70 protein-coding genes and 4 tRNA genes (1 of these 74 only partly in view) are annotated in these 54,948 nt (G+C 33.4%); 40 read left to right on the top strand and 34 right to left on the bottom strand.

Features of this window, described 5'->3' with window-relative positions; genetic code table 11:
- Positions 1-149: the 5' portion of an aldo/keto reductase gene (locus ACW9W3_RS06065; RefSeq protein WP_457765255.1), read on the bottom strand. Its footprint begins 838 nt before the window's first position; the window shows 149 of its 987 coding nt (coding positions 1-149); it begins with the start codon at positions 147-149; its stop codon lies beyond the left edge, outside the window.
- 82 nt (positions 150-231) lie between these two features.
- On the opposite strand from ACW9W3_RS06065, the gene hisS reads away from it, so the two are divergent.
- On the top strand, positions 232-1,515 hold the full coding sequence (hisS, locus tag ACW9W3_RS06060; RefSeq protein WP_457765254.1) for a histidine--tRNA ligase: 1,284 nt from the start codon (positions 232-234) through the stop codon (positions 1,513-1,515).
- On the opposite strand, the gene ACW9W3_RS06055 is transcribed toward hisS, so the two are convergent.
- The gene (locus ACW9W3_RS06055; RefSeq protein WP_457765253.1) at positions 1,496-2,161 is read right to left on the bottom strand and encodes a translation initiation factor IF-6; all 666 of its coding nucleotides are present in this window, start codon (positions 2,159-2,161) and stop codon (positions 1,496-1,498) included. The genes hisS and ACW9W3_RS06055 overlap by 20 nt on opposite strands.
- 124 nt (positions 2,162-2,285) lie before the next feature.
- Between ACW9W3_RS06055 and ACW9W3_RS06050 the strand changes: the two genes are divergently transcribed.
- The 3 genes from ACW9W3_RS06050 (at position 2,286) to ACW9W3_RS06040 (ending at position 3,601) form a co-directional block, all read left to right on the top strand.
- Positions 2,286-2,795: a 4Fe-4S dicluster domain-containing protein gene (locus tag ACW9W3_RS06050; protein ID WP_457765252.1), complete on the top strand. Its 510-nt coding sequence runs from the start codon at positions 2,286-2,288 to the stop codon at positions 2,793-2,795.
- 100 nt (positions 2,796-2,895) lie between these two features.
- A complete protein-coding gene (locus tag ACW9W3_RS06045; RefSeq protein WP_457765251.1) occupies positions 2,896-3,444 on the top strand; it encodes a 4Fe-4S dicluster domain-containing protein in 549 nt (182 codons plus the stop codon).
- 73 nt (positions 3,445-3,517) lie between these two features.
- Positions 3,518-3,601 (top strand) — tRNA-Ser (locus ACW9W3_RS06040).
- 2 nt (positions 3,602-3,603) lie between these two features.
- Here the strand turns inward: ACW9W3_RS06040 and ACW9W3_RS06035 are convergent.
- On the bottom strand, positions 3,604-4,554 hold the full coding sequence (locus ACW9W3_RS06035) for a replication factor C small subunit (RefSeq protein ID WP_457765250.1): 951 nt from the start codon (positions 4,552-4,554) through the stop codon (positions 3,604-3,606).
- Positions 4,555-4,746: 192 nt separating this feature from the next.
- Here ACW9W3_RS06035 and ACW9W3_RS06030 point away from each other — a divergent pair, with 192 nt between their 5' ends.
- From ACW9W3_RS06030 to ACW9W3_RS06010, 5 genes are read left to right on the top strand one after another with little or no spacing between them, the layout of a single operon-like run.
- The gene (locus tag ACW9W3_RS06030) at positions 4,747-5,277 is read left to right on the top strand and encodes a hypothetical protein (RefSeq protein ID WP_457765249.1); all 531 of its coding nucleotides are present in this window, start codon (positions 4,747-4,749) and stop codon (positions 5,275-5,277) included.
- The gene (locus ACW9W3_RS06025) at positions 5,258-7,345 is read left to right on the top strand and encodes a minichromosome maintenance protein MCM (RefSeq protein WP_457765248.1); all 2,088 of its coding nucleotides are present in this window, start codon (positions 5,258-5,260) and stop codon (positions 7,343-7,345) included. Before ACW9W3_RS06030 ends, ACW9W3_RS06025 begins: the two co-directional genes overlap by 20 nt.
- The gene (locus tag ACW9W3_RS06020) at positions 7,342-9,468 is read left to right on the top strand and encodes a DEAD/DEAH box helicase (protein ID WP_457765247.1); all 2,127 of its coding nucleotides are present in this window, start codon (positions 7,342-7,344) and stop codon (positions 9,466-9,468) included. The genes ACW9W3_RS06025 and ACW9W3_RS06020 overlap by 4 nt, the downstream gene beginning before the upstream one ends.
- Positions 9,469-10,464, top strand: coding sequence for an MraY family glycosyltransferase (locus ACW9W3_RS06015; RefSeq protein WP_457765246.1), 996 nt, complete (start codon positions 9,469-9,471; stop codon positions 10,462-10,464).
- On the top strand, positions 10,461-10,691 hold the full coding sequence (locus tag ACW9W3_RS06010; RefSeq protein ID WP_457765245.1) for a hypothetical protein: 231 nt from the start codon (positions 10,461-10,463) through the stop codon (positions 10,689-10,691). The genes ACW9W3_RS06015 and ACW9W3_RS06010 overlap by 4 nt, the downstream gene beginning before the upstream one ends.
- Here the strand turns inward: ACW9W3_RS06010 and ACW9W3_RS06005 are convergent.
- From ACW9W3_RS06005 to ACW9W3_RS05980, 6 genes are all read right to left on the bottom strand, one after another.
- Complete coding sequence (locus tag ACW9W3_RS06005) at positions 10,688-11,164, bottom strand: acyltransferase (protein WP_457765244.1); 477 nt, start codon at positions 11,162-11,164, stop codon at positions 10,688-10,690. The genes ACW9W3_RS06010 and ACW9W3_RS06005 overlap by 4 nt on opposite strands.
- A gap of 4 nt (positions 11,165-11,168) precedes the next feature.
- The gene (locus ACW9W3_RS06000) at positions 11,169-11,438 is read right to left on the bottom strand and encodes a Trm112 family protein (RefSeq protein ID WP_457765243.1); all 270 of its coding nucleotides are present in this window, start codon (positions 11,436-11,438) and stop codon (positions 11,169-11,171) included.
- Positions 11,435-12,370 carry a Gfo/Idh/MocA family protein gene (locus ACW9W3_RS05995; RefSeq protein ID WP_457765242.1) on the bottom strand — a complete coding sequence of 312 codons (936 nt, stop codon included), beginning with the start codon at positions 12,368-12,370 and terminating at the stop codon, positions 11,435-11,437. The genes ACW9W3_RS06000 and ACW9W3_RS05995 overlap by 4 nt, the downstream gene beginning before the upstream one ends.
- Positions 12,371-13,288: a branched-chain amino acid transaminase gene (locus ACW9W3_RS05990; RefSeq protein WP_457765241.1), complete on the bottom strand. Its 918-nt coding sequence runs from the start codon at positions 13,286-13,288 to the stop codon at positions 12,371-12,373. It abuts the gene before it with no gap.
- A gap of 84 nt (positions 13,289-13,372) precedes the next feature.
- Positions 13,373-13,984 (bottom strand): hypothetical protein, encoded by a 612-nt coding sequence (locus ACW9W3_RS05985; protein WP_457765240.1) that lies wholly within the window; start codon positions 13,982-13,984, stop codon positions 13,373-13,375.
- Between the two features lie 62 nt (positions 13,985-14,046).
- Complete coding sequence (locus tag ACW9W3_RS05980; RefSeq protein WP_457765239.1) at positions 14,047-14,892, bottom strand: ferredoxin--NADP reductase; 846 nt, start codon at positions 14,890-14,892, stop codon at positions 14,047-14,049.
- A 124-nt stretch (positions 14,893-15,016) separates the two neighbouring features.
- Here ACW9W3_RS05980 and ACW9W3_RS05975 point away from each other — a divergent pair.
- Positions 15,017-15,090, top strand: a tRNA-Ala gene (locus ACW9W3_RS05975).
- On the opposite strand, the gene ACW9W3_RS05970 is transcribed toward ACW9W3_RS05975, so the two are convergent.
- Positions 15,091-15,624 carry a HEAT repeat domain-containing protein gene (locus ACW9W3_RS05970; protein WP_457765238.1) on the bottom strand — a complete coding sequence of 178 codons (534 nt, stop codon included), beginning with the start codon at positions 15,622-15,624 and terminating at the stop codon, positions 15,091-15,093. It lies immediately after the preceding tRNA gene.
- Between the two features lie 114 nt (positions 15,625-15,738).
- On the opposite strand from ACW9W3_RS05970, the gene ACW9W3_RS05965 reads away from it, so the two are divergent.
- Positions 15,739-16,026, top strand: a complete 288-nt coding sequence (locus ACW9W3_RS05965) for an AlbA family DNA/RNA-binding protein (RefSeq protein WP_048117992.1) — start codon at positions 15,739-15,741, stop codon at positions 16,024-16,026.
- 28 nt (positions 16,027-16,054) lie between these two features.
- Here ACW9W3_RS05965 and ACW9W3_RS05960 read toward each other — a convergent pair whose 3' ends face one another.
- On the bottom strand, positions 16,055-16,903 hold the full coding sequence (locus ACW9W3_RS05960; RefSeq protein WP_457765276.1) for an isocitrate lyase/PEP mutase family protein: 849 nt from the start codon (positions 16,901-16,903) through the stop codon (positions 16,055-16,057).
- A gap of 147 nt (positions 16,904-17,050) precedes the next feature.
- Complete coding sequence (locus ACW9W3_RS05955; protein ID WP_457765275.1) at positions 17,051-17,557, bottom strand: PadR family transcriptional regulator; 507 nt, start codon at positions 17,555-17,557, stop codon at positions 17,051-17,053.
- A gap of 94 nt (positions 17,558-17,651) precedes the next feature.
- On the opposite strand from ACW9W3_RS05955, the gene ACW9W3_RS05950 reads away from it, so the two are divergent.
- Genes ACW9W3_RS05950 through ACW9W3_RS05935 form a run of 4 tightly spaced genes read left to right on the top strand, consistent with a single transcriptional unit; the run spans position 17,652 to position 20,900 of the window.
- On the top strand, positions 17,652-19,364 hold the full coding sequence (locus ACW9W3_RS05950) for a succinate dehydrogenase/fumarate reductase flavoprotein subunit (RefSeq protein WP_457765237.1): 1,713 nt from the start codon (positions 17,652-17,654) through the stop codon (positions 19,362-19,364).
- Positions 19,365-19,796, top strand: coding sequence for a succinate dehydrogenase (locus ACW9W3_RS05945; RefSeq protein ID WP_457765236.1), 432 nt, complete (start codon positions 19,365-19,367; stop codon positions 19,794-19,796). It abuts the gene before it with no gap.
- A gap of 1 nt (position 19,797) precedes the next feature.
- Positions 19,798-20,142, top strand: a complete 345-nt coding sequence (locus tag ACW9W3_RS05940) for a succinate dehydrogenase (RefSeq protein ID WP_457765235.1) — start codon at positions 19,798-19,800, stop codon at positions 20,140-20,142.
- Between the two features lie 2 nt (positions 20,143-20,144).
- Positions 20,145-20,900: a succinate dehydrogenase/fumarate reductase iron-sulfur subunit gene (locus ACW9W3_RS05935; protein WP_457765234.1), complete on the top strand. Its 756-nt coding sequence runs from the start codon at positions 20,145-20,147 to the stop codon at positions 20,898-20,900.
- On the opposite strand, the gene ACW9W3_RS05930 is transcribed toward ACW9W3_RS05935, so the two are convergent.
- Entirely contained in the window at positions 20,897-21,220 is a 324-nt protein-coding gene (locus ACW9W3_RS05930) for a metal-sulfur cluster assembly factor (protein ID WP_182129910.1), read from the bottom strand. The two genes, ACW9W3_RS05935 and ACW9W3_RS05930, sit on opposite strands and share 4 nt — an antisense overlap.
- Before the next feature lie 49 nt (positions 21,221-21,269).
- Here ACW9W3_RS05930 and argH point away from each other — a divergent pair, with 49 nt between their 5' ends.
- From argH to ACW9W3_RS05910, 4 genes are all read left to right on the top strand, one after another.
- Positions 21,270-22,730, top strand: a complete 1,461-nt coding sequence (gene argH, locus ACW9W3_RS05925; protein ID WP_457765233.1) for an argininosuccinate lyase — start codon at positions 21,270-21,272, stop codon at positions 22,728-22,730.
- Between the two features lie 299 nt (positions 22,731-23,029).
- On the top strand, positions 23,030-23,179 hold the full coding sequence (locus tag ACW9W3_RS05920; RefSeq protein ID WP_457765232.1) for a hypothetical protein: 150 nt from the start codon (positions 23,030-23,032) through the stop codon (positions 23,177-23,179).
- A gap of 10 nt (positions 23,180-23,189) precedes the next feature.
- Positions 23,190-23,720 carry a GNAT family N-acetyltransferase gene (locus tag ACW9W3_RS05915; protein ID WP_457765231.1) on the top strand — a complete coding sequence of 177 codons (531 nt, stop codon included), beginning with the start codon at positions 23,190-23,192 and terminating at the stop codon, positions 23,718-23,720.
- Positions 23,721-24,097: 377 nt separating this feature from the next.
- A complete protein-coding gene (locus ACW9W3_RS05910; protein ID WP_457765230.1) occupies positions 24,098-25,123 on the top strand; it encodes a site-specific DNA-methyltransferase in 1,026 nt (341 codons plus the stop codon).
- A 9-nt stretch (positions 25,124-25,132) separates the two neighbouring features.
- On the opposite strand, the gene ACW9W3_RS05905 is transcribed toward ACW9W3_RS05910, so the two are convergent.
- From ACW9W3_RS05905 to ACW9W3_RS05880, 6 genes are all read right to left on the bottom strand, one after another.
- Positions 25,133-26,179 (bottom strand): hypothetical protein, encoded by a 1,047-nt coding sequence (locus ACW9W3_RS05905; protein WP_457765229.1) that lies wholly within the window; start codon positions 26,177-26,179, stop codon positions 25,133-25,135.
- The gene (locus ACW9W3_RS05900; protein WP_457765228.1) at positions 26,176-28,308 is read right to left on the bottom strand and encodes a hypothetical protein; all 2,133 of its coding nucleotides are present in this window, start codon (positions 28,306-28,308) and stop codon (positions 26,176-26,178) included. The genes ACW9W3_RS05905 and ACW9W3_RS05900 overlap by 4 nt, the downstream gene beginning before the upstream one ends.
- Before the next feature lie 87 nt (positions 28,309-28,395).
- Complete coding sequence (locus ACW9W3_RS05895) at positions 28,396-28,662, bottom strand: hypothetical protein (RefSeq protein ID WP_457765227.1); 267 nt, start codon at positions 28,660-28,662, stop codon at positions 28,396-28,398.
- A 144-nt stretch (positions 28,663-28,806) separates the two neighbouring features.
- On the bottom strand, positions 28,807-29,349 hold the full coding sequence (locus ACW9W3_RS05890; RefSeq protein ID WP_457765226.1) for a VRR-NUC domain-containing protein: 543 nt from the start codon (positions 29,347-29,349) through the stop codon (positions 28,807-28,809).
- Positions 29,339-29,470, bottom strand: a complete 132-nt coding sequence (locus ACW9W3_RS05885) for a hypothetical protein (protein WP_457765225.1) — start codon at positions 29,468-29,470, stop codon at positions 29,339-29,341. Before ACW9W3_RS05885 ends, ACW9W3_RS05890 begins: the two co-directional genes overlap by 11 nt.
- The gene (locus ACW9W3_RS05880) at positions 29,463-29,666 is read right to left on the bottom strand and encodes a hypothetical protein (RefSeq protein ID WP_457765224.1); all 204 of its coding nucleotides are present in this window, start codon (positions 29,664-29,666) and stop codon (positions 29,463-29,465) included. Before ACW9W3_RS05880 ends, ACW9W3_RS05885 begins: the two co-directional genes overlap by 8 nt.
- Before the next feature lie 138 nt (positions 29,667-29,804).
- Here ACW9W3_RS05880 and ACW9W3_RS05875 point away from each other — a divergent pair, with 138 nt between their 5' ends.
- Positions 29,805-30,878, top strand: a complete 1,074-nt coding sequence (locus ACW9W3_RS05875; RefSeq protein WP_457765223.1) for a hypothetical protein — start codon at positions 29,805-29,807, stop codon at positions 30,876-30,878.
- 217 nt (positions 30,879-31,095) lie between these two features.
- Here ACW9W3_RS05875 and ACW9W3_RS05870 read toward each other — a convergent pair whose 3' ends face one another.
- From ACW9W3_RS05870 to ACW9W3_RS05860, 3 genes are read right to left on the bottom strand one after another with little or no spacing between them, the layout of a single operon-like run.
- On the bottom strand, positions 31,096-31,599 hold the full coding sequence (locus tag ACW9W3_RS05870) for an HNH endonuclease (RefSeq protein ID WP_457765274.1): 504 nt from the start codon (positions 31,597-31,599) through the stop codon (positions 31,096-31,098).
- 32 nt (positions 31,600-31,631) lie between these two features.
- Complete coding sequence (locus ACW9W3_RS05865; RefSeq protein ID WP_457765222.1) at positions 31,632-31,781, bottom strand: hypothetical protein; 150 nt, start codon at positions 31,779-31,781, stop codon at positions 31,632-31,634.
- Complete coding sequence (locus tag ACW9W3_RS05860; RefSeq protein ID WP_457765221.1) at positions 31,778-32,050, bottom strand: hypothetical protein; 273 nt, start codon at positions 32,048-32,050, stop codon at positions 31,778-31,780. Before ACW9W3_RS05860 ends, ACW9W3_RS05865 begins: the two co-directional genes overlap by 4 nt.
- 241 nt (positions 32,051-32,291) lie before the next feature.
- Between ACW9W3_RS05860 and ACW9W3_RS05855 the strand changes: the two genes are divergently transcribed.
- Entirely contained in the window at positions 32,292-33,200 is a 909-nt protein-coding gene (locus ACW9W3_RS05855) for a hypothetical protein (protein ID WP_457765220.1), read from the top strand.
- Here the strand turns inward: ACW9W3_RS05855 and ACW9W3_RS05850 are convergent.
- Positions 33,178-34,422, bottom strand: coding sequence for an integrase (locus ACW9W3_RS05850; RefSeq protein WP_457765219.1), 1,245 nt, complete (start codon positions 34,420-34,422; stop codon positions 33,178-33,180). The two genes, ACW9W3_RS05855 and ACW9W3_RS05850, sit on opposite strands and share 23 nt — an antisense overlap.
- Positions 34,423-34,508: 86 nt before the next feature.
- Positions 34,509-34,582 (bottom strand) — tRNA-Lys (locus ACW9W3_RS05845).
- A gap of 96 nt (positions 34,583-34,678) precedes the next feature.
- Between ACW9W3_RS05845 and ACW9W3_RS05840 the strand changes: the two genes are divergently transcribed.
- Both ACW9W3_RS05840 and ACW9W3_RS05835 read left to right on the top strand, forming a co-directional pair.
- Positions 34,679-34,756 (top strand) — tRNA-Asp (locus ACW9W3_RS05840).
- Between the two features lie 39 nt (positions 34,757-34,795).
- On the top strand, positions 34,796-36,163 hold the full coding sequence (locus tag ACW9W3_RS05835) for a tyrosine-type recombinase/integrase (RefSeq protein ID WP_457765218.1): 1,368 nt from the start codon (positions 34,796-34,798) through the stop codon (positions 36,161-36,163).
- A gap of 99 nt (positions 36,164-36,262) precedes the next feature.
- Here the strand turns inward: ACW9W3_RS05835 and ACW9W3_RS05830 are convergent, their stop codons facing one another.
- Entirely contained in the window at positions 36,263-36,892 is a 630-nt protein-coding gene (locus ACW9W3_RS05830) for a hypothetical protein (protein WP_457765217.1), read from the bottom strand.
- Positions 36,893-37,075: 183 nt separating this feature from the next.
- On the opposite strand from ACW9W3_RS05830, the gene ACW9W3_RS05825 reads away from it, so the two are divergent.
- The 3 genes from ACW9W3_RS05825 to ACW9W3_RS05815 are packed head-to-tail and all read left to right on the top strand — an operon-like array spanning position 37,076 to position 38,391.
- The gene (locus ACW9W3_RS05825; RefSeq protein WP_457765216.1) at positions 37,076-37,435 is read left to right on the top strand and encodes a hypothetical protein; all 360 of its coding nucleotides are present in this window, start codon (positions 37,076-37,078) and stop codon (positions 37,433-37,435) included.
- A 29-nt stretch (positions 37,436-37,464) separates the two neighbouring features.
- On the top strand, positions 37,465-37,659 hold the full coding sequence (locus ACW9W3_RS05820) for a hypothetical protein (RefSeq protein WP_457765215.1): 195 nt from the start codon (positions 37,465-37,467) through the stop codon (positions 37,657-37,659).
- Between the two features lie 39 nt (positions 37,660-37,698).
- Positions 37,699-38,391, top strand: coding sequence for a hypothetical protein (locus ACW9W3_RS05815; RefSeq protein WP_457765214.1), 693 nt, complete (start codon positions 37,699-37,701; stop codon positions 38,389-38,391).
- Here ACW9W3_RS05815 and cas1 read toward each other — a convergent pair.
- Together cas1 and ACW9W3_RS05805 are read right to left on the bottom strand one after the other, a co-directional pair.
- Positions 38,388-39,461, bottom strand: coding sequence for a CRISPR-associated endonuclease Cas1 (cas1, locus tag ACW9W3_RS05810; protein ID WP_457765213.1), 1,074 nt, complete (start codon positions 39,459-39,461; stop codon positions 38,388-38,390). The two genes, ACW9W3_RS05815 and cas1, sit on opposite strands and share 4 nt — an antisense overlap.
- Positions 39,458-39,877: a hypothetical protein gene (locus ACW9W3_RS05805; RefSeq protein WP_457765212.1), complete on the bottom strand. Its 420-nt coding sequence runs from the start codon at positions 39,875-39,877 to the stop codon at positions 39,458-39,460. The genes cas1 and ACW9W3_RS05805 overlap by 4 nt, the downstream gene beginning before the upstream one ends.
- 1,174 nt (positions 39,878-41,051) lie before the next feature.
- On the opposite strand from ACW9W3_RS05805, the gene ACW9W3_RS05800 reads away from it, so the two are divergent.
- Positions 41,052-41,177 (top strand): hypothetical protein, encoded by a 126-nt coding sequence (locus tag ACW9W3_RS05800; protein WP_457765211.1) that lies wholly within the window; start codon positions 41,052-41,054, stop codon positions 41,175-41,177.
- Positions 41,178-41,240: 63 nt separating this feature from the next.
- The gene (locus ACW9W3_RS05795; protein ID WP_457765210.1) at positions 41,241-41,624 is read left to right on the top strand and encodes a hypothetical protein; all 384 of its coding nucleotides are present in this window, start codon (positions 41,241-41,243) and stop codon (positions 41,622-41,624) included.
- A 110-nt stretch (positions 41,625-41,734) separates the two neighbouring features.
- Here ACW9W3_RS05795 and ACW9W3_RS05790 read toward each other — a convergent pair whose 3' ends face one another.
- Genes ACW9W3_RS05790 through ACW9W3_RS05765 form a run of 6 tightly spaced genes read right to left on the bottom strand, consistent with a single transcriptional unit; the run spans position 41,735 to position 44,863 of the window.
- Positions 41,735-42,199: a hypothetical protein gene (locus tag ACW9W3_RS05790; protein ID WP_457765209.1), complete on the bottom strand. Its 465-nt coding sequence runs from the start codon at positions 42,197-42,199 to the stop codon at positions 41,735-41,737.
- Between the two features lie 6 nt (positions 42,200-42,205).
- A complete protein-coding gene (locus ACW9W3_RS05785; protein WP_457765208.1) occupies positions 42,206-42,913 on the bottom strand; it encodes a cupredoxin domain-containing protein in 708 nt (235 codons plus the stop codon).
- Positions 42,910-43,440, bottom strand: a complete 531-nt coding sequence (locus ACW9W3_RS05780; RefSeq protein ID WP_457765207.1) for a hypothetical protein — start codon at positions 43,438-43,440, stop codon at positions 42,910-42,912. Before ACW9W3_RS05780 ends, ACW9W3_RS05785 begins: the two co-directional genes overlap by 4 nt.
- Complete coding sequence (locus ACW9W3_RS05775; protein ID WP_457765206.1) at positions 43,437-43,670, bottom strand: hypothetical protein; 234 nt, start codon at positions 43,668-43,670, stop codon at positions 43,437-43,439. Before ACW9W3_RS05775 ends, ACW9W3_RS05780 begins: the two co-directional genes overlap by 4 nt.
- A complete protein-coding gene (locus ACW9W3_RS05770) occupies positions 43,667-44,161 on the bottom strand; it encodes a hypothetical protein (RefSeq protein WP_457765205.1) in 495 nt (164 codons plus the stop codon). Before ACW9W3_RS05770 ends, ACW9W3_RS05775 begins: the two co-directional genes overlap by 4 nt.
- Before the next feature lie 3 nt (positions 44,162-44,164).
- The gene (locus tag ACW9W3_RS05765) at positions 44,165-44,863 is read right to left on the bottom strand and encodes a hypothetical protein (RefSeq protein WP_457765204.1); all 699 of its coding nucleotides are present in this window, start codon (positions 44,861-44,863) and stop codon (positions 44,165-44,167) included.
- Between the two features lie 164 nt (positions 44,864-45,027).
- Here ACW9W3_RS05765 and ACW9W3_RS05760 point away from each other — a divergent pair, with 164 nt between their 5' ends.
- From ACW9W3_RS05760 to ACW9W3_RS05715, 10 genes are all read left to right on the top strand, one after another.
- Complete coding sequence (locus ACW9W3_RS05760) at positions 45,028-45,720, top strand: hypothetical protein (protein ID WP_457765203.1); 693 nt, start codon at positions 45,028-45,030, stop codon at positions 45,718-45,720.
- Positions 45,721-45,730: 10 nt separating this feature from the next.
- Positions 45,731-46,663, top strand: a complete 933-nt coding sequence (locus tag ACW9W3_RS05755) for a hypothetical protein (protein ID WP_457765202.1) — start codon at positions 45,731-45,733, stop codon at positions 46,661-46,663.
- Between the two features lie 3 nt (positions 46,664-46,666).
- Positions 46,667-47,314, top strand: coding sequence for a hypothetical protein (locus ACW9W3_RS05750; protein ID WP_457765201.1), 648 nt, complete (start codon positions 46,667-46,669; stop codon positions 47,312-47,314).
- Position 47,315: 1 nt separating this feature from the next.
- The gene (locus ACW9W3_RS05745) at positions 47,316-47,762 is read left to right on the top strand and encodes a hypothetical protein (RefSeq protein ID WP_457765200.1); all 447 of its coding nucleotides are present in this window, start codon (positions 47,316-47,318) and stop codon (positions 47,760-47,762) included.
- A 173-nt stretch (positions 47,763-47,935) separates the two neighbouring features.
- A complete protein-coding gene (locus tag ACW9W3_RS05740) occupies positions 47,936-49,117 on the top strand; it encodes a hypothetical protein (protein ID WP_457765199.1) in 1,182 nt (393 codons plus the stop codon).
- 18 nt (positions 49,118-49,135) lie between these two features.
- Complete coding sequence (locus tag ACW9W3_RS05735; protein ID WP_457765198.1) at positions 49,136-49,423, top strand: hypothetical protein; 288 nt, start codon at positions 49,136-49,138, stop codon at positions 49,421-49,423.
- Positions 49,420-50,205, top strand: coding sequence for a hypothetical protein (locus ACW9W3_RS05730; protein WP_457765197.1), 786 nt, complete (start codon positions 49,420-49,422; stop codon positions 50,203-50,205). The genes ACW9W3_RS05735 and ACW9W3_RS05730 overlap by 4 nt, the downstream gene beginning before the upstream one ends.
- A gap of 55 nt (positions 50,206-50,260) precedes the next feature.
- The gene (locus ACW9W3_RS05725; protein ID WP_457765196.1) at positions 50,261-51,772 is read left to right on the top strand and encodes a hypothetical protein; all 1,512 of its coding nucleotides are present in this window, start codon (positions 50,261-50,263) and stop codon (positions 51,770-51,772) included.
- Positions 51,773-51,782: 10 nt separating this feature from the next.
- Positions 51,783-52,724, top strand: coding sequence for a cupredoxin domain-containing protein (locus tag ACW9W3_RS05720; protein WP_457765195.1), 942 nt, complete (start codon positions 51,783-51,785; stop codon positions 52,722-52,724).
- Positions 52,714-53,259 (top strand): hypothetical protein, encoded by a 546-nt coding sequence (locus ACW9W3_RS05715; RefSeq protein WP_457765194.1) that lies wholly within the window; start codon positions 52,714-52,716, stop codon positions 53,257-53,259. The genes ACW9W3_RS05720 and ACW9W3_RS05715 overlap by 11 nt, the downstream gene beginning before the upstream one ends.
- 332 nt (positions 53,260-53,591) lie before the next feature.
- On the opposite strand, the gene ACW9W3_RS05710 is transcribed toward ACW9W3_RS05715, so the two are convergent.
- Positions 53,592-53,774, bottom strand: a complete 183-nt coding sequence (locus ACW9W3_RS05710) for a hypothetical protein (RefSeq protein WP_457765193.1) — start codon at positions 53,772-53,774, stop codon at positions 53,592-53,594.
- A 378-nt stretch (positions 53,775-54,152) separates the two neighbouring features.
- On the opposite strand from ACW9W3_RS05710, the gene ACW9W3_RS05705 reads away from it, so the two are divergent.
- Positions 54,153-54,347, top strand: coding sequence for a hypothetical protein (locus ACW9W3_RS05705; protein WP_457765192.1), 195 nt, complete (start codon positions 54,153-54,155; stop codon positions 54,345-54,347).
- The gene (locus tag ACW9W3_RS05700) at positions 54,344-54,622 is read left to right on the top strand and encodes a hypothetical protein (protein ID WP_457765191.1); all 279 of its coding nucleotides are present in this window, start codon (positions 54,344-54,346) and stop codon (positions 54,620-54,622) included. Before ACW9W3_RS05705 ends, ACW9W3_RS05700 begins: the two co-directional genes overlap by 4 nt.
- Positions 54,623-54,948: the final 326 nt, after the last annotated feature.

Raw genomic sequence — 54,948 nt, 5'->3', positions numbered from 1 at the left:
GTTGTAAATCCTGAATTATGATATTCTATCATATCTGCAATCGCTAAATCTTTCTCAATTTGACCGTGACCTCCTGCAACTTGCCACATTCCGTTTAGAATTCTACAAATCTCCAAATCTTTTGCAAGAGTAATTTTCTCAATTGGCACAAGTTTCTTAGAAAAAATCTCTTTAAAAAACTGGCATTATCACAGAAATATCTAAATCACAACCATCTAAGAAAGAATCATCTTGGAACTACCACGAGGAATGAAAGATTTTGAGGGTGCAGAAAATGCAAATCTTGAGCATATTCGATACCATTTCAAGCAACTATCAAATTTGTATGGGTTTTCATTTATGGATCCCTCTCCGATTGAATTACTATCTACTTTAGAAACAAAATCAGGTCCAGGAATTAGAGATGAAATTTACTATTTCAAAGATAAAGGGGACAGAGAAGTTGCATTAAGATTTGATTTTACAATGGGTCTGACAAGATATGCATCTTCTCAAAAATCTATGAAACTGCCTGCAAAACTCTCAAGTTTTGGCGGCGTATTCAGATATGATGAACCACAAAAGGGCAGATATCGATATTTTCACCAATGGGATATAGAGGTATATGGGAAACCCTCCATTGAATCAGAAGCTGAAATTATTGAACTGACCTCCAGACTATTTGATTCACTTTTGCTCAAAGGAATTTCAATTGACATTAATCATAGAAATCTTGTAGAGTCTTACATTAACAAAATTTTTGATTCAAAAGAACCTGAACTGATATCTGATATATTAAGAGCAGTAGATAAAATTGCAAAAAAATCAAAAGATGAAATTCTAAAAGAATTTCAATCTAAAGGATACGAAACAGAAAAAATACAAAAGATTCTAGAGTTCTCACAAATTAAAGGAACAATTTCAGAAGTTGAAAAATTATTTGATACAACACAATTAGAATCCTGGGATGAACTAAAACAGCTATTTGATTCACTTGAAAATAGAGGAGTATCCAATGTTAGAATTAATTTTGGTATAGTTCGAGGACTGGATTACTATTCAGGGATGGTTTTTGAAGTATTTGATAAAAATTCTACACTAGGCGCATTAGCAGGTGGTGGTAGATACGATACACTAACTAAAGCATTTGGAAGAGAGGATATTGGTGCAACTGGAGTTGCCGGAGGAGTTGAGAGAATTATTCTTACAATGCAAGAGCAAAAAATAATCCCCGAAGTATTACAAAAAAGAGTTGCAGTATTGTACATCAATGAGGAAATGCAAAAAGTTGCTCATTCAATTGCTTCGCTATTGAGATTAAATAATATTCCAACTGACATTGATTTGGCAGGAAGAAATCTGAAAAAGCAAATGGATATTGCAAACAATGCAAAATTCTCAATTATAGTTGGACCTGATGAACTTGAAGAAGGAAATGTTGTTCTAAAAGATATGATTACAGGAACAGAAGGGACAATTCCACTAGAGAAATTAACTGAAGATCCAAAATCTGTTCTTAATTTAGAAAAGATCTAGTTAACATCATAATTTCAGGACCTGTAGTTAATGATCCTACAACTATAGAATGATTATTTGCCAGTATTCCTGATGCAACATATGGGATTCCATTATTAATAGAACATTGCTCAATTTTTACGCCTAATAAATTAGAAAATGTCTTCATATCTTCTTCATCAGCTTCTGGATGGATGACGGCACCGGAATTATTTGCAACCATTACAGAACCTGTTTGATTAAAACCTGCAATTTTTTTCTGAATAACTTCTACTCCTAAAACATCTGAAATATTTTTGCAGTCTTCCGATGATAACCATGGGGAAACAACTGCCCCTTTGTCATTAGTACAAATTACATTTCCTAAGGCAGATAATTTTGAATCAAGAACACCTACTTCTAACTCAGTTTCATTTTTGAGAAAATCAAATTCATCTTGGTACGATGTTTTCGGAATTAGTATTCCTTTGTTGTTCATTACACATAATGCTCCAATTAGTCTTGTGTTGGCAATTGACATGAATAGACATTCCACATCAAGATGTTTTGCAAGTTTGTCTGCTTTTGATTGTGCATATCCCATTGGAAGTAAAATTACGCTATCATTTACTTTAGTGTAAACTCCAATGTTAGGACCACGATATACATCAAACTTGATAATATCCATATCCAGAGAATTGATCGTTCAGCGTTATGAACGTAAGGAAATCATTCCTAATGGATCAATATTTTACTATGAATCCATAATTTGCCTTATCTAGCTTTAAATAATAACCCTGAAAAATTATACTATGCCAATAGCAGAAAATTTTCCTGAAGGCCTAAAGCCTATTGGAAAAATAAACCTCGATGATGGAAATTTCCATATCATGTGGGGTCCAGGTAAAGAAAAAAACACTGATGGCTCACCAGCTGAAGTATTATCAGATTCTGATGTAGTGGCAGCATACACTGCAAGAGGAGAAGAACAAGTTCCTCTTGGTGTTAGTGGAACAATGGTAGCCGTTGATTGGGATTCTTGTGTAGCAGATGGAGCATGTATTGAAGCATGTCCAGTTCAAGTATTCCAATGGTACAGAACTGAAAAAGACATTCCAGCCAAAGATGTTGTTGGTCAAACTTTTGCAGGAACTGGTTCAAATGAAAAAGATCAAAGAAAAGATCTAACTGACAAGGCAGATCCAATCAGAGAACATGATTGTATTTGGTGCATGGCATGTGTATCTGTATGCCCACCACAAGCTATCAAAGTTGATCAATCAAATGTTGAAAAACATGAAGCAGCAGCCAAAACTCTTTAGAATTTCAAGACCCATTATATCTAGAAATTTTTATTTTATTTTTTATTTAGTCTCGACTAATTATATCTAGATTTAAATAATATTTTAAGATAGTCTGATTATGGTAGATCTACAAATTCCTGAAGACTTTTGTCATAATGACGTAAAGCCAAAAGGTAAAACAAGTCATTCCGATGGTGAAAATCTACATTTTATCTGGGGTGACGGAAGATCCGATGGTGCAGCATTCTCAAACGATGATGTAAAGGCAGCCTATGAAGCAAGAGGAGAAACACAAGTTCCTCTAGGAATTCATGGTACTACGGTTGCAGTCGATTGGGATTCATGTGTTGCAGCAGGTTCATGCATGAGTGTATGTCCCGTCCAAACCTTCCAGTGGTACAGAACCGAAAAAGATATTCCGGCAGAAAAATGTCTGGGTGAAACTTTTGAAGGAACTGGTCTTACAGAACAAGATGAAAGATTAGATTATACAGACAAATCACAACCAATCAGAGAACATGATTGTACTGTTTGTATGGCATGTCAAGAAATCTGTCCTGAAGGAGCTATTCGAATTGAAGCATCAAATCAAGAATGGCATGAGAAGGCAGCAGGAACATATGTTAAAATGCCATCAAGTGGTGGCGGACCTCACGCACACGATTAAAGAAAATTTTTCTTTTTTCTTATTTTTCTATTTCACATCAACAAATTTTAATCACTTCAATCGAAGAGTTTTCGCAGAGGTCGCCTAGCTCGGTAGGGCGCGGGCCTTGAGAGCCTGTGTGCGCAAGCATACGGGGGTTCAAATCCCTCTCTCTGCGTTTTAATTTTCTATTTTTCCAAGTTCTGCTAGCATTGCAGATAACTGAATTTCAGAATTTGCTCCAACTAGAACTCTATAATCATATTTTGCAATAATCTCTAAAATATCTGATAACTTTTCATGCTTTGATTTGAACACTGCTGAGTTGATGTATTTTAGAAAATCTGATTCTGACATTCCATACACCTTGATTAGTTCTATCATCTTCTCTCTTGCTTCTGCAACTTTACCTGATAACGCAATCTTTAGAACTTCATCTACATCAGAGGTTTTAGTTAGACCTGCTGAACCCTTGACATGCTCCTCAGTAATACCTCCAAGACTTGCAGTTGCCTGCATTAGATTAATTGCATGTCTCATATCTCCTTCAGAATAATCATAAATTGCTTTGAGACCTTTTTTATCAAATTTGACTTTCTCTTTTTTTGCAATCTCTTCTAATCTTTTAATGAGATCCTCTTCTGGAATTGTTGTAAACTTGAAGGTAGCACATCTACTTTGAATTGGGTCGATGATTTTTGATATGTTATTTGCAATGAAAATAAACCTACAAAATTTTGCAGTGTCTTCTATAATTCTTCTAAGTGCTGTTTGAGCATCTGTAGTCATCTCATCTGCTTCATCTAAAATGATTATCTTGAATGGAACTTCAACCATTCCTGCAAATCTTGAAAATTTCTTAACCTTCTCTCTGACCATGCCAATTCCTCTCTCATCTGATGCATTTAGCTCCAGTGTGTAATCTTTGAAATTTTCCCCCAAAATTTGATTTGCAATACATAATGCAGCAGTTGTTTTTCCAACTCCTGCAGAACCTGAAAACATCAGATGTGGCATATCTGTTGGATCTTTGATTAATGCCTCTAAACTACCAATAATTTCAGTTTGATTTACAATTTCTGTGAGTTTTGTTGGTCTATACTTTTCTACCCACATACCACTATCCAACATGAGTCCTAAGGGCTAATCCCCATTAATAAATCCGAATTGGTTATAGTATCATACCATATCTTAAAATCAAAATCTATCCAAATCTTCTTGCGATCAGCCTGAGATTAATTAGGATCAAATGATCTCACTAAATTGTTAACAGAATTGATCGATCCGATACTTGAGGATCTAAAAGAGGATAAGTGATCTCGCATGGAAATTGATAAAATTGAAAAAGTGCATTCTATTGGATACCGCCTAAAGGATGCTAAATTTACAGTTAATCAAGATTTTAAATTCAATGTTGCTGGAGTAAAAATTGAAGCAACTCAGGGTGATACTAACAATATTCCTCAGTGGATTGGAAAGATTCTATCTGATAATAACTTGGGGGTTTTAGATTCCCCTGATATGATTACCGAATTAAAACAAGCACTATCAAAAGAAAAGATGGTCGGAGAATATCAAATATCGACACTTGATCCACATTTTTACATTAAATTAAGAGAGTCATTAAAAGAATTGAATCGTGATGACTTTGATAAAGTTGAAAGTATGATGTTAGAATTATTTAGAATGCGAAGAGGTAAACTTGTAAAAATGGCCGACTCTATCAAACTAAATTCTGAATTATACAACAAACTTACTGTTGAAGAAAATATTTTTTACAAAACTATCTATGATAACAGTAAAGAATTTGAAAAACAAATTACAGGAGGCATAAATGAGCGTCAAACAAACTAGTACTTTTACTGATTCGGCTTTATCTGATAAAGTAAAAGAATTTCTAACTAGATTCAAAGATAAGGATGGTGTCTACAAGTATGTAGATGCAATCGATGAGATGATGCCAAAGAATGCAAAATATATCATCGTAGATTATAATGATTTAGTAGTAGAGCCACAAATTGAAGTAATTTTTTCTTCAAACCCTGATAGGATATTTGATGCATTTTCAAGAGCAATCAAAGAAGCTTTACAAACAAGATTTCCTGATTACGCTGAAAAAATTAAAGATGAAGTTCGTGTAAGATTAATTAATTTTCCACTTGAACGAAGTTTAAGACAAATTAATGCTGAAACAATTGGACACATTACTAGTGTTTCAGGAATGGTAGTTAGAGCATCTGAAGTAAAGCCTCTAGCAAAAGAACTAGTCTTTGTCTGTCCTGATGAGCATACTACCAAAGTAATTCAACTAAAAGGAATGGATGTAAAAATTCCTGTAGTATGTGACAATCCAAATTGTAAACAGCGAGATTTTGAGTTAAAGCCAGAAGCAAGTAAATTTATTGATTTTCAGATTCTTAGATTACAAGAACTTCCTGAGGATTTACCTCCAGGTCAACTTCCTCATTATATTGATGTGACAATTAGGCAGGATTTGGTAGATAATTCGAGGCCTGGTGATAGAATTATTCTTACGGGTGTTGTAAGAGTTGAGCAAGAATCTGTTGCAGGAATTCAGAGAGGTCATAGTGGATTGTATCGATTAAGAATTGAGGGAAATAATATTGAATTTTTAAGTGGACGTGGTTCTAAAACTGATAGAAAAATCGGAAGAGAAGAAATTTCCCCTGAAGAAGAAAAAATGATTAAATCACTCAGTCAAAGCTCTGATGTATATCAACGATTAATTGATTCATTTGCTCCACACATTCAAGGACAATCTCTAATCAAGGAAGCTATTCTGTTACTAATTGTAGGTTCTAATCAGAGATTGCTTGGTGATGGAAGTAAGATTAGAGGAGACATTAACGTTTTTCTAGTTGGAGATCCTGGTACTGCAAAAAGTGAGATGTTAAAATTCTGTGCAAGAATTGCACCAAGAGGTTTGTATACGTCTGGTAGAGGTTCAACTGCTGCAGGACTTACAGCTGCTGTAGTTCGTGATAAAACAGGAATTATGATGTTAGAAGCTGGCGCAGTCGTACTTGGAGATCAAGGACTTGTAAGTATAGATGAATTTGATAAGATGAAACCTGAAGATAGAAGTGCTTTACACGAGGTAATGGAACAACAGTCAGCTAGTATTGCAAAAGGTGGTATAGTTGCAACACTAAATGCTAGAACTTCAATTTTAGCTGCTGCAAACCCAATGTATGGAAAATATGATCCATTCAAAAATATTACAGAAAACGTAAATCTTCCAATCCCATTACTTACCAGATTTGATCTGATCTTTGTTGTAAGGGATATTCCAACAAAAGAGCGTGATGAAAAGATTGCAAGACACATCATTCAAAGAAACACCACAAAGGGAACTGATAAAAAATCTGTCATCGAAGTTGATTTGCTTACCAAATATCTCTCATATGCAAAACGTGGAATTCCTGAAATGACAAAAGAAGCAGAAGAGAAAATTCTATCTTATTATCTTCAGATGAGAAATGTAGAATCGGAAGAAATGATCACTGTAACTCCAAGACAATTAGAAGGAATTATTCGACTCTCTACTGCTAGAGCAAGATTACTCATGAAAGACAAGGTAGAAGAAGAGGATGCTGAACGTGCAATCTTTCTAATTCAGAGTATGCTTCAAGATGCAGGTGTTGATGTTAATACTGGAAAGGTAGATCTTGGAGTCTTACAAGGAAAGCCAAGAAGTGAGGTCTCAAAGATGCAATTATTTATGGATGTCCTCAAAAGTTTAGAAGGTGATAATAAAGTTCCAGTAGAGGAAAGAACATTTGTCCAAGAACTTGAAAAGAGTGAAAAATTCACAGAAGAGGAAGCAAGAAACTATATCAGAAGAATGCTCAGAGAAGCATCTATTTATGAATCAAAACCCGGTCACTATAACCGAGTATGAAAATTGAAAAACTAGATCTTCCAAAATCAGCAATTGATTTTTTACACTCACAAGGTTATGAAAAATTATACCCTCCACAAGCTGATAGTGTAAAGTCTGGATTGTTATCTGGTAAAAGTATTCTAGTATCTGCTCCTACTGCAAGTGGAAAAACTTTGATTGCAATGCTAGCAATGATTAGTTTTCTTTCAAAAAATACTGGAAAGGTAGTTTATCTTAGTCCATTACGAGCACTTGCTGCCGAAAAATTTTCTGAATTTAAAAAATTAGAAAAAGTAGCATTGGGGAAAAAAATCAAAGTTGGAATATCTACTGGTGATTTTGAAAATATTGAAAAAAATCTAGAGAAAAGTAACGTATTGATATTAACAAATGAAAAAATGGATTCAATAATTAGACACGGTGTGGAATGGGTTGAAGAAATTGGTCTAGTAATTTCAGATGAAGTACATTTGATAGGTGATGAAAATAGGGGACCAACACTTGAAATGATTTTGACTCAGCTAAAACTTTTGGATACAAAACCCCAACTTGTAGGCCTTAGTGCAACAATTACCAATTCTGATGAGATTGCAGATTGGCTAAATTGTAAACTCGTAAAAAATGACTGGCGACCAGTACCTCTCTCTGAAGGAGTATGTGATGGAGGAGAGGTTACAATGAGTGATGGTAAAACATTTGAAGTTGAGCGTAGCCTACGTGGAACTCCTATTGATTTAGGCGTGCAATCTGTCCAACAAGGGGGTCAATCCCTAGTATTTGCTGAAACTAGAACTCGCTCAAAATCTCTTGCAACAAAAGCTGCTGATGCAATTTTTCAGATTTTAAAAAAAAGTGAATTAAGCGATTTAGAAAAAACATCAAAAAAAATCCTCTCTGAAAATGAACATACTGAATTAGTAAAAACACTTGCACTTCTTGTTAAAAAAGGAGTTGCATTTCACCATGCAGGATTAAATCAAAAATGCAGAGAAATCATTGAGGCTGAATTTCGTAAAGGAACAATCAAGCTACTATCATCTACCCCAACTTTAGCTGCAGGAGTGAATCTTCCTGCACGAAGAGTTGTGATTTCAAATATTAATAGATATAATGCAAAGGTTGGAGCAAATAGACCAATTAGTATTCTAGAGTACAAACAACTATGTGGCAGAGCAGGTCGTCCTCAATACGATGATTATGGTGAATCAATAATTGTTGGAAATGGAAATACTGAAGATCTTATAGAGTATTACATTAACGGAGAACCAGAACCAATTGTTTCAAAGATCACTGATGATAAATCTTTGAGAACTCATATTCTCAGTGTTATTGTAACTCATCCTGGAATTAAAAAAGAAGAGATTTTAGAATTCTTTATGCAAACCTTGGGGGGATTACAATCAAGAAAACTCACATTAAAATTTGCAATTGATATTTCTTTGCGCTTTCTTTCTAGCAAATATCTGATAATCAAAAAAGGAGAAAGATACGCAGCTACTGAATTTGGAAAAAAGACATCGATGTTATACATTGATCCTTTAACTGCAACATATTTTAGAGATGCAATTGAAAATGTATCTAAAGAAAGAAATCACACGTTTGGATTTTTACATTTAATTTCTAATTGTGATGAATTTTTTCCAAAATTTTCACTACGGCAAAAAGACTATGAATCAGCTAGTTTGATGATAGAAAACAATTCTTCAGAATTACTAGAGCCAATTTCTGAATATGATTGTTCAAGAAGTCTCTTGGCTTTACAATCTTGGATTACTGAGTCTTCTGAATTGTCTCTCTCTGATAGCCTTGGAATAGAATCTGGGGACATGCATAGGATGGCTGAAAATGCTAATTGGCTTACATATTGCTTAAGAGAGATTTCAAAACACGTCGAGAGAGCTGATTTGCTAGATGAATTGGCTGATATACGAACAAGAATTGTCTATGGGATTAGAAAGGAATTACTTGACTTGGTTAAAGTTAAAGGAATTGGAAGGGTCAGAGCTAGAATTCTATACAAACATGGAATAAAGAATTTAGATGATTTATCAAAAATTCCGGTGAATAAATTGGCAGAGATTGATAAAATTGGTTCAACCATTGCGGATAACATAAAGGCAGAGTTACGAAAGGTTAGATAATTGATTGAATTAATATTTCCAGCATTAGTTTCTTGCATTGTTGCATTTTTTGTAGTTTTTGTATCTACTCCTCCTCTAATTAAATTCCTTGAAAAAAGAAATTTTGCAGTCAAGGATGTGAATAAAAAAGAAGATGTAATGGTTGTAAGACCTGGTGGAATATCTATTATTGCAGGAATTATTGCATCAGAAATTGTTCTTTATGCATTTTTACAAATCAATGAAATTCTAGCAATACTCATTACAACATTTGCAGCTTTTCTAATTGGATATGTTGATGACAGAAAAGTCATGGGTGGTTGGTTTAAACCTGTAGCACTTGCAATCGCTGCACTTCCAATCATTGTATTTGGTGTTTATGATTCAGATCTTGCTTTTCCTATATTTGGTACAGTTCAAATTCCAGCATTATATCTTGGTTTAATTATTTTTATGATTCCAATTACTGGAAACACCATTAATTCAATTGATGTTTTAAATGGAGTTGCCAGTGGCTTTATGGTTATTGCAAGTTTTTCATTATCTGTATGTTTGTTTGTAATACAAAATTATGAAATTGCAATTATTAGTTTACCGTTAGGATTTGTTTCTTTAGCATTTTACAAATATCATAAAGTACCAAGTAAAATCTTTCCTGGGGATTCTGGTGCATTAACTCTAGGTGCAATGTATGGTGCCATTGCTATTGTAGGCGGGGTTGAAATTATTGCTGCTGTTGCACTATTACCTGCTGTTATCAACTCATTTTTGTTTTTATCAAGCGTAAAACGTATAGTAGAACACAGGCAAGTCAAGGGAAAACCTGTAGAGCACACTGATGATTTTAAACTAAAAGCAACTGATGACAAAACTGCTCCTGTAACTTTGGTAAGGTTAATTCTTGCTGGTGGTCCACTTTCCGAAAAACAGGTTGGGTTTGCAATATTCAAACTTGCAATATTTTCAGGAATCTTGGCCATAATTACTGCACTTTTGATGGGAGTATTATATCCATGAAGTCTGGTCTATATGGTTTCTTGTTTGCCATGTGGATTTTGATTCTACTTGGTGGGGGAATTCTTGTTACAATTTTAGGGCCAATCTCAATTTCTGGTTTTGGTCAGTTGGATCTATTTATTTCATCAATCATAAAAGCCATTATTGCGATTGTACTTGTTGTAGTTTGGATTCTAATTTTGGCAAAATTAAAAAACTGGATTTTTAGAAAAGAAATAAAATCTTAGCTTTCTTTCCATTCTCTTTGTTTTTTGTCATATTCTTCTCTACTATATCTAATAGTTGCAGGAGAGCCAATCACAACTGAGTTTTCAGGAACATCTCTTGTTACTACAGCTCCCATTGCAACAACACTGTTTTTTCTTATGGTGACTCCAGCTTTGATTACTGCACGTGCACCAATTATTACATTATCTTCAATGGTAACTCCTATCATTTTATCACACATTGGAAATGGATCATTTGTAAGAGCAGCTGCGGGACCAATGAAAACATTCTTTCCAATTCTAGATAAAGGTGGGATGTATGCTTGACCTTCTATCTTTGTATTTTCACCAATCTTTACATCATAATCAATATGTGCAAGAGAACCTATCTTGACATTATTGCCTATCTCTACATTATCTCCTACGTATGAGAAATGCCAAATCTGAACATTCTCACCAATTTTTGCTTTATTTGAAATAAAATTTGTAACCATTATCTCACAAATGCCATGGATTTCCTTGCGTTATGATTTTTTCAGGTAATTCCTCTTTGTAATTTTGCAGAAAATCAATCTCTTGTTTTTTGTCCCTTAATTCATCAGGGAGCATTATTGGAATTCCTTCTATAATTGGATAAAATCTTGAACATTTTTTACAAAATAATGCGCCTTCTGAAATTACATCATCTTTTTCTTTGATCTCAAATAATTCTAAAGGATGATTTTTATCAATTGGACATGCTAAGATATCCATCATTGTTTTGTTCATTTTAAATCGAGATAAATTGGAATTCCCTTTAAACTAGATAAAAGTGCCGCTTCTGCTATTTTTGTCACGTTTACTGCCTCTTGTGATTTGACAATATGTTCATTTTTACCTTCAATTGCTCCAAGAAAACTCTTAATTTCTAATAATAATGGCTCTTGTTTCTCATTTTGAATAGTTTCATTTTCTTCATCTTTTTCTACTGTTATTTCCTGAGAGATAAAATCTGATGAAATTATTGCATCAGTACATACTGCATTAAATTTTCTTACTTTTTTTGGAGTAATCCAATTTGATGAAATAATTGCAACCTTGTCATCTTTGTATCCAAGCATGATGCTTGCAAAATCTTCATGTTCATGTTTAATTTTGCCTGCTCTTGCAAATACAACATGAGGCATGTCATCAAATAACCAATTAGCAGTATCTATGTCGTGAACTGATGTATCGTAAATTATCCCAACATCTTTGATATGAAGAGGCATTCTATTTTCACGGTGAAATTCTAGCATTACTAAATCGCCAAATTTTTTTTCCTTCACAAATTTTTTTACTACGCCCACTGCCGGATTAAATCGCTCAATATACCCACATGTGAGAATCACTTTATTTTTCTCTGCAAGTTTTGCAAGTATTTCACCATCCTCAGATTTGTAAGTCATTGGTTTTTCTACAAATACATGCTTTTTTGCCTCTAACAATTTTTTTGCAATTTGGGTATGTGTTGATGTTGGTGTTACAACAAAAGCCCCATCGAATTCTTCACACTTTAGCAACTCATCTAATGAATCATAATAATTTACAGAGTATTTTTCTCCATACTCTTTGCATTTTTTATAATCTGTATCACAAATTGCCGAAAGCACGCCCAATTGGGATAAAATTCTTGTGTGGTTTTTACCCCATCCACCAGTTCCAATTTGAATAATTTTCATCTAATACACATCCGTCAACCAATGTGAATAATCAACATTTTTGTTCATTACAATATCTGTATACTCTTCCATCATCTTCTTTGTTAGATCTCCGGGTTTACCATTTCCAATCTTTTTTGAATCCATTGATATAATTGGTGTGATCTCAGCTGCAGTACCTGTAAGAAATATTTCTTCTGAAATAATTAACTCACTTCTTGTAATGTCTCTCTCTACTACATCCATATCCAAATCTTTTGCAATTTTTATTACAGCGTCTCTAGTAATTCCTTCTAGTGCAGATGATGATAATGTTGGTGTTATCAATTGTCCTTCTCTAACAATAAAGATATTTTCTCCTGGTGCTTCACTTACATTTCCATTATGATCAAGCAAAATTGCCTCATCAAAACCATTTCTTTTTGCTTCTTGTGTTGCTATGATTGAATTGAGATAATTCCCACCCATCTTTGCTTGTGGGGGTGTAGACATGTCTGAGAATTTTCTCCAAGACACAACTCCTGCTGTGATTCCATTTTTGTTAAATAAATCTCCAAAAGGAAATGTAAAAATCGCAACATTTGTTGGTGCCTTTTCAGTTACGTGTAAATTAATTCCATAATCCCCTACAAAATAAAATGGTCTGATGTAACATGATTTTTTTATCTTATTTTTTCTACATATTCCTATTATTGCATCTGTGATTTCTTGGTCTGAAAAATTAAGTGAAATATTGTAAAACTGTCCTGATCTTCTAAATCGTTTAACATGTTCATCTAGTCTAAAGATGAATAGATTTTTTCCGTTCCAGTAAGCTCGGATTCCTTCAAAGATTGATGTTCCGTAATGAATTGCATGGGTAGTGATAGGAACTTGGGCTTTTTCTGAAATGACATACTTTCCATCAAACCAGACATATTTTGAAAGTGGAAGTTTCATAGGAAAATTTTAGCAGTTGTGTATTAATCTATTTTCAATCTGATGAATCTGCAATTTTGGTAAGTATGGGTATGCTTTTTCGCTTTATGGTGATTTTTTTGACCATCCTTCTTTAGGAAATTTCATTCCTGCAACTCTGGTAGTCAAATCCTCAGAATTTGCATATTTCTTAACTGTTTTCCAATCATCCTCAATTATTTTGGCAATGTTTTCTGGAACATGTTCTTTCCATGAAGATTCTTTTCCAAGAGCTGCGTCATACAATTTCTCTTTTACAGATGCAGCAGAAAGTGCTTTTCTTTCCCCTATTTTGGGTTTCAATCTGTAAATTTTCAGCATATACCCTTCTGCCTTGTCACCTGTATATGAAAAAAAATCACTATTCACTCCTCTAAGAATTTGTTTTCTTAATTTCCATGATCTAGGAGCAAGCAGTGGTGGTAAGTATTTCTTAAATGGAGAAAAAAAAGCATAATCATCAGTAATTTGAATTGAATCTCCAAAAACTGACAAAAGCATATTCTTTCTAGTTTCAAAATTAAATGGAAAACTTTTACTGTTGACTTCTTTTTCTCCATCTTTGAAAACAACTGGCATAACTTTAACAATATCTGCCTCTTTTTTTAATTCTGAAATTATTTCAACATGGGCATTAGTAACGGGATTTAGATGTGCAAGATATAGAGCAGTAATCAATTGATTTTCCTAAATGATTCTTCTATTTCAATGATTGATTTTAGAGTTGATTTTTAAAAAAATCATCCGTATGATTCGTATTTGACTTCAAAGCTTCCATCTTCACGTTTATCATGTTCAGTGACAAATCCTTTTGGTTTCAAAAAGTCCATTACTCCATCAATTGTCCCTTGCCAACCACAAACATAGAACATTGTGTTATCTTTAGTAATAGTATCTCCAATTAATTCTTCTAGAGGGGACATTCCGTTCTCTCTAGGTCTCAAAAATGTTTCAACTCTTCCAATTTGACCTGCCCATGATCTGTTAAACCATTCTTGAGGTCTACTGATAGCTGCTCTATATTTAAAATTCCATTCATCTTTACCTTTTGCTATGCTTTCGTTTTCAAGATTTGTTAACAAGTCTTTGTAACTTAATTCATCAACATAACTTGCACCGTGTAAAACTATGATTTCTCTCTTATCTCCAGTATCATGAAGATGCTGTGCAAAACTTACAAATGGTGCAAGACCTGTTCCGCCACCAATACAAATTATTCTTCTGTTATCTTTTTCACCGTTTGGAAGTTCTTCATTAATTAACAATGCTCTGCCTGTTGGTTTTAACCAGAGGATCTCATCTCCCTCTTTTGCATTAAATATTTGAGTAGTTAATCTACCTGGAAGTGGTTTTCTTACCCATCTAATTACAAGCTCAATGTACTCTTTATTTTCTGGATGTGATGCAATTGAATATGCTCTTCTAACTATTTTACCTCCTTCTGTTGGATTTGGTAACCCTAATGTGATAAATTGACCTGCTTGATAATCTGGAATCGGTCCATCTTTTGGAACTAATCTAATTATTACAAGATCTTCTTTTAGTAATTGGACATAAGTGACAGTTGCTTTGTTATCTACTACCATAACGATTGAACCATCATTATCAAGGTTAAATATATTGTGTTAATTTTACAGGTGGATTTCAACAAAACCGCTAAACGTTAATAACCAATTTAAAAAATTCTATTCAATCAGATTTCTGATAATTGGGCCGGTCGTCTAGTCTGGTAGGATAGGTGCATGGCATGCATCGGATCAAGGGTTCAAATCCCTTCCGGTCCACTATTTCAATTTTAAAAGTAATTTTTCTAATTCAGGATCCTTCTGATCCATGAGTTCATTTTTTCTCTCTTCGTTAACTGAAATTTTTAGATTAATTATTGCATGAAGGGCACTCTTTCTTACTTCTATATTTGAATCTAAAAGTGATTCTAAGAAAATATCTTTTGCATCATTTGCCTTTAGATGTCCTAAAGCACCTATTGCACATGATCTAACCATTGAACGTCTATCTTTTGTAAGTTTAATTATTTCTGGGATTGAATTTGTTTCATTTCTGTTTGCTAATACTAGGGATGCAAAACCTCTGATATTTTTGCTTGTAGAATTCAAGCTTTTAATTAAAAAATTACTGATATCGTTTTCATTTAAGATAAGCGAACTAAATGCTTCACCTCTTACCTGAATATCATCATCATCTAATTTTGAAATAATTTTTTCTAAAATTATTGGGTTGTTTATTTTATTCATAGTTTCTAAAATTTTGATTTTCTCTTGACTATTTCCTGATTCTAAAACTTTTGAAATGTTTCCCAAGTTAGCTAGAAATCCTCTTTTATGGTTAATATTAGTTAAAATTTTTCAATATTTTTTCAACAAATTCAAAAAAACACTTTTAGCTTTAAATTATCCTTAAATAGTAAATTTTCTATGTCAAACGAAGCCAGAGACACCATATTCATTGGTAAGAAACCATTGATGGCATATGTAACATCAACGCTAATTCAACTGGCAAACTTACCGGCCGTCAACATCAAAGCTAGAGGACTCAGCATAGGTCGTGCTGTAGATGTAGCTCAAATCATTGCAAGAAAAACAGAAAATGCAGGCTACTCTATCGGAGAAATCAAAATAGGCTCAGAATCACTAGAGTCACAAGACGGTAGAACCAGAAACGTTTCAACAATAGAAATTGAAGTAAAGAGAAATACAGCATAACTGTATACTTTACTTGAAATTTTTTCTTTTATTCTCTCTTTGAAAACCCATACTTCTTTTCCATTTTTCTATATTTTGGGAGTTCTACTAGATCATTAAATTGATCAAAATTTACAACTTTTTGTTTAAATTTTGCAGTACTTCCAGTTTTCTTTAACTCTTGTAAAATATTCATTGTAGCAAATGTATTTGCAAATAGTACAGACAGTGGATATAGTATTATTTTAAATCCCATTTTGTTTAATGCTTGAGCTGAACTAAGTGGAGTTGCTCCCCCCTCAATCATATTTGCAACAAGCGGTGCATTAATTGCTTTACCAATTTTTTTCATTTCATTTAATGATCTTGGCGCTTCAATAAACACTGCATCAGCTCCTGTTTTTTTATTTTGAAGTCCTCTCTCAATTGCTGCATCTAATCCCTCTGTTGCTCTTGCATCTGTTCTCGCAACAATGAAAAAGTCTTTACTTTCTCTTGCATCAATCGCGGCTCCCAATTTTTCTGTATACTCTTCTTGTGATACAACTTCTTTTCCCTGCATATGGCCACATCTTTTAGGCCATCTTTGATCTTCTAGAAACATTCCTGAAGCTCCTGCAGATTCTAGTTCTTTGACTAGCTTCCAAACACTTAGTGCATTTCCATAACCTGTATCAGAATCAACAATTACTGGGACTGAAACTGCCCTGCAAATTCTTCTTGCATTATCTACCGTCTCAGATGCTCCAATAAACCCATAATCTGGCATTCCAAATAGTGTTGCAGATGTTCCATATCCTGTTTGGAACATAGCATCAAATCCTGCCTTCTCTGCAATCTTTGCACCAATTGCATCATAAACTCCAGGAATTACAATGGGTTTATTCGATTTTAACATAGTACGCAAATTTTTCATGAATCTTCTCTTAACCTGAATTATTTATGGTTTTAAAATTATAACAATCTATGTCCATTTCTATCCCCAAAATGGTGGTAGAGTCCCCAGTGGGGTTGAACTCAATTAATTATTGCTTTTCAAAAATTATTATTCTATGTTGATCTTCTTGCCTTTCTTGGAAGAACATTCATCTATTTTTTTTAGTTCCTCTTGTAGGAATTTTTTATATTTCTGAGTTTCCTCATCAGTCATTTTTGTAATATTTGAGCTCAGAATAGATCCTATCGTGAATATCTTCTCAAGCAAATCAATTGCAACAAATCTTCCTACATTTCCTAATCTGAATAAAACCTCTAGCTGTTTTTTTACAATATCATTTACCTTATCTACATCTTGTGCAGTCTCTGCACCCTTTTGTGTAAGTTGATACTTTCCATCTTTTGTTTCATCAATCAATCCCTCCTCTAACAGCCTTCCCAATAACGGATAAATCAAACCTGGTGATGGTTTCCAAATTCCATTGCTTTGCTCGGTTGCATAATCAATAATCTCCTTTCCAGTGTGATCTTTTTTCTTCAATAACTCTAGTATGAAATATCTTGAAAATCCTCTAGGTACTGAGCTTCCCACTCTCTGAAACCATTCAGAAATCATCACTAGTAATATCACTAGTGATATATTTTAATTTTTTCTGTTGTGCCTGACAATTACTACATATTTAACCCACATCAAGCAAGTTTGTCTGAAAATGGTTGATTCCTTAGAATTTGATTTGATTATTTGCGGTTCAGGACTTGCTGGATTAAGGGCTGCTATTTCAGCAGCAAAAAAGGGACCTAATCTCAAAATTGGTGTTGTTTCAAAAGTACAAGTTATGCGTTCTCATTCTGTTTCTGCAGAAGGGGGAACTGCAGCAGTTCTCTTTGAGGATGAAGGTGATACCATTGAATCTCATGTTTATGATACTGTCAAAGGAAGTGATTTTCTTGCGGACCAAGATGTTGCAGAAAGACTTTGTGTTGAAATGCCAAAAGAAATTCATCAATTAGATCATTGGGGAATGCCATGGTCTAGAAGACCTGATGGAAGAATTGATCAACGAAACTTTGGGGGTTATAGTTTTCCAAGAGCAACATATGCCTCTGATAAAGTTGGCTTCTTTGAAATGCAAACTTTGTATGACACATGTCAGAAATTTGAAAATATCGAATATCTTAATGAATGGTTTGTAACATCTGTCATACACGATGGAAAAAAATTCATGGGAGTTACTGCAATTGAATTATCTTCAGGAACATTTTACACAATTAAAGGAAAATCTCTCATAATTGCAACTGGTGGAGCTGGACGATTATACAGTTTCTCAACTTATGCTCTTTCTTCAACTCCTGATGGTTTGGATATGGGATTACGTGCTGGTATGGCACTCAAAGATATGGAATTTGTACAATTTCATCCAACAGGAATCATGCCTTCTGGAATTTTAATTACAGAAGGTGCACGAGGAGAAGGTGGTTATCTTCTCAATAATAAAGGTGAACGATTTATGAAAACTTATGCTGCTGGAAAAATGGAATTGGCACCAAGAGATATTGTGTCAAGATCAATCATGACAGAAATTCAAGAAGGACGTGGGTTCAAACATGAAACAGGTGTTGATTGTATGAAACTTGATTTGAGGCATATTGGTGATGAAAAAATTAAAGAGAAATTAGGAGGAATTAGAGAAATTTCTATTAAATTTTCTGGTGTTGATCCTGCTACAGATTTACTTGACATTAGACCTGTCTGCCATTATATGATGGGTGGTCTTCATACTGATATTGATGGTGCAACAGAAATTCAAGGTGTTTGGGCTGCTGGTGAGGCAGCATGTAATAGTGTTCATGGCTCAAATAGATTAGGTGCAAATTCTACATCTGAATGCATTGTTTGGGGTAAAATCACAGGTGAATTAGCTGCAGAATATGCTATGAATGATACTTCATCAAACCCATGGCCACATCATTTAGTTGCTGCTGAAGAAAAGAGAATCTATGATGGAATATTTCGAGGAAATGGTGATGTTAATCCCTATGAAATTAGACAGGAACTTACTGATACAATGAATGAAAAAGCATATGTCTATAGAAATGAAACTGATCTTGTTGCAGGTCTTAAAAAAATTCGTGAATTAAAGACACAGACTTGGAAACATGTGGATGATAAAGCCAAAGAATACAATACCAATTTTGCAAATGTAATGGAACTTGATTCAATGTTTAGAGTAGCAGAAATTGTTTTACTTGGGGCAATTAATAGAAAAGAATCTCGTGGTGCACATGCCAGAACTGATTATACTAAACGTGATGATGCAAACTTTTTACATCATACCCTTGCATACTATGATCCAAATGAACCAATTATGAAAACACATCCTGTAACAATTACAAAATATCAACCAGTTGAGAGGAAATATTAGATGACCCAAGACGAACATAAAGAAGGAATCAAAGGAATGGCCAATCCAGGTCGTTATGGTATCGAACGAGTAGCTTATTGGTTAATGCGATTAAGTGGATTGGGACTTTTAGCATATTTTGTAGCTCACATTTATGAAACAAGTAATATTCTGAGAGGGCAAGTAGGATGGGATGAATTCCTAGAATTAACTCAAACTACTGAAGGACATATTTTCTTGGCAATTGTAATTGCCATGTGTGTATTTCATACTGTTAATGGAATTAGAGTGATGTTGGGGCATGGCGGAGTTGGAGTAGGAAAACCTGCTAGACCTGATTACCCATATGATCCAGCATCCCAAAACTACAGACACAAAATAGGTATCTACTCTGCAATCGTTCTTGCTGCAATTGCTATGATGTATGGATTAGCCGTAATGTTTGGTGAATAAAATGAGAGAAAGCACAATTATGAAAATTCACTATGGAACTGCTCTTGCAGCCGTAGGCTTGGTAGCAGTTCATATTTTAATGCGTCTTACAATGGGTTTTGCTGAGTCTTTAGAATATGAATCCGTTTTAGCAAATTACAAATTCATTCCATATGCTGCAATGCTAGAACTGATATTAATTCTACTTTCTATTCATGGGTTTAATGGGTTACGAGTTATACTGTTAGAATTAAAACAAGGACGTGTTTATGAAAAAGCTGTTTCATATGGTTGTCTTGCAACAATGTTTGCTTTAATAGCATACGGCTCAAGAACAATTATTATGACTAACATGGGGATGATATAGCAATGGCTCAAGTTTCTAGTGGTCCACCTGAACAATCCTCCACGGCAAAATCCATTACTCTGAAAATTTCAAGATTTAATCCTGAACATGACGAATCAAGTCAGTTTATGGAGTTTAATGTACAATATGAGAGATGGACAACTGTTCTAGAAGCAATACTTGATGTCAAAAAACATTTTGATCATTCAGTTGCTGTCCGTTATTCCTGTAGACAAGCAACATGTGGTTCATGTGGAATGATGATTAACGGAAAACCTCGATTAGCATGTTTTACAAAAATTAGTGAATTAAACTCCAACGTTGTTACAGTGGAACCTATGAATAATTTTCCTGTTATTCGGGATCTTGCAGTAAAGTTTGAAAGATTATTTGATAGCCATCAGAAAATAAAACCATATCTTATTCGAGATGATACCGAATTAGAATCTGATGAAAAAGAATTTCTACAATCTCCTGAAGAAGTAGAGCAATACATACAATTTGCAAATTGTATCAAATGTGGATTGTGTAATTCTGCATGTCCTACAATGGCAACTGATTCTTCTTTTGTTGGGCCTCAAGCATTAGCTCAAGCATATCGATATGTTGCTGATAGCCGAGATAAAGGCAAAGATTCAAGATTAAAAATTATTGACGAGTCTCACGGAATTTGGAGATGTCATTTTGCTGGTTCTTGTAGTCAGGTATGTCCAAAGGGGGTAGACCCTGCAATGGGTATTCAGCTTCTTAGAGGTTATTTACTAGGTTTTAGAAGTTAACCCAACTTCTTTGGGTTTGGGCTATTATTCACTTGATTGTTAATCTGCTCTGCCATAAAGTGATTTGATACATTCACTTTAACATCATTGACTCCATCTACTTTCAAGAGATTATCATGAACATCTTGACAAATCTTAAAACCAAATACAGCAGGACAGAATGGACTGGTGAGATGCAAATCAACTTTGACATTACTGTCGTTGATATCTACTTCATCAATTAATTCTAATTCTACAATTGAAGTATTAATTTCCGGATCTACAATCTTTGATAACTCATCGAAGATTTTCACTCTAAGCAATTTGATATCTTGACTCATGTCGGCAAAAGCGTCGATGCTATATATAACCATTCTAGAACCTTAGATAATGTATCGTTCACGTCTAGGTACTGATTTGAGTGATATCACGTTAGATTATGTTTCCTCAATTAACGATGATTCTGAAATAGCATATTATGATATTATTGGAAGTCAAGCTCACACTTTGATGTTATACCAAAATAACATCATTACAAAAAATGATGCAAAAAAGATCCTATCATCTCTGAATATTTTGAAAAATGAAAAATTTGATACATCTTCTGGCGCTGAGGATATTCATGAATTAATTGAATCACTAGTGATCAAAAAGGCTGGTATGGCAAGTGGTGGAAAAATGCATACTGCTAGGTCTAGAAACGATCAAGTTTCTTTAGACATTAGAATGAAAATTAGAGATGACATTAACATAATCTGTAATTGTCTTTTAGATACTATCGAAGCTTTAGTTTCCATAGCTAAAAACCATCAAAAAACAATCATGCCACTATACACTCATCTTCAACAGGCCCAAGCTGGTTTGTTTTCTCATTATCTTTTATCTCATGCAGATGTATTGCTTAGAGACTTTCAGAGACTTTATGGGACTTTTGAAAGAGTTAATCAAAGTCCATTAGGAGCAGGACCTGTTGGGGGAACTAGTATTCCAATTGATAGAGTAAGTACTGCAAAAATGCTAGGTTTTGATGGTGTTGTTGAAAATTCAATTGATGCTACTAGTACACGTGATTTTGTAGCAGAATATGTTGCCATGATTTCAATTTTAATGACTAATCTAAGTAAGATATCTGAAGATTTTGTTATATGGTCAACATCTGAATTCTCATTCGTTGAACTAGCAGATGAATTTACATCTCCTTCAAGTGTAATGCCACAAAAGAAAAATCCAGACATCTTAGAATTAACTCGTGGTAAAACCTCTGAAATAATTGGAAACCTAACTGCAATTCTTACAACCATCAAAGGTTTAGCTTCTGGGTATGGACGTGATTTACAACAGATAAAATCTTCGATATGGAATACCTCAAAAATTTCCATTAGTGCATTATTGATTTTAAAATCTATTCTTCTTACTTTGAAAGTAAATGAAAAACAAATGAAAAAAGTTACAGAATCCAGTAATCTTATTGCACTTGATATTGCTGAAAAATTAGTACAGGAAGGAATCCCATTTAGAGTAACTCATAAAATTTCAGGAGTTTTAGTTCAATTATCTTATCAATCAAAAAAACCCATTTCAAAATTAACTTTAGAACAAATCAAAAAATCTGTTTCTGATACTAAAGTAGATCCAAAAATAGTATCTAAAATCATTTCAAACACATCTATTGTATCATCCCTTAAGGATAGAAAATCATTAGGTTCTTCAGGATATGATGAACAAAAAAGAATGATATCTGATAGGATTCAAAAGATCAACGAATATAGGACACATGTCACTAAAAGAGAAAACAAAATCAACTCTTCAATTGAAAACTTGACAAAACAAGTAGATGAAATTATAAAATAAATAAAAAAAGTAGCGGGTCTAAAGGGATTACAAGCTCTAAAGGTGCTTGTTCTGGACTCATTTTGAATAATAGACGAATATGATATTTTAAAGCCTGGTTATTTCATGATCTTCTTTTTCCTTCAAAAGTGGTTCTAGCCTTTTGAACTGAACTCATTTTTCTAGTAACTTAGGCACAAAGTAGTTATAACTACTTAGGCACAAAGTAGTTACAAGTAGGAAATTATTCTTATTTATTCTAAATCTTATTTGCTCAATGAATGCAAATTATTATATACAAAATGTAACATATGTGTTACATGGCATTAAGAGATGTTAAACCATTTGATGAAATGCAAATGGGACAATTACGTGAAAACATGAGAGCAGGAGCAACTCCTGAACAAGTAGCAAATTTAGAAAGAGCTAAAGAACACGTTACAAAAGCTAATCCTAAATCAAATTTCTGATTATTACAAATTGCCTTTACCAAAGATAGATTTCAATTCCATAGAATATGAATACTATCAAGTTCAAGAATCTGATTTATTAGATGATGGTTTTGAATCTGATGAACAAGAGTTTACCGATTACTATCATAACATTTCTTTAGGCGATGTTAGAGAACAAATAATTCGAATGTATCAGCTTAGAATTCAAGGTGAAGTGATGGGTTATGTTACAGTTGCAGCAGCTCATATTAGAAATGATGCAACTCCTGCAATTGAAGCAAAAGAAATCTGTACAACAATCCCAGCTTTGTTAATTAGTCATTTAGCAGTGAAAAAAGGAAATCAAAGAAGAGGGATTGGAAGAGAACTCTTGGATATGGTATTTGTAAAAATTCTTCCTGAAATAAAAAAAAGAGTTGGTTGTAGATATGTAATGTTAAATCCAAGAGATAGTTCAGATGTCCGTGAATTTTACAAAGCTTATGGTTTTGTATATTATGAAAATGCAATGGATGATAAAGAGTCTGATGCATTTTTGTATGATTTGTTAAAAAGATAAATTTGATACAATAAATGAAATTTTTCTGTACAATCAATTACTTAAATTATCTTATCTTATTTCAACCAAAACATAGTGATGTAATAGAAAATAATATTCTGAAATTATATCCTAAAAGTAGGTGTACAAACTATACACTGAAAATGTTTTTTTAAATTACTTTGCTTTATCTCTTAGAAACACCATTCACGTTTTTTGATCTTGTTAATATGTATACAATTTACTTTTGTAAATTATACAAATGTAAACAAAATGACCAGGAAGAAATATAGATTCCCAGAGCCTAATTTTATTAATGATTTACATAATTGATGAAAAATCAACTATTGTTGATTACCTGGTTTTAAGATCAACCTTCGAACTTTCAAAATAGAATCATGCCTACAAAAATTAATCAAGTATTACATGGCAATTCAATAAAATTACTTCAAAAATTTGATAAAGAAACTGTTGATTTATGCTATTTAGATCCTCCTTTCTTCGCAGGTCGTACATTCGAGGCTAAAGGAAAATATGGAAAAATTAATTCTTTTAGTGATACCTGGGATCGTAATTTAGACTCTTATCTTGATTCTATGATTCAAGTATTACAGGAATGTCATAGAGTATTGAAAAATACTGGTTCTTTGTATTTACATTGTGATTGGCACGCATCACATTATCTGAAAGTTGAACTAGACAAAATTTTTGGTAGAAAATTCTTTCAAAATGAAATTGTTTGGAAAAGACATAATGTACATAATAATACAAGACATGGAACAAAATCATTTGGCAGAGTACATGATGTAATTTTCTTTTATACAAAATCCAATGATTACACCTGGAATCCAATCTATCAACCATATTCTGATGAATACGTAAAAAAAACATACAGACATGTAGAATCTGAAACTGGCAGAAAATATGCATTAGGTGATTTGTCTGGCCCTGGTGGAAGATCAAAAGGGAATCCTAGATACAAATTCATGGGAATTACACGATATTGGCGATACTGTGAAAGAAGTATGAAGAGATTAAAAAAGGAAAATAGAATTTATCAAGGAAAACCTGGTAACGTTCCTCTCTTGAAAAGATATCTTGATGAAATGCCAGGTATAGTACTTCAGGATGTATGGGATGATGTACAGAGTGTTCAGGTTTCAAAAAAAGAATCAACTGGATATCCTACACAAAAACCAGAAAGATTGTTGGAACGAATAATTCAAGTTTCTAGTAACGAAAATGATGTAGTGCTTGATCCTATGTGTGGTTCAGGAACAACTTTGGTAGCAAGTAAGAACCTTAGACGACAATACATTGGAATTGATTTGAATAAGGATGCATGTAAAATAGCTAAGAATAGAATTCTTAAAAGAGAAATTTATGAGTTTGAAAGAGTAAATTCTACTGTTGTTCTTCCTTAGAGTTTAGTTTTAACTAAATAATTCTTCTTTTGCCTTTTGATTCTCTTGATATTCCCGAAATCCATCAGCAGTGGCAATAGCAGATAATTTTGTATTGAGAATTGTTAGATCATGTCTGGTTACTCTGTGAAGAAACTGTTTTCTAGATTTTTCATCATTAATCAATGAATACAAAATGGCATACAACTCTTTTGACTCAGTATGTTTCGTTTTAATTAATCTTGGAATTTTGTTTCCTAACTGTTTTAATCTTTTTTGAAATTTATCTTCCTCCGTGATACTGATCAATCTAAGTAGTCTTCGTAAGGAATCAATCGCTTCAATTCCAATATTTTTTGCATAAATATTCCTTTTTTCATAGTTGTCGGGTTCATCTTCAAGTAATGTATTAACAACCGATTTAATTCCAAAAACATGTTTTTTTGCTAAATTGATATCAACTTTATATTTTCCAAATATTTGTGGAATTAAACCTTGAAAACCGCCACCTGTTCCAAATTCTTTACGACTAGGATTTTTATCAAATTTTGACATTTCTTTAACAAATCTTCCTTGCAACTCCTTTGCATTAGGAATAGGATCTGCTTTAGAAAAAAATGGAATAAGTTCTTCAGCTCGTTTTCTTACAAACCCATCTTCAAACATAGCTCCTGAAAGATTAGCAATAAGATTCCAACGTTCTAAATCTTGATACTCATAAATAAAATCCCAGCAAATTAAAACCCATGTCATAGATGGTTCTTGCATTCTTGGTGGTTTTACCATTTGATTTTTGTATTGCCATGATGGTAACGGTTTCATCCCTTTTCTAATTCCATCACTTCTGATTTTCTTTTCAATTTTCCTAAATCTATTATCTAATTCATCATGAATATTGTCTGCAGGAATAGATTCTAAATCTACATATTCTTTTAACAGTACTCCTAATTCCCAAAAAACAATATGTTCCCTCACTTCGGTCCTATCAAGTCCTTTTGCTCCAGGAATTACATTGTCTTGAATTTTTTGGATTGAGGCTGTAATTTTTTTAATTAAGTCTTCTTTGTTGGAAGTCATTTAGTATCTAAAAGATCATGATAATATGTCCAAAACATATTTTTTCGTTCTTCATCATTTATCTCAACATCCTTTTGAACTGCTTTATTATTCATTAATTCCCAAAGATATCTTTCAAGCAAATAATCTTTTTTCTCTTTCTCAAATTTTTCACCATTTACTTGGTCACGTGCTTTTTTTGATAGTTTTTTCCAAGCTGGATGCTCTGATTGTATCATGACTGTTGGAGGGTCAGATTCAAAATATGATAATTCGTCACCACAATCTTCATCTACATTAAAGTCTAGATCAGGACCACTGTATGATTTTCTAATTTTTCGTCCGCCTTTACTCACTAAAGATTTTTTCACTTTAACTGAGATGATTGTATCGCCATCTTTTTTCTTACCTCCATGAGGAACAATGATTGTATCCTCATCCCATTCAGTATGTTCTTTTGGGTCTGTTTTGGTTTTTTTATATCCAACAAGAACTTCTTCACCCTCTTCTGAATCAATTAATCCTTGATTTGGGCCTCTATCTTCATTGGAAACTCTTTCTTCAGTAATTTCATCTCCCTGTTTTTTTGAATCCTTTTGTATTCCTTTTTGTAGAGGATTAGTAAAATTAAATTTAATTCCTTTTTTTGAAAGAAATCTTGTCACAGTATCTACAACTTCATTCATCATGGTTTTGTCTATTGCTGATGATAATTCATTTTTCCAAATCGTGTTTAATCCTTTAAGATCTATTGATGCAGAAGTCATTGCATGGTAAAATGGAGTAGTTGCATCAGTATCTGCTAAACCAATTCTCATTTGATTAGGAGTTACTGCGTTACAGACAACATATCCTGTAATGGTATTTGATTCCCAAATTTGTTTATGTTGAGACATTCTAGGCATATCTGCTATTGAGGTATCTCCTAATGGTCTTCCATTTACAACTAAAAATGGCTCTTTATGAGCATCAGAATAACTTCTAACTGTTTTATAAATAAAAAATTCTACTTTGCCCAACTCTTGTCCTAATTCAGTTCTGATTGTAATGGGTGGTAAATCAAACAATCCTTGAATTTTTGGATTATCTTCATAATTTTTTTGTAAAATCTCAATTTCTTTCTTTTTATGTTTTAGTTTAAGGCCAATATTGTAAATGTCATCTAGGGCAAAACCAAAATGATGAACCAACCTTCTTTCAAGTTTGGAAATATGTTTACTTAGTTCATCGTAGTAATTTTGTTTCCACTTACTAAGAATCACTACGGTGCCTATACGATTAAAATTTGAATATTCTTTGAAATTTTTAGAATTTATGAATGAGTAATGCCCTCCTGGATAATCATGAGGAAATTTAATGTGAATAGATTTTTCATCAAATTTACTTCTATCCCAATTTTCATCACTGATGTTCTCTTCTTCTTTTTTTGATATTTTGTCTCTTATTGAATAAAATTCCATTAATCCGCAAAACTCTCTGAATACTTGAGAACCTCTACCAAATTGTCCTGTACTATAATCTTCACCTGTTTTAAGACTTACAAATGGTTTTTCGCATATGTGTATAGGGTGCTCAATACCAGTTCCTGAATCTATTATTCTAACTTCTCTTTTTTCATCATCTAATTCAACTATGACATATTCTCTTCTTTGATTTTCAGATTTAATTGTTTTAAAGATTTCATTCTGTAATGATGTCAAATGTTCACTTTTATCATTTGATAACCTAGGATATTTTTTTTGAAATTCTGTTATTGGTAATGTGTATTTTTCAATAGCTATTTTTTCAGTTTCTTCATCAAAATTTAAATTTTTAAGTACTTTTGGAAATACTTCCATCACTTTTCGCTTTTTAATAGCATCGATAGAATTTTCTACAAATTCTGTTATCATTAAGTCAGTCCCACCTCTAGATGCAAAAACTTCACCTTGTGCTTTTACTGCAGTGAGTTTTTGATCTGAAGATGTTAAATCAAATTCTATTTTCTTAGTATATAAAATCTCTTCTTTCAAATCTGTTGCCATTTTCTTAACACTTTCTTTTTTTAATGCCATACAATTTGGACATGTTGATACATTAGATCCAAAACTGGTTTTAAAATAATTTTTACAATCTTCACATTTGGTTAATGTTTTAACTTTATTTGCCATTTCTGAACCCCCTCGTTAAACTAAATGTGGTGAATACATGATTAAAAATATGATCGTCATAAGCACTGTTTTTATGAATATTTACAATCAATCTAATTCCTCCAAATTCTCTTCCTGAAGGTTTTTTAGCTCTTTTAGTGCCTGTGTTCTATATTCATCATATCCTTCCAAACCTGCTTCTAATTGGAAAAAATATGTGACCAGGCAATTTCCTAAAGATGATAGGAATTCTCCTACGTCCTCAGAACGAGATTCTGCAATTGTTTCGATGATTGCACTTCCACTTATCTGATTATGCTCTAAAATGGAGTACAAAAAATGTCTTGAAATATTTGGCATTAAATCACTGAGCATGATTGATCTCCCAATATTCTTTTAGATAGTTTGAATTCCAGGAAAAAATCTCTAATATAGAATAACATACCCTACATACTTGATGTTCTACCCATGATTGATATCTTGAAGTATTTTTATGTGTTAGATCACAAATTTTGCATCTCATTTTCTTCCCCTCCTTGAATAGTTTCTACAATTTCTACACCATGATTGAACTCTGACTGATGCATCTTTCATATTGCGTAGACCAAAATTAATTAAAATTTCACGTAAGCCGCTTGCATTTAATTTACAACTTGGGCAACTAGTTGGATCTTGTATTATGAATGCTCCGGAAAATTGTGATATGTCAAACCCATAACTTTGACACATTTTCTGCATTTTTAGATTATTTTCAATTTGATATTCTAGATGTTTATTGGTTACACGATATACTACATAATTGATATTTTCTTTTCTAAGCTCATTTTTTGTTTTTTTCTGTTTTTTTGTAAGTTTAGCGTTACCTGATTTCACATCTACATATTCTGTGTATGTAAAATTTTCATTTTCTTTTATGGCAATAAAATCACTTCCTACTCCTGTCTTTTGAATTTCAAATCCATGCTCTTTGTAGTCTTGTTTTGCAATCTCTTCTGCAATTTTACCTTTCATTACATTCTGAATAAGTGTTGATCTTACACTTTTGTTTAATTTATTTTTCATGATAACGATCTCCTCTTGTTGCTTTATTTGCAATCATTCGTTCAATTCTACTTTCAGCTTTTATGATTTGACTCATTTGTTCTAATGACAATTTTTCTATGGATAGTTGCTGTTTAGACAAAATCATCAATACTCCTATTTTTTTTTGAGATTGTCATCTTTGCAATTTCTTTTTTCACTATATCTTGAAGAGTACTTTCTTTGGAATTTCCTCTAAAAATTTCAAGAATTTTTTTCACAACATATGGACTCTTTAGAATTGAAATTAGTACGTCTGAATCCATTGTTGTTATCTGGTCATTATATCCTGTTTGCATAGTTATAGGGGATATAAAGTGGTGTATAAAGGTATTGATCAAGCTAAAAATTAAGCGATCAGGGTATAATTGACACAATAGTGGATATACGTGTCTTTTTTCGAGTATCTTTATATGGTATATATCTAAAATTTCATTATGCTAATCAAGATAGATGTTGATTCAGAGCTACTTGAAAAGATGGAGAGTCTAGTTAAACAAGAAAAATATCATGATATTTATCAATTCATCAAAATTGCATTAAATAATCAAATCCAAGAAGAATCTGCAAATCCAGAACAAAACCCAATTTCTGAAAATGACTCTCTTACATCACAAATTCGGAAACACATTGTAGAATCCCAACAAGATTTGTTGCGAAGTATAAGTGATATTCCACTTGAAAAATCACAGATACCTCCACCTGTTCAATCAATAATCTGGAGTTTCTATAATAGATTATTTCCAGTAAAAATTATTGTTCATCAACTTGCAATAATGATGGGTACACAAAACACATGGATTGAATTATCTCAACTTCACGATACTGCTTATGCCTTTGCTGAATCACTATCATCAAAATTACGTGAATATGAAGAATCACATAATTTGGTTAGAAATCAAAAAATTTCCACTGGACTACCTACTCCAATGTCTGAGATAAATAAAGGAAGAGGTTTTCAAAGACAAAAGATTCAATCCAAAGTCATTGCAAGTAAAATTCGATTTATAGAACATTTCATTGGAAAATTAACTTCTAAATCATCTCCATTTGAATTCAAAGGCGCATGTTTTGAATTAGGATTGGTAGGTGTAAAAGTAGAAGGAAATACCTGTCTAGTTTCACTAACTGATTTAGGAAGAGACTTTGCTTTATTAGAAAATCCAATTTTAGATAATGATCAATATGATGGAGTATTTTCAGATGATGAATCTGATTTCATTGTTGAGAAAATTATTCCTCAGTTTAAATTAGAAAATATCATTGTCACAAAAATTCTTGAAGGTATATCTGAAAAAAATCAGTTAGTTGCTGATGATATTGACAAAATTTTTGAAACAGAATATCTTCAATATCATAAAAAAGAAAAACCGAAAAAACCCAAAGAATTAGAATCTTTTGAAAAAGAGATGGTAAGAATTAGAGTTGCTACAATGGGTAGACTTTCTGAATTAAATAAAGTGAAATGGATTATTGATAAAGCTGGTAAATCAATATATTCCAAAAATTAGTTTTTTATCAATTGTTAATCTAGAACAACAAATACGGCTAAATCATTTATAATCAAAATTCTCTCTGTGTGCCTAATGAGATAATAATAGTCTCTGAACAGTGTGAATTTGTTTCGATGAAATGGTAACTACGCTTTTCAATAATTCTCATTAATTCTCTGTATATTGGTCCCATTTTGCATCTATTTTGGGAACAAAACAGAACATTCTATGACAATTAATCAAACGAATCTTTCTCCTTATACTTTAGAGATAATATTGGTCTAGTGTGAATTAAGCTACAACCTATTGGAATATGTCTGAATTTTGATAGCTTACCCACTTTTGAACACATCTTTCGAATGTATCTTTTGGCAGTTTCGGGGGAGACTCCTACAATCTCAGAACCAGAATAAACAGCATCTTCATAATCGATAGAACCATTCTCATCAATATTCGTATACACAAACTCTCTGAACTTTGGCTCCTTTGATTTGTTTATCTTGATTGATTCATTGCTAGAACTCACACACATGTCGAGTGGTTCATCTCTTGGGTTCTTGATATAGTTACAAGAACGACAAAGAAGTTGGAGGTTTTCAGGTGAGTTGTTTGAATTGTCGTTATCTCTGTGATCTATTACTAGTTGACCCTCCCAAGGCAGTTTTCCACACATTTTGCAATATTCTCCATCCCTCTTACAGAGAAAATCATACATCTTTTTTCTAGTACGTCCATTCATGTTGCTCACACAAAAACCTCCAGACTTTCTGACTATGGTACCTGCTTTATTGGCAGTTCAATGGTCTTTTGGCAACGAGTACAATACCATTTTGTTGTTCCATAGATATGTTGGAATTGTATGTTGTGGATTAGGCAACATGGAGGATAAAGTCCAATGTTTTCAAAAACTACTTTTCTCATTTCTTCTCCTCAATTCCGTAATGGAGTTTTGCTCCATGATGCTCTTCAAAAAATGATGAAAACTCATTTGATGGAATTTTGTACTTTTTTTCCAGTTCTCTGATTTCATCAAGATGTCTTTTTCGAAGCTTCTTTTTGTCATCCTGAAATTTATCAAGAATCTTTTGGAGGTCTGGAATTTTCTTCTCCAGTTTCTCTCTTTTAGCCTGATATTCCAAATGTGCATAGTGAAACTCAGACTCTTCGTATGGATTTTCTATTTCATCCATCCAATTTCATCTCCTTTTTGAGGAATTCTTTACTTTCTTTCTGATAGCAATCATCACACACAAGAATCTCGTAACTACCTGTAACCTGACAGGAAAAGATCAGTTTTCGAGTTTTTGGTTTGTGTGTACATTCAAGCTGTGTGTTTTCATTCATACTTTGTATATGGTAAACTAATTCGTAAGAATCGCGTTAACATCGATTTGCAACAATTTTTTAGCATGTTCTTATATTGACAATAAAATGTCAAAATCAAATTTACCCGAAGAACAGAAAATCATTCAATACATTACAGACAACCCTCTATCTTTCACTAGAAACATAGTAGATAATTATTCCAAAAAAAGGGCAAACTATACATCAACAGAAAAAATTCTCCAAAATCTAAAGAAAACAAAGAAAATTGCATCTATCGGAGACAATCATCCAGCTTACTATGTAATGCCCAACAAAAACAATTTTGCAAAAACCATTTCAGAAATTCTACAATCAAAAAATATCGTGAAGGCTAGATTTCAGAAATTAACATATGAGAATCCTAAAAGTGATTGGAGTGTTGAACAGATAGTTTCAAACCTAATTTGCTTGTTTCATTTACACTGGAAAATTCATACTTTAGAAAAGAAATCCAGAAAAAACCGTCCTAAACTAGACTCCAAACAATTTCAGAAAAAGTTTTCAAAGAACTATCACTTTGTAGCAAAAGATTTTTCTTTTGATGATTTTAGGAGTGCATATACTTATGTGATCTCTGAAAGTTATCCTATGGCAAAAATGAAACTAGTGTCTCTATCCACACACAAATTCCCCTTAAAGAAAATTCATAGTCTGATGAAAGAATACATGAAAACAAAAAGCATGAGATCTGTAGCTGATAAACATGGGACCACTACCAAAAATGTGCGTAAATTGCTTGATAGACTACTGGATAATAAAGGAGAATATTCTTGGCAAAAATCATCATATCTAAAACAGATTGATTCAGGCAGTATTTTCGTATCTTTTGATCCAGACATATTTCGTTTGATGATAAATTCCAAGGCTGATGATGATGCTTTGTTGGGTTATCTCTTTTCTACAGAACAAGGACTGTATGAAGATGATTCTGATAAAATATGGTTGAATATTCTCAAGAAGACTGCTCGTACTTAGTCATTCTCAAAACTTTGGCTTCTAACTCCTTCAATTTTTCAGCCATTTCTTTTGTTTGATCAATCTTTTGCTGATTGATCTCCAATTCATTATTCTTGTTTTCTAATTCAAGACGTAATCGTATTTCATCATTGATGATTAACTCTGGCATAGCCTCCAAATATTCAGGAACCAAATCAGAAACTTCTGTCCAGAAATAATTCTTATCGGTATTGACAAGACCTCCATGACCCATCAATCGTTCCTTGATCACTAAAGCAGCTAATGTACTTCGTCTTCTTTGAGCATTCATCATAACCTTATTCCAGAATCGTCTAAAACCATGAGTAGCTGGCACCTCATACCTTCTTCTTCCTTCTAACAGTGGTTGTCTGATACCTGATCTTGCCGCTATTCTTTCTAATCTCTTTCTTAAGGCTAACAAACTCATGGGCGTTACTTTAGAAAATCGTTCTAACAAAAGACAATCAGAATTTTTAGGCATCCTGCCTATTTTTTTGGCATAGAATTTTTTGTATTCAGATAATTTTTCCCAGGTCTCAATTGAGACTAATGCAATGTACTCTTCTGGTGTCCCTCCGTAAATCCGAAGTGCTCCACAAACAATTTTGTCATTTGAATCTATAGGTTCAGAAGTAAAACCCTTTTTTGATTTGTAAATTGGAAAAGTATCCTCCCATGTCAAACCTTCCCATGCTCCAACACGTAATCCTCCTGAACTGGAGGCTAAAATTACAAAATCTATTTCTACATCGGGAGAATATTCTAAAAACTTCTTGATTTCTTCTCTTGAATACCCACGACCTTTGTGAGTATTGTCTAATTCAGGATATGTTGAATAAACTCGTTTCCAAGCTAATCCAACATTGTTCATATCCAATAGTTTTCTAATTGGTTTGATTTTGTTTGGAATTGTAGATGGGTTAAGGTAGTAAGAATCAGTTTTAGAAAGATTACTTCTTTCTTTCAATCTCTTTACATATGCCAAAATTATTCTAGTTGCCTTTTCTTGATCTTCTATTGCAATTTTTACAAATTGTTGTGCTCTCTGCTCAAAATCTCCTTCTACCAAATCTGCACATGCATTTATCAAGAAAGTCTTGAGATTTGCAGTCATAGTTCTTTTAGTTTCCTTTGACTTTATTCCAGAGAAAAATAATTCCAAAGCATCTTGTTTGGTTGTTTCAAGTTCTTCTTTGCTTAATCTAATGTCTGTTCTCAATGTACATTATACCTCCAAAAAACTATTAGGAAATTCGAAATTGATGATTTGCTACATAGAGTCTTGAAAATGAGATAAAGGGATAGCGGGTCTAAAGGGATTCGGACCCTTGACAACCGGATTAAAAGTCCGGTGCGCTACCTGGCTGCGCCATAGACCCTCATCAAAAATGCTTTTCGTGTATAATTTAGTCTTTTACAAAATATTTTCTTGTGACAGAAACTTTTAATCTGGCAATTTTGTTCAAACAACTTGTGCCCTTGTAGTATAGCCCGGTCTAGAATTCGGCCCTGTCACGGCTGAGACGCGTGTTCAAATCCCGCCGAGGGCGCCATCAATTCTACTTAAATCCCTACATCGTGATATTGAATTGTTGAGCCAAAAACCATCAAATCCTGCGAATATCGGCATTTATGACTATGATAAGAGAATATCAAGAACTCTAATTCTAATCAAAAAAGAATTATCTCAAGAAAATATCGACATTATTGAACAATATCTCAATGTGATGATCACAGAATCTCTCTCAAAGGCAGTGCAACACAAACACTTGCAGACAATTCTTAATCTTAGTAGATTCTTGGAAAAAAACTGGATAGATGCTACAAAAATAGACATTGATAGAATTGTATCACTATTAGTTCAGAAATATTCCTCTGACGGTCAGGAGACGAACACAACACATGATCATAAAAAAATCTTAAAGATATTTTTCAGATGGTTCAAGCTTGGCTCTAGAAGCAAGGATGAAGTTGGAGATCCTCCAGAGATCAAGAACATCAAGGCAAAACGTGTCAAGGATAAAATCTCAAGAGAAGACTTGATTACAGAGTCTGATAGAACACGAATTCTTTATGCATGCGGTGAGAATGCAAGGGATAGAGCATTCATTGATTGTATCTATGATAGCGGTACAAGACCTGGAGAAATTTTGAACTTGCAACTAAAACATGTAAAGTCTGATGAGTATGGAATTGTTTTGCATGTGGATGGCAAGACAGGTGCAAGACCAGTACGTCTAGTTGAATCAATACCTAATCTTTCATCTTGGCTTAATGTACATCCTCTTAGGGATAATCCTGATGCACCATTGTGGATAAATCTCAACAAGTCAAAATACGGACAACCAATGACGTATAGTTCTGCACGTCAAATGGTAATGCGCAGGTGTGGCATGGCAAATTTATCAAAGAAAGTGTATCTCAATTTGTTTAGACATTCAGAAGCTACAAGAACTGTAAAATTCATGACTGAAGCACATATGAGAATACGTCATGGATGGGCAAACAACTCTAAAATGTCCAGTCGCTATGTTCATCTTGATAATTCAGATGTTGATGACATACTCTTCAAACATTATGGAATAAAACTAGAGCAAGAGGAAAAACAAAACATACCACAAGCTTGCACCATTTGCGGAACGGTAAATAACCCTGATGCAAACATTTGCTCAAAATGTTCCAAGCCACTCAACCTAGGCGGAATTTCTGAAATTGAGGAATCAAAAAAAGAAGAAATCAAGAAACTTGCAAAGCAGTTAGTTTCAGAAGAGGCAGCAGTATGGAAGGAAAAGTATTTTGAGGTTCAAAAAGAGATGGTATTGCAAAGATCATCTAATGTATTGTACAATGCAATGAGGGGAATTCCTACCGTAGTTGACCTCAAACAATTGGAATCACAAGGTGACAGAAAACCAGAAGCATTTTCATGGAAACCTCTTTTGCATAATTTTGCAGATTAAAATTTCTACTTTTCAAGTGTTAACAAGTTTATCTGCAATCAGTAAAAAGGGAACGCTCCCTCTTTAGGTATGATTTTGTGCTAGTGTCTAGAGAATGTCTCAACTAAACCATTTTTGGTTTTTAGAAGAATTATTCCCAAAATCATAAACTCTCTTTGTAGGGTAAATTGATTTTTTATAGTTTGATTTTTTGTATGTCTTTGACTGGTAGTTATTTTGGAACTTCTTTTTTGACTCTAGTTTTATCTGCAAAGAATCAGCAATGTCTTTTCCTGATTTCATCTTCCAATCCATTTCTATGTGGTGTGGCTTTGCAAAAATATCTTCAATATGGAAAACCGCTATTGGTAGAGTGATTTTGTACATTGTTCGATATTGATTTTTTGAAAATATTCCTAAACCTGTCTTAATCTCAGACCAGCAAAAATCATTTGGTCTGACAATTCCTTCCGTAGAATCTCCAACTTTGCATGCCAAATAATCAAAGACAAAACTAGGATTATCTATCGAAGCATTTGATGGTGTAGATATTGTTTTGACCTCAGGCTTTATGGAGTCAGGGATTTTTACACGAATCCTAGAGAATCCTTTCTTAAATGAAATTACATCCAAACTAGAATTATGTAAATTCTCAAGTGAGCAATATGCCCATCCTCTCTGATCACAGAGTTCCTTGTAGTAGACTTCACCTAATGCTCCTTTGAGAGCATTGGTGATTCGTGGCCTCATGAAATCGTATGATAATATGAGAATCTAAGGGATGCGATGTAATTTTTGAACAACAAAATCGGAATCGTTAAGAATTGAAAAAATTTGAAAATATTGCAATCTATTTGCTTTGTGAGTAATTTTGTATTAGAAATTAGATGGAAAAAGACCTCTCTAAAATACAAGAATCTGTTTTCAAAATAGATGGACACCCCATATCTGATTGAGATTCGAATTAGAGGCGATATTCGTGATCTTTGTAAAAAATTAATTTTTGATATTTATCATAAGTTTCGAGTTAGGGGTATGGTCAGAAAAAGACCCGTACCACACATAACACTATTTGGTCCATTTGGTTGTCGTTCTATCAAAAATGTAATTGAAACCATCAAAGAAGTGGGACAAGACTATGTGACTAGCGTTTTAGATGAATCCTTTGAAGATTCTGATGACATAGAGCCAGAACCACTGCCAAAAACTGAAGGAAGAGTCACAAAGATAAGTTATGATGGAAAGACTTGGATTGATATTCCAGAATTACAAAATATTAGAATCACCCAATAGGCTTAAGTTCACAAAAATTTAGTTTCATCATGGGAATCAAAGAATGGTTAAAAGGAGAGCCAAACCCAAAAAAATCCTACGAAGTCAACGTAATCTGTACTAACTGTGATCATACAACCAGAGTAAGAATTGGTAACGGTTGGTCAGTTGAAGGATGGGCAAAAACTGCCAAATGCAAAGTTTGCAAAAGAAAAAACACATTTCAAAAGACATCTAGATTTTAACAATATGCTTAAGTTCATATCTTTTTGATAACACATTACATGAAAAACAGTAATCAAAAAGAAACTGTAATTTGGAAACAAAAAATTGCGGGGATTTTATATCTGACTGTGCTTGTTATCCTTCTTTCATTATTTTTCATTGAAATTTTGACTGATTTTAGCACCACAACCACAACTGGGGATGTTTCAGGATGGGTTTCATTGTTCGTAAGTACTTCAATAGGTACTGCAATTGCAATTTCTATTCTGATATATTCGTCTGATCAACAGAAACAAACTCATAAAATCATTGAAGAACAAAAAAAATTACGTGAAAAAAGAGAGACATATGTTCAACGTAGATTAGATTCATTATACAAAGTAGTATTGTTGGCATTTGAATTTAGCCAAAAACAAAATGAAAAAGAAAATAAGGAAATTCTAGATGATATGGAAAAAATGTTAAATGAATATGAATTAATTAATCCTGAATTTTTAAGACCCATGGATCAAGAAATTTCCAGTGCTGTATCCACATGTCTTTTTGTGGCAAAGTATCAAGGGATGAGTAAAATTAACACTGAGATGAACAGATTACACAATCTATTGAAAAAAACAGGCATTACTACAACCCCAATCATAATTGAAAATAACAAAAAAACAACTGATCCAACTGAAAACAAATTGTCTTTAAATGAACAAACGAAAAAACCACCGTTTGTGGATTCGCGTGGACAAATCTACTATGATTAAATTAAAAATTCTTTTTGTTTTCCTGTACAATATTCGACTAGATTCTGAACCATGATTTTTGCAATAGTAATTTCCTGAACTGATTTTAATCCGTCTTGAGTCTTTGCCCCGTGTCTGAAATCATAACGCCTTTCTTGTACGAAATTCCGCTCTAACAATTCTAAAAACCGTCTAATCAAATCATAATTCATTCGAATACTCCCATTTCTATCATGGGCTAATTCGTTTAGTTTGATTCTTTTTCTTGAATCCTTGTGATTTGCAATTGAATAAACGGAATAATCCACTAACCATCTAAAGGGTTCAATCAAATCATAGACCAGAGCCTGAAATCCCGAATGTCTTTTGTGATAGAATCCATAGTAAGGGTCAAGACCCATTCCATTAACAAACTTTGCAATCTCACTAGCTAGTACGGCATATCCATAGTTTAGCAATCCGTTAATCACATCAGTGGCATTATTTTTTGAGATTCTAATCTTTGATTGATTTCGAGAATCAAAATTGTATTTTATAGGGAATAGTTTTGCATACTCTGTAAAGTATGCCCTTGCGATCTTTGCCTCAAATGATAATTGATTAGGGTCATTTAGGATTGTTTTTTGATAATCCTTGATCTTACCAAGTCCTGAAATTATCTCGGGATTTTTTGTGGATTCTAGAAATTTAATTTGTGATTCTAGTTTCGCTTTGACTATCTGTCTTGAGAGATATTCACACTTTGTCTTATCTCGGAATGTATCATATTGTCCTATTCTATAATCAGTGGATGTCCAAGAACTCATCAACCCATTCATCATAGTTGATGGATTTCCCTCATGGTCTACTAGGAGTAATTGCCGACCGTTTTCAGTAAGGAGTTTTAGGGCTTCAGTTGAGATGTATCCATTTCCTTGCAAGACAATTTTCTCATAAGGTAATTTGTGGATAAAGTATTCTTCTGTTTGTGGTTCTGAAAATGGGTCGTAATTGTTTTTGAGTTGAATTTTCTTGTTATGTAGTTTTACTGAAAATCCATAACCTTTGAGGAATTTTATGTTGTAATGGTTTTTTCTTCCTCTTAATGTCATATCCAGGAAGCAATTAATTGAAAAACCAATCCCATGATAATGAAACCTATGCCCATTGCCCATGTAGTAGGATGTGGAGAGCCCATTACTTTGGTAGGAGTTTCACTGTCTGAATTTACACTTTCAACTAATTTTTTTGGTAGATTTATCATTCTAGTTCCTGCCCACAACATCAACACAAATCCAAGAATCTCAAGAGATATTCCCCATGTGTTTAGAACCCATTGAACATCATTTCCTACATGTTGAGAATATAACCAAAAACTAACTAAAATTGTGACAAAGGCAATAATTCCTATTATATGTGCAACAAAATCGGCTACACCACCTAACACAAAATAATCTTCAGGATGTTTCAAATGTCTTCCTTCACCATTTCTTGTTTTGAAACATTTTCCATCATCACAGAAATCCATATCATTCACAAATTCATACTTTCGTTATAATCATTTTCCAACAAATCATACCATCGTCTTTCTTTAGTTGACCGCAGGTTTTTGAACCTAAAAGGGGGGGATTGCCTTTTTATTGATTATCGATAAACTCGTTAACTCCTAGTGACAGGGATTTGAACCAAAATAACAAATCCCCTTAAGAGAATTCTACAAAATTATTTTAACGTCTTTACAGTCTCAAAATAATTTATAAATTTCTGAAATAATTTATAAGTTAATTTATAAATTATTTTCAGGATCGTTTTTGTTGACAAGAAATCCTTGCAAAAATTTCTTACCTTAGTTATATACAAAAAGTAAGGGTTTGAATTTTTGATGTAAGGTTTGTATCCTTACTGTAATCTTACACAAATTTTTTACAAAAATTTTTCAGCTATATAACTAAGGTTGAAGATAAGAGCAGGGATAGTAAGGTAAGGATGACCTTAAGTAAGGATTAGTGATATTAGCCTCGAATTTTATCTATCCTTATCCTTACTATCCTTAGTCTATCCTTACTATCCTTACTACCCTTACTTTATTTCAGGCGTGGATGAAATGGTAAGGATGACCACCCTTACTCAAGGATTTCATACCCTTACCAAAGATTATGATGGTTTTGAAATGCTAGGCGTGAAATAATTTATAAATTAATTTATAAATTAATTTTCAGAAATTTATAAACAATTCAAGAAATTTATAAATAATTTTTCAAAAAGTTTGGTTAGTATTTGTTGACTTTGAAAATTTGATGTGGGTGTTAAACTGATTATGCAAATCCCTTTGACGGCCTTAAAGTTTAACAAAATCGATTATGGGACATGAACTAATCTGAGTCATAGCTGGACTCATAATCTGGATCTTGTATATTTAGATGGTACAAGATTGCGTTTCTATTTGACATCACACCTGATTGGTTTTTGTAATATTTGAATAATGTCACTATACTTCGGCATGCCTTACATATGATCAGTAATGATGATAGATCTGTGTTTGCATTATATCTGTAAACTATGGCAAATAATGCTATTTTTTTATTTTAATTAGTGATAAGCATAATTTTATCACATTGTAACATATCCATATGTGGAATATGGAGTCATATTTAGACAAAACTAAGTTTGTACTATGCTGATTATGTGTAGATCATTGTTTTATGTTAGAAATGCTATATTATATTGTGAGATTAGTAAAAAAATGTGCAATATGTGACAAAGAATTTGTAGGATTTGAAAAATACTGTGATATTGGATGTCTCGAAAATACATTTGATGAGAAATAATATTTTTTCACAACTCCATCGCATAATGTTGGCATTAATTGTTGTATTTGTTTTTGCTAATACATGTCAATGCAGAATGACACAATACATGTTGAATCAAGAGTGGTATGCCTGCACATGACTGGATTCAATGAAATGAATGCCAATATGAAAAAGTTTTCCGAAGATCCGCACAGAATTCAAATGATTTCAAATGACATTATACTGCGACTCAGTAAAACAAATAACAATGTACTCTATGTTGGAAGCAAAAATGCATTAAACTTATACAAAAATCATCTAAAAAAGCAAATCAATTCATCCAGAATCAAAATTATCTGCTCTGATAAACTAGAGAGTCATAGTCACATTGCATATGTGGATAGGAAAATGAATGTGAAAAACCAAAACCATTCCAAAATTATAGACTATTTTGGGGTGCCAAACCAACATTGCAAATCCCACTAAAGGAACTCAAATTATATTCAAAAAAACCTGATTTCTAACTGACAATATTTTATTAAAAATAACGGCATTAAACTATTACTTCAATACCTTTGAGAATCTAGTTTTCATCTTCAAACAAACGTAAATCCAATGATCTCAATTCTAGTGTTGTTGTTAACGTCAATTCTTAGCACATCGTTGACCAAATTAGGTTCAATCTCCTCGCCATCGACAAGAATGAATAACCCGTGTAATTTTATCTCAAACCTTTTTTCTAAAATAGGCAATGGATCACACATTATGATGTAACCATACGAAGATACCACAGGTTTCAGTATCAAAGAATGAACAGATTCGTCTACTGCAAATTCCCCAATGTGAACAGTAGAAAAAATTGAAAATTCTGTCTTGATAGAATAATGTGGTTTTCCATCTTGGGGTGTAGAAATTACACTTCGTCTATCTACAAAATTGACATCATCTGGAATGTCGCATTGTTTTGATAAACCATTTTCTTGTATAGTTGTTGGCAAAATAGAAAAATATGCCACTAAAACAACAACTGAGATAATTATAGGGATGAGATATGTTTTCATTTTCATTTATCCCGTCAAAGCCATAATCGGCCCACTAAACTCTATTGTAATTTTTACATCAAACGGAATCATTTCGGTGTATCTTTTCATGAGAAACGAATGTGCGTCAGGGTTTTCTTCCAAGTATTTTTTATCAATATCAATTCCCAGAGAATTTTCTGCATTCCCTATACCCAGTCCAATTATTGGATAGTTGTCACGATCTTGCTCTACAATGGCTCTTGCGATCTCCAGTTTTGTGTGATATGGAAGCAAATCTGTATCATCAGAAACAAGTGCCAGTCTTCCATGACCTCTGTCATTTGAATTATTTACAAAATACTCGTAAAATCCAGTCTGGTTGAATGTGATTTGTTTTTGCATTTTTGGTTCTATTGAGTCAATTAGCCACTCGTTCTCTTTTTCATAAACCGTGGCAGGAAAACCAGATTCATTAATCCAAGTTACGGTGCTGTTTTTTTCTAAGAAAATGACCGATGTGGATGGAAGTGGAGTTGTTCTTATCTGATTTGGAGAATGTATGGAAGAAATCAAAATGGTGTTCGGTTCCAGATGACTAATATCGGGAAAGCATTCATTTCCGCGTTGAACAAAATTTTGTCCACATAAAAGAGGTTTTAGTTCTCCTGATTCCAATGTAAAGAAACCATATGCAATAACAGAACCAGTAACGATAGTAAGTATACTAATCATCAGTAAGAGTCTAGTTTTCATTTTCTTTTTCTCCAGATCATAATACTAACAGTAATCAACCCTATTACTAGTGCAAACACCACGATAATGATTACAGGTAAATCAGTTGAGGATTGTCTAGGATATGTGCTGCTAAAGGAATCTATTGGTTCAGATGTCTTAAAAGTTGGTTCAAGTTTTACAAAAAAACTATCCTGTGAAAGGCTGCTTTGAATTTCATTTCTAGACAAATAATATTGGTAAACATTATGATTTTCTAGTTTCTCAACCCATTCTTCTGTAACTCCTTGTTCTAAGGCTTGACTCAATTCAATTTTTTTTGTTTCCATCCATGCTGAACCTTTATGTTCATAGTATGGAGCCCACGCTTTATTAAATTCCAGATGACTTGCAGGACCTTGATCAAAACATGGCGCATCAGGCCAATCATTATTTACTAGACACATAGCATATGCACGATTATAATCTAATTCAGGTACAGCGTATACAGTTCCAGCTAATCCCAAACCAATAACAAATACAACAAGTATTGATGGCCTAGTCTTCATTTTCTTTTTCTCCTGATTACAAAAATCAATCCCACGATTATACTACCAATAATTACAATTGGAAATACCACAAACAACAATAATGGATTGAGTGGAAGTGCATTTTCTGGTCCTGTATCATTGCATGCCTCCCACCATTCCAAAGTATCTGCAGCACATAAAGCTGAAACATTTGTAATATTCAACGGAATTAATGCAAGTGAAATAATTATTAAAAGTCTAGTTTTCAAGGATTAGCGCCTTCTCCGCACCATTCAGGATCGTACTCCCCCCTGCATACTTGAACTTTTAATGGATGATTTTTCCATTCACATGTAGAAGTGTTAATGGAATGAGTTTCATTAGAATATACGAGAGGTTCTCTACCATTCTTACTCTCTATCCAAGAACTACAAGCATGTAAGACTAATCTAAGAGATGTTTCTTCAAATTTTTTTGTGTGATTGTTACTCCAATCTATTTTATCAAAATTATATTTCCATACACAGTTATGATTATCAAGATGATGTGTTTGATTACGATACTCTCGATTCAAACCTCTATCTTCCCAAGGTTTTTCACAAAGTTGTAAGATGACTCGAAGTTCATCGGGAGCATTAGGATCATCCCTTAGAGGTGGATATTTGGATTGAGATCCAATATCGTCAATTATAATTAGTAAGGATAATGAAATAGTGACTATTGTAATGATTCCAATAATTATCAAAAGCCTAGTCTTCATTTTCTATCCAAATATCCATGAAAACAAATCATCCAAGTAAACAAAGATGCCAAAGAACGGTGCATCATCTCCTATTGTTTTCATCCTTTCTGTTTTTATCACTTGACATATCCCTTCAATTTTTTCAGTACCTGCACCGCATACTATCTCTTCGGATTCATCATAAAATGTCACTCTGTGCTGCATACAATCTTCTATTGTTTGATTAATACAAGGAGGATATGCTTTATTCAGATTATCGTTGTAAATGCAAAGGCCTGTTTGATAAAACGTATTTTCAGGACAAAGTTCTTCTGTAATTACACCTGATGTCCTATCCCGAACTATGTAATCATAACCGGGAACATGTTGTAATTCCTGAATGTAAAACAAAACTCTTTGATCAATTTCATATAATTTAGAAACAGTAGATCTTCCCATATCTTCATTAGAATAATGCCCCAGAATAGTGATGGTGGAGTTTTCAATAGGGTTTTTTAGATATTTTTCAACATCTAATGTATACAATGCAAATCCGGCACGATTTGTATCAGGTTCAGATACAATTTCAACTGCGGTTATGTTTCCAATTAATATCCATTTGGAATATTCAAAACTTCCTTGATAATCAATTTGTGGTTCTGCAAAAGAATCTGAAAATGTCATAATTCCAATCATAGAAACTATGAAAATTAATGGAATTACTGCCCAGACTTGTCTCATAATGGTATGATTTGTGCGAACTTCATAAAGTGTTCTGATGATAGTGAATCCTAACAGGTTGCAAATATTTTATAAAAAATATTCAGATACAAAATATCAGATGCACTTTTCAATGACAGGATGAGATTTCATTCTGTATGAAATATCTTGTGATTTTTCTTATATTGGTTGGGTTTGTTGGATCTGCAACTGCAATTCATGATCCGAACCAAACTCTTGAACATTCAATAATTCTTCCCAATAGCATGAGAGACGTATCATTTGATGAATTTATGGAATGGTGTGTGCCTCATTTTGGTGACAAGTGTGTTGAACTGGAAAAAAACCGAGTACCGATTATTAAGTCTCCGCTAAAACAACATGCAATAGGAATCCCTTATGATGAAATACAATGCAAAGACAGATTTGAACTAGTTGCAAAAATGCCAAGTGCTGATCCTAAATGTGTCAAACCAGAATCTGTACAAGAACTTGTAATACGTGGATGGGCATCTACAAACAAATCACTTGAACTCACAAATACTACAACACACGTGATTGAGGGAAATGAGAATCCATTTGAACTTCAATACTCATTACATGGCGCAACTCTAGAAAGTATTGTACATGATGTTGATGCCAACTCTGTTCATATTAAATTAGACGAGTCTGCAGGGGGCAATATGGTAATTTTACTTCCACATGGATTAGTTGATGCTCAGATTGGACAAAGTGATGCTGATGATTCCTTTTTTCTTTTAATTGATGGGGAAGAGAACTTGTACGGGGAGAAATATGCTGAAACTGGAAGAATTATCACAATATGGTTTCCAAATGGAGCACATGACATCGAAATTATTATACCAAGTTGGATGTAATGACTAGAAAATGAATACTAGAGTTTTACTATTTCTTGCACTTGTTTCTGTATTGATTACTCCCTTACTTGCAGAGGGTCTTGTGATTCCAAGTTCTACCGAGGAACTGCTTGAAGGAGACAATTTGATTGTTCTTGGGACAATATCTGATGTTAAAGTATTTGATGACAAGCCTCCAGAGTTTCACATAGACATAGAACAGGTAATACAGCCAGTGTCGTTTGACAGTAAAACAGTAATTGCGTTTGGTTGCGATCCAAACAAATCATTTGGTGGTGTTCCATGTCCGTCATATGAACAAGGACAAAGAGGGCTGTTTTTGATTTTTCAATCCGATGATCAATATCGCTTGTCTTTTGAATCTCGCGTATCTGATGCATTATGTTCAGCACAAGAATTTCTTTCATCTTACAGGGGATTCAAACCTCATTTCTTTTGGACACAAAATGGACAATCGGATGTATTTTTTACTGGAATGCCTGTAGACATACATTTTGTTGTAACAAATTCTGCCATGACAGAGCAGGACTATTCTGTAGGATTGAGTGCACACACTAACGACTTTGCATTCTCTGATGTTGTAAATGGAACAATTCCTCAATGTATTGGGTTTGAAACAGTCACTGCATCATTTGTGCCAACTAAGATGGGAACATATGGTTTTAATTCAAAACATGAGGGAGGAGAGGATGGTTCTTTTGGCACTGCAATAATTGATTATGGTTCCTCTCCAAGACAACAGACTGATGCCCAAATACATGCACAGGATGTATGGTGCAAGGAAAACTTGTTTCTGATTCTGAAAAATGACGAAACCAAACCTCGATATGACAATCATCCTGCATGTGCTACAAAAGACACGGTTACAAAATTGATTCAAAGAGACTGGGGTTTTATTCCGCCACAAAGCAAGTACAACGAATTTCTTGAGGAGGATAATTAGAAAATGAATGATAATGTTAAGAATACGATATTTGCCGTTACTGCAATCGCAATTGTTTTGCCAAGTATTTTTCTCATCCACAACTACGTTTTCTACACATCCCATTTTGAAAAAATAGAGTATGAGAAAATCATTGAGTACTGTGATGATGTTTGCAGTGAGGAATTTGAATCAAAAGAATATGACTGCGAACTAAACAGTACAGCAGGTCATGTTTGTGTCCGCACCATTGATATTGAAACAATAAAGCAACAAAAGGAAGTCTGGGACAACCTTGTTCCACCATATTATGGATACATGGAGGCAGTTTACGAGAATGGATACAACAAAATTGGGTTTTTGCAAGAAATACGGGTAATTGATGATAATACCATTGAGGCTGTATTTGCAACATCAGAAAAAACACCTCTTATGAAAGCAAACATTTCTCCTAATTTGGAATACCACACTACAAAAATTCTCACTATAGGCGATACTTTTATTCCAAGATGCTATGATGAGAATATTTTTGTGTACAAGCTTCATGACATTCAGATTGTAGATGATGTGGCTCTTGCAGTGTTCCTCTATAGAATCGGCACAAGTGATATCACACAATGCGTATTTCCTGAATTCCTAGAACAAAGTTTTGGAGCACAATTTGACATCTAAAATGAAAACTAGACTTTTGGTAATTATTGGAATGTTTATTTCCCCTATTGCTTTTTCTACTGGGTTTTCACAATGTGTATACAATGATGATTGGCCTCCTGCACCATGTTTTGACATGGGGAAGGTTAGCAAACTGGAATACAAGTGGGCATGGGCCCCATACTATGTTGAGAAAGGTGATGAACTGATGCAAAGCAAACATACTGAAATGCATAATGCGTTAAAGAACGGTACAATTAGAGAATGGACAGATTCCTCATTACAAAACTGGAATGTCTACAATTACTATCGTTCTGTTGGAGATATTGAAAGCCAGTTTCCTTACGATGTTGAATTGTTAGAATCTTCTCCTAGCTATATTCTTGAAAGAATTATTCTTGTAATTTTGTCAATCGCAGTGGTGGTTCTTTCAATAACCTGCATAGTTTTTTGGAGAAAAAGAAAATGAAAATTAGATTTTTTCACGCCTAACTGGGACTTTTTTAGAGACAACTTGCTCTACTAGTCCGGTCGATGTTAAACTGGAACTTTTCTCAAGACACAATGATGTCCGGGACTATGAGGATTCGATACAAAACATCAGAAGCACTTTTCAATGACTGATAATTTGTTTCATACTGTATGAAGTATTTTGTGATTTTTCTTGTATTGATTGGATTATCTGGAACTGTATTTGCTCAATATACGGGAGGTGTTGAATTTTACCATCTTCCTTTGACTGTGGATTCAAAACAGTACTCTGTTTTAGCTCAATCAAACACTAATTATTTTACTGACGTGGCATATGACCGTGAAGCACACTCTTTGATTTTTTCAACATCTGTATCTGAGGATTTTATTGACACTTATACCATAACTCTGAATGAGCAAACATTTTCAGAGTTACTTGCAACAGATTACGCAAAAACTCCTGATTCTGTGTTGATACTGATAAATGGAATCGAACAACCATACCGAATATTCAAAGACAATGGTATTATCTCATGGAGATTTTATGTGCCAATAACATCTGATGAAGTAGAATTAATTTCTTCTACTCCAAGATTTGACACTGGTGTATACAAGTTTGATAAAATTCCTAATGGATCTCCTAAAATTTATCCACCATTGAAACAAAATCATGTCGGAATAGTTACTGAAAACATACAATGTAAAGATGATTTTATTCTGCTTCAAAAGTATGATTACTCTCCTGCTTGTGTAACTGAATCAACAAAACAAAAACTAACTGAGAGAGGATGGACAACAAAAAATAGCTCAATATCAAAAACTAGTACCAACTGCATGACCATAAAACAAAGCAAAGAAACTGCACCATTTTTCAAAATTCCAACATACTTGCCTGAAGGATATTCTTACGTATGTTCACAGTCAGGCACACCAACTGAATCTTACATTGTGTATCATAATCAAGAAATTCTAAATTGGAATATCCCTGAGTTGGTAAGTAGTGGTGCTATTTTCATTTATCAGATAGATGAAAGAAGTATGCTTGATGACAAAAAATATCAAACAATTGGAACCCCAGAACAACGCATTCAAGAAACATATGATGATGTAATAAAGAACAATCCCTCACTTAATCCCCAATTGATCACTATTAATGGAATGATGGCTTATGCAGTTGATTCTTGTTCTGATTGCGGAATGCAAATTGCGAATTTTACTGATGGAACATTTATTCAAAAATCAACTTCTACTGAAACAAAAATCAAGTTTATTGATGAAAATGGAATTAATTACATGCTTGAAACAACTCTGCCATTGGATGAATTAATTTTGGTGGCTGAATCACTTCGATGATGATTCAGGAAAAAGAAAATGAAAACTAGATTTTTAATTACTGGAATTGGTCTGCTTGTGTTTGGACTGGCTAACTTGTTTTCATATTTGCCAATATCACTTGGAATAGCATTGGAAAACAGACCGTTTCCTTTTGAACATATTCAGAAGGTAATTCCATCTGAAGGACATGGGACCACTGTCCAGACAGGCTATTTGCCAATAGAGAATGCAGTTAATGACCCATACTGGCTTTTTTGGTCACTTGCACTGTATGCCGGAATTGTAATACTTTGCTTTTATGGAATCAATGAGGTTAGAAAATGAAAACTAGGCTTTTGATAATCATTGGAATGGCTGTATTTGCAGGAGTTGGAATTGCATATGGCATTAATCAGTATGATTACTATCAGGATCAAAAACAATATGAAGAATGGAGAGATATTCGAGAGTCCATACTGTCTGAAATAAGAGAAAGTAAAAACCGTAATCAAACAGTACAAACTACAGACGTTGGTTCGATGTCTGATGAAGAGCAGTGTGCATGGACTTTTGATAATTCCATGAATGAGTTTGTAAGGGAGCAAGAAAAGTACAACGATTCACATGACGCTGTATCAAAACCAATATCCGAAGACCAAATAGTATCAACTTCAATACAGTTTGCTAAATGGCGCAGTATGGGATGTGCTTTTTCAATTTCAGAGTGGGCATATTTATCAACCTATGAGGAATGGGCTTGGGAAAATATTGCACCAACGTACAAAATCAGAGGGTTGCATTCTCGTATGTTAATAGATGAGCCAATATTTGTAACTGTAGAAAAAATTGGATATCATATGTGTGATTCATGGAATGCAAAAATAATTGATTTGGCAAATAATTCTACAGTATGGGACAAGCAATCTCATTCATTGTGTGTAGTTGCAGACAATCATACACAAAAAAGCTTTCAGTATACAATATCTAATGAAATCAACCCCATAGTGATTTCTATTCTTGGCAACTATACCTTTCAGATAGATATTGGTCCTGTGTATTTGGAAAAGGACTTTACTGTAATTGAGGAATTTGAAGACATAGTAGTTTATGATGAGTGGGACAGATAATGAGATACAAAACATCAGAAGCACTTTTCAATGACAGAATGAGATTTCATATGGTATGAAGTATTTTGTAGTTTTTCTGATTTTGATTGGATTTACAGGTTTGAGCTATTTTGGATATGCTCAAACATCTTATGCTCTAACGTTAGGAATGACTTCTGAACAAATACTAGAGACTCAAGAAATCGTAATCCTTGGGCATATTGAATCAGTTGATTTGAAATCAGATGGAACACAGTATGTAGTGAATGTTTTAGAATACATCAAAGCACCAGAGGAATTTGAGAAAAAAGAAATTATCAATGCCACAGGATGTCCAGAAGGGCAGAGGGGTGGATGTCACATTTTTCAAAAAGGGGAGAATGTTTTGTTTGTATTAAATGAAAAAAACAATGATTTACAAGTCTCCGAAGTCTCGTTTGTAGCACCAAATCCAAACTGTGAAGTAGATGATTTTTTTGCACTACATGATGCAAAGTACGGTTTGGAAACTTCTCAAAATAACGAGACAAAGAAATTCTTTACCGGAAAACCAATTGATATTACATTTTATGCTTACAATATGCAACTAGATAACAGTCCATACAAGATAACTGTTGAATTTTTCAGAGCCTTTAACAATACTGTGTTTAGCCAAACCTTTGAAGGCAAGTTCGAGGAGTGTGTGCCAAATGTCAAGCTGGAAACATCATTTACACCTAAGGAGATGGGAAAATACGGAAAGCGATACACTGCATCTTATGGTGGCGGTGAAATGGTATGGGGATTTCCCATAATTGAAGAAGATGCAACACCTCTAAAACAATTCAAGGCTGGAACTTATGTAAATGAGATACAGTGCAAAGAAAAACTGGGTTTGATTCAAAAGTATGATGGTTCTCCTGCGTGTGTTACAGAATCAACAAAACAGAAATTAGTTGAGAGAGGATGGACTGAAAATGAATCCAATCTATTTGATCTTACTGGTCGTGTAATGAATCAAGACACCTGTAATAATTTTGTAATATCACAATGGCAGCCTACTGTAGAAGGAAGAGAAATGGTTAAACAATTTTTAGAAATTTGCATTCAAAATGGATTCACAACCCCTGAACTAGTTGAAAGGGGAAAGATTGCAGATAATTTTACTTATGGTCCAATTCAAACAGCTAAAAATTCTGCTGAAGGAGATATAGAAAAAACAATCAAAATTTTAGAAGAGATGTATGTAGAAAAAACAATTGAAAATTTAGAAAATACTCATGAAGAAGATCACATCAAGTCTGTTGTTCATGTAAATGTAGACAAAGAGGAATACCATACAGATAATATCGTAATAATCTCCGGATATGTGGAGGGCATAGTACCTAATACAGAACTAAACATTACAATACGTAATCCTTTGATGGATATAGTATTTGTTTCACAAGTAACGCTGTCTGAAGATGGTGCATTTACAGAATCTTTGTCCATTGGTGGCCCCTTATGGGAACAAAATGGGATATATTCTATTTCTGCTCAATATGGTGAGGCAACAGACCACGCAGACTTTCTGTATCTGTCTGATTTGGAATTTGAGGATTTATTGTAGGAGTTAGAAAATGAAAACTAGATACAAAATAACTCTAATCGTAGGAATAATCACAGTTTCTATTTCTGGAATAATTATTTTTGGTTCTATACCACTAATGGTTGCATCAAATGCTTATTCTGGACTTGTGATTTCTTCCACTCCTGATTTTGTATTTGAAGAAGACTTTGCAAATATACCCGAGGTGAAGTTCTTTGTTGAAAAATATCCAAATTACACTACAAACCATTCAGCAGATTTTCTTGGCTGGAAAATAATCAACTATGATGCAGATATCGGTCAGAATGTTATTCATTTGTCAGTCAAAAAAAGTGTCCTGCATCAAGGTATCAAAGTTAGTGCAGGTTGTTCTGTTGGATCATATAATTACGCATTAAATATTTTAGATGATGATGTAATGGATTCTTTAAAAAATGACGTATGTTTAGAAAAACCACTAAAAATACACGTTTGTAGAGGTGGATGTGAATATGTAACGATTCTACAAGGTGCAGTTGTTGAAGGAAATGAAAGCCTAGATCCCAAAGTAATCACTGTCGTATTAGGAAAAAACAACACTGTAACATGGGTTAATGAGGATGATACAGCTCATACTTTTGTCAGTGACGAGGGCGGTGATGAAAGTTGGTCAACTGGAATGATGAAACCTGGAGACTCATCATCTGTGACATTTAACGATACGGGAATTTTTAGTTATCATGGAACTCCTGGTCCTTGGATTACGGGTACTGTGGTTGTTGTACCTGATAACTATGATGAATCTCCCTTGCCTTCTTCTAAGGATTATGATTTTGAAAATATACGTATGAGCAATGCTTGCAGTGAAAAACATTCCTTTTGTTTTGGTGTTTTTGAAAACGGAACTCAGATTATGACTCAATGTGATTTTCCTATACATGGTTGCAGTCCTGTTTATTTTGATAGTTATGTAGAGGAAGAAAATGAAAACTAGGCTTTTGATAGTAATCTCTACAATCATTGTATTTTCTATTATCTCATTTGCTGTACCAAATTTATCCAAAGTTTATGGTAGTTGTGAAATGACTCAAGATGGAGAATTGCAGTTTGCCATAGGCTATCAATGGACTAATGGCCTTCTTTACATAGATAATGCTGAATGCACTTGGAAGCTATTTGGTGCAATTCCAATTGCAAGTATAATGTCAGAAAATGAAACTCCTGTTTTAGAAGATAAACAACTAAAAAGTATATTTGCTAATTGTAAATGTCAAGAATCAGGAGGTCCTTGTATTCAACCTCTATTTCGTTGGAGCAATGACACTCATTACAATGATAATAATTTCTGTAAATTTGTCCAACAACCTGATATTTGTACACAAGACATGATGTCCTTTATCAATCATCATTCCAATATGTTTGAAGGTAATGAACCATTGGCATGGACTTTTAGAGGCTCTGATAGTATTGTAGAATCTGATCAGTTTGAAGAATGTAGAAATGAATTGTTAAAAATTAATAAAAAATAAAATTAATGAGCAATACGGCTGGGGGTGAGTTTTGTAACCTTAGTTTGATGTAGCAGCTTGCAAATATTTTATTAAAAATATGGACTCCTACTATCCATTACTTTCTCAAATAATATGGGACGAAAAATGAACATAAAATACATTGGGCCTTAACCTATTCTGTACTTGCGACAATACCTTCCAAGTATTTGTAAAATTAATTAAAAATAAAAAAAGATTCTAGGATTTTCTCTTTCAAATGAGGAATACTGAATGTAATCCTCACTTTGATTTTCCAAATGACACTTTTGGCCAATAACCATATCTTGTCTTTAACAAATTATTTTTCACTATCAAATACACCTCCTTCTAGTTTGATGAGAATATTTCTTTATGGAATCATTAATGATTCCAGAGAATCCATACACATCATCCAATTTTTCTTCTACTCTAGTTTGATGAGAGTATTTGCTATTTGTTCTAACGGGAGTTGTTGAATATTTTTGTCTAGATTTGTAATGAGTAGATGTTTGCATGTTGTGTATGTAAAGCTAAATTATTTGATATTGCCTTTTAGTTTGTGGTGTGCCTTGATATGATTGGTACAGTAAATTGAATAGTTAGATCTTTGTTATTAGCATACCACACATACGAAAAAAATCTCAAATATTATTTTCTCTTACGTAATATAACGAGAAGCCGTTGTTCTGCGTCGTAGAATGATTGGTCTGGAAAACACTTCATGTTAGAAATCGTCCTAGAATTCTATCGTGTTTTCCATGTATCTCGTTGGTTTTTTTAATTAATTATTTCATATTACACTAATTATTACAAAATAATTCTTTCATAATTAGCATTAAGGCATGCCACAAAAAGCAGGTTATTTTCAAATAATGTTTTGCTATTAGAATTTCATGCAAATCACAATTCCGAGTGAATACATGCGAAGACCAAACCAAGTAACTTTAGTTGGAAGTGAGGCCAAAAACCCTCTCCCAACTAGAGAAAAAATGATAGACTATGATTGGATTGGATTGTCTTGTTTGGTATATGATGATACATTGGATATTATGCTTAAACCAATAGGAGGAGGTGAATCGACGAAATGAAAACAATCTTAGCAATTTTAGTAATGACTATCTTGGCAACTGGTGTAATATCTCCTGCATTACAAGATGCATTTGCAGCAAAAGCAGACAATTCTGAAAAACTTTCGCCAAAATCATTTGGTGATAAAACAAAAAAGAAAATGCCAAAAGAATCACCAAAATCCCATAAAATTGGGTTTGATACAGTAAAACCAGAACAAGCAAAATCTTTCAAGAAACTAATTGCTGCCAATAATGCGACACAATCATTCAAAAATATCTACAAAATAGGATAGTTCTTTTTTCTATCCCTTTTTTTGTTGTTGAAATGATCGTAAATATAGTTCATCAAAATACTTCATCATCAATAATCTGTTTCAATATTAATCCTAATGATAGTATTGAGGTTGGAAAACTCTGGACATGAATTTCATGCATAGTTCATTGAAATGTAGATGGTTATTGATTAATCTAATTTGAGGCTATTTTTGGTTCAAGTAACAAACATCCATTATGCTTAATTACTTGATTTCAATCGAATGATCTGTACATGAATCGGGTATGTAGAGAATGCGGTATAGTATTTAGGGATCGTTACAGTGAATATTGTTCTACTGAATGT

It is taken from the genome of Candidatus Nitrosopumilus sp. bin_68KS, assembly GCF_054095825.1.
This window is presented reverse-complemented; position numbering and strand designations above follow the sequence as displayed.

What these genes read in the sequence shown, in the direction of transcription:
- ACW9W3_RS06055 (WP_457765253.1), bottom strand. Translation starts at nt 2,161, where the DNA reads ATGGATATTATCAAGTTTGATGTATATCGTGGTCCTAACATTGGAGTT.
- ACW9W3_RS06050 (WP_457765252.1), top strand. Translation starts at nt 2,286, where the DNA reads ATGCCAATAGCAGAAAATTTTCCTGAAGGCCTAAAGCCTATTGGAAAA.
- ACW9W3_RS06045 (WP_457765251.1), top strand. Translation starts at nt 2,896, where the DNA reads ATGGTAGATCTACAAATTCCTGAAGACTTTTGTCATAATGACGTAAAG.
- ACW9W3_RS06035 (WP_457765250.1), bottom strand. Translation starts at nt 4,554, where the DNA reads ATGTTGGATAGTGGTATGTGGGTAGAAAAGTATAGACCAACAAAACTC.
- ACW9W3_RS06030 (WP_457765249.1), top strand. Translation starts at nt 4,747, where the DNA reads ATGGAAATTGATAAAATTGAAAAAGTGCATTCTATTGGATACCGCCTA.
- ACW9W3_RS06025 (WP_457765248.1), top strand. Translation starts at nt 5,258, where the DNA reads ATGAGCGTCAAACAAACTAGTACTTTTACTGATTCGGCTTTATCTGAT.
- ACW9W3_RS06020 (WP_457765247.1), top strand. Translation starts at nt 7,342, where the DNA reads ATGAAAATTGAAAAACTAGATCTTCCAAAATCAGCAATTGATTTTTTA.
- ACW9W3_RS06010 (WP_457765245.1), top strand. Translation starts at nt 10,461, where the DNA reads ATGAAGTCTGGTCTATATGGTTTCTTGTTTGCCATGTGGATTTTGATT.
- ACW9W3_RS06005 (WP_457765244.1), bottom strand. Translation starts at nt 11,164, where the DNA reads ATGGTTACAAATTTTATTTCAAATAAAGCAAAAATTGGTGAGAATGTT.
- ACW9W3_RS06000 (WP_457765243.1), bottom strand. Translation starts at nt 11,438, where the DNA reads ATGAACAAAACAATGATGGATATCTTAGCATGTCCAATTGATAAAAAT.
- ACW9W3_RS05995 (WP_457765242.1), bottom strand. Translation starts at nt 12,370, where the DNA reads ATGAAAATTATTCAAATTGGAACTGGTGGATGGGGTAAAAACCACACA.
- ACW9W3_RS05990 (WP_457765241.1), bottom strand. Translation starts at nt 13,288, where the DNA reads ATGAAACTTCCACTTTCAAAATATGTCTGGTTTGATGGAAAGTATGTC.
- ACW9W3_RS05980 (WP_457765239.1), bottom strand. Translation starts at nt 14,892, where the DNA reads ATGGTAGTAGATAACAAAGCAACTGTCACTTATGTCCAATTACTAAAA.
- ACW9W3_RS05965 (WP_048117992.1), top strand. Translation starts at nt 15,739, where the DNA reads ATGTCAAACGAAGCCAGAGACACCATATTCATTGGTAAGAAACCATTG.
- ACW9W3_RS05960 (WP_457765276.1), bottom strand. Translation starts at nt 16,903, where the DNA reads ATGTTAAAATCGAATAAACCCATTGTAATTCCTGGAGTTTATGATGCA.
- ACW9W3_RS05955 (WP_457765275.1), bottom strand. Translation starts at nt 17,557, where the DNA reads ATGATTTCTGAATGGTTTCAGAGAGTGGGAAGCTCAGTACCTAGAGGA.
- ACW9W3_RS05950 (WP_457765237.1), top strand. Translation starts at nt 17,652, where the DNA reads ATGGTTGATTCCTTAGAATTTGATTTGATTATTTGCGGTTCAGGACTT.
- ACW9W3_RS05945 (WP_457765236.1), top strand. Translation starts at nt 19,365, where the DNA reads ATGACCCAAGACGAACATAAAGAAGGAATCAAAGGAATGGCCAATCCA.
- ACW9W3_RS05940 (WP_457765235.1), top strand. Translation starts at nt 19,798, where the DNA reads ATGAGAGAAAGCACAATTATGAAAATTCACTATGGAACTGCTCTTGCA.
- ACW9W3_RS05935 (WP_457765234.1), top strand. Translation starts at nt 20,145, where the DNA reads ATGGCTCAAGTTTCTAGTGGTCCACCTGAACAATCCTCCACGGCAAAA.
- ACW9W3_RS05930 (WP_182129910.1), bottom strand. Translation starts at nt 21,220, where the DNA reads ATGAGTCAAGATATCAAATTGCTTAGAGTGAAAATCTTCGATGAGTTA.
- argH (WP_457765233.1), top strand. Translation starts at nt 21,270, where the DNA reads ATGTATCGTTCACGTCTAGGTACTGATTTGAGTGATATCACGTTAGAT.
- ACW9W3_RS05920 (WP_457765232.1), top strand. Translation starts at nt 23,030, where the DNA reads ATGGCATTAAGAGATGTTAAACCATTTGATGAAATGCAAATGGGACAA.
- ACW9W3_RS05910 (WP_457765230.1), top strand. Translation starts at nt 24,098, where the DNA reads ATGCCTACAAAAATTAATCAAGTATTACATGGCAATTCAATAAAATTA.
- ACW9W3_RS05905 (WP_457765229.1), bottom strand. Translation starts at nt 26,179, where the DNA reads ATGACTTCCAACAAAGAAGACTTAATTAAAAAAATTACAGCCTCAATC.
- ACW9W3_RS05900 (WP_457765228.1), bottom strand. Translation starts at nt 28,308, where the DNA reads ATGGCAAATAAAGTTAAAACATTAACCAAATGTGAAGATTGTAAAAAT.
- ACW9W3_RS05895 (WP_457765227.1), bottom strand. Translation starts at nt 28,662, where the DNA reads ATGCTCAGTGATTTAATGCCAAATATTTCAAGACATTTTTTGTACTCC.
- ACW9W3_RS05890 (WP_457765226.1), bottom strand. Translation starts at nt 29,349, where the DNA reads ATGAAAAATAAATTAAACAAAAGTGTAAGATCAACACTTATTCAGAAT.
- ACW9W3_RS05880 (WP_457765224.1), bottom strand. Translation starts at nt 29,666, where the DNA reads ATGCAAACAGGATATAATGACCAGATAACAACAATGGATTCAGACGTA.
- ACW9W3_RS05875 (WP_457765223.1), top strand. Translation starts at nt 29,805, where the DNA reads ATGCTAATCAAGATAGATGTTGATTCAGAGCTACTTGAAAAGATGGAG.
- ACW9W3_RS05870 (WP_457765274.1), bottom strand. Translation starts at nt 31,599, where the DNA reads ATGAATGGACGTACTAGAAAAAAGATGTATGATTTTCTCTGTAAGAGG.
- ACW9W3_RS05865 (WP_457765222.1), bottom strand. Translation starts at nt 31,781, where the DNA reads ATGAGAAAAGTAGTTTTTGAAAACATTGGACTTTATCCTCCATGTTGC.
- ACW9W3_RS05860 (WP_457765221.1), bottom strand. Translation starts at nt 32,050, where the DNA reads ATGGATGAAATAGAAAATCCATACGAAGAGTCTGAGTTTCACTATGCA.
- ACW9W3_RS05855 (WP_457765220.1), top strand. Translation starts at nt 32,292, where the DNA reads ATGTCAAAATCAAATTTACCCGAAGAACAGAAAATCATTCAATACATT.
- ACW9W3_RS05830 (WP_457765217.1), bottom strand. Translation starts at nt 36,892, where the DNA reads ATGAGGCCACGAATCACCAATGCTCTCAAAGGAGCATTAGGTGAAGTC.
- ACW9W3_RS05825 (WP_457765216.1), top strand. Translation starts at nt 37,076, where the DNA reads ATGGACACCCCATATCTGATTGAGATTCGAATTAGAGGCGATATTCGT.
- ACW9W3_RS05820 (WP_457765215.1), top strand. Translation starts at nt 37,465, where the DNA reads ATGGGAATCAAAGAATGGTTAAAAGGAGAGCCAAACCCAAAAAAATCC.
- ACW9W3_RS05815 (WP_457765214.1), top strand. Translation starts at nt 37,699, where the DNA reads ATGAAAAACAGTAATCAAAAAGAAACTGTAATTTGGAAACAAAAAATT.
- cas1 (WP_457765213.1), bottom strand. Translation starts at nt 39,461, where the DNA reads ATGACATTAAGAGGAAGAAAAAACCATTACAACATAAAATTCCTCAAA.
- ACW9W3_RS05805 (WP_457765212.1), bottom strand. Translation starts at nt 39,877, where the DNA reads ATGGATTTCTGTGATGATGGAAAATGTTTCAAAACAAGAAATGGTGAA.
- ACW9W3_RS05800 (WP_457765211.1), top strand. Translation starts at nt 41,052, where the DNA reads ATGTTAGAAATGCTATATTATATTGTGAGATTAGTAAAAAAATGTGCA.
- ACW9W3_RS05795 (WP_457765210.1), top strand. Translation starts at nt 41,241, where the DNA reads ATGTCAATGCAGAATGACACAATACATGTTGAATCAAGAGTGGTATGC.
- ACW9W3_RS05790 (WP_457765209.1), bottom strand. Translation starts at nt 42,199, where the DNA reads ATGAAAACATATCTCATCCCTATAATTATCTCAGTTGTTGTTTTAGTG.
- ACW9W3_RS05785 (WP_457765208.1), bottom strand. Translation starts at nt 42,913, where the DNA reads ATGAAAACTAGACTCTTACTGATGATTAGTATACTTACTATCGTTACT.
- ACW9W3_RS05780 (WP_457765207.1), bottom strand. Translation starts at nt 43,440, where the DNA reads ATGAAGACTAGGCCATCAATACTTGTTGTATTTGTTATTGGTTTGGGA.
- ACW9W3_RS05770 (WP_457765205.1), bottom strand. Translation starts at nt 44,161, where the DNA reads ATGAAGACTAGGCTTTTGATAATTATTGGAATCATTACAATAGTCACT.
- ACW9W3_RS05765 (WP_457765204.1), bottom strand. Translation starts at nt 44,863, where the DNA reads ATGAGACAAGTCTGGGCAGTAATTCCATTAATTTTCATAGTTTCTATG.
- ACW9W3_RS05755 (WP_457765202.1), top strand. Translation starts at nt 45,731, where the DNA reads ATGAATACTAGAGTTTTACTATTTCTTGCACTTGTTTCTGTATTGATT.
- ACW9W3_RS05750 (WP_457765201.1), top strand. Translation starts at nt 46,667, where the DNA reads ATGAATGATAATGTTAAGAATACGATATTTGCCGTTACTGCAATCGCA.
- ACW9W3_RS05745 (WP_457765200.1), top strand. Translation starts at nt 47,316, where the DNA reads ATGAAAACTAGACTTTTGGTAATTATTGGAATGTTTATTTCCCCTATT.
- ACW9W3_RS05740 (WP_457765199.1), top strand. Translation starts at nt 47,936, where the DNA reads ATGAAGTATTTTGTGATTTTTCTTGTATTGATTGGATTATCTGGAACT.
- ACW9W3_RS05735 (WP_457765198.1), top strand. Translation starts at nt 49,136, where the DNA reads ATGAAAACTAGATTTTTAATTACTGGAATTGGTCTGCTTGTGTTTGGA.
- ACW9W3_RS05730 (WP_457765197.1), top strand. Translation starts at nt 49,420, where the DNA reads ATGAAAACTAGGCTTTTGATAATCATTGGAATGGCTGTATTTGCAGGA.
- ACW9W3_RS05725 (WP_457765196.1), top strand. Translation starts at nt 50,261, where the DNA reads ATGAAGTATTTTGTAGTTTTTCTGATTTTGATTGGATTTACAGGTTTG.
- ACW9W3_RS05720 (WP_457765195.1), top strand. Translation starts at nt 51,783, where the DNA reads ATGAAAACTAGATACAAAATAACTCTAATCGTAGGAATAATCACAGTT.
- ACW9W3_RS05715 (WP_457765194.1), top strand. Translation starts at nt 52,714, where the DNA reads ATGAAAACTAGGCTTTTGATAGTAATCTCTACAATCATTGTATTTTCT.
- ACW9W3_RS05710 (WP_457765193.1), bottom strand. Translation starts at nt 53,774, where the DNA reads ATGCAAACATCTACTCATTACAAATCTAGACAAAAATATTCAACAACT.
- ACW9W3_RS05705 (WP_457765192.1), top strand. Translation starts at nt 54,153, where the DNA reads ATGCAAATCACAATTCCGAGTGAATACATGCGAAGACCAAACCAAGTA.
- ACW9W3_RS05700 (WP_457765191.1), top strand. Translation starts at nt 54,344, where the DNA reads ATGAAAACAATCTTAGCAATTTTAGTAATGACTATCTTGGCAACTGGT.